Raw genomic sequence first — 56,429 nt, 5'->3', positions numbered from 1 at the left:
GGCGTTTTGGCGAAGTGTTTTTAAATTTTCTAGGCTCACATTTTCATCAAGCGTAATGGCAAATTCTAGTAAATTTAGCATAGCTCTTGCGTCGCCGCCGCTACTTTTAAAAAGATACTCCTTCGCCTCCTCGTCAATGCTAAATGAAATTTGCTCTCTTATCTTGCCAAGAAGCTCCTCAAAGTCGCCACTGCTAAGCGGTCTAAACTCAAAGAGCATCGAGCGGCTTCTGATGCCTGAGCTTAGCGTGAAAAAGGGATTTTCCGTGCTAGCGCCGATGACTAGGGCTTTGTAGTTTTCCATGGGTATGAGCAGTGCTTCTTGCTGGGTTTTGCTAAGCCTGTGGATCTCGTCTATGAAAAAGAGTGGCTTGTTTAGGGCGTTTTCATAGTTTTTTAAAATTTTGCGAAAGTCATCTATCTTTAAATTTCCGCCGTCAAACTCGTAAAAGTCGTAGTTTGCCCCGCTTGCCACAGCCCTTGCAAAGCTCGTCTTGCCACAGCCTGCTGGACCATAAAATATGGAGTGCGGTATCTTGCTTGTGGCTATAAATTTTAAAAAGGCCGCTTTAACCGCCTTTTGACCGCAAATTTCATCCAAATTTTTTGGTCTAAACATCAGTGCAAGTGAGCTCAAATTTACCCCTTTACCGCTTTTGGTAAAATTTTGGCCTTTGCGCTAAGGCTCTCTATCTTTAGCTCGTAAATTTTCATGATCTTTAGCCCATACTCCGCCGCCACGTCAAATGTGCTCATCGCATAGGCTGTATATTTTTGGCTTAGAATTTTTAAAATTTCATACTTTTTGGTCTCGTCTGCTACTTCGTAGGCTCTTGTCTTTGCGATGGCGCTTTTATACTCGGTCGTAAAGACCTTGCCGCCAAGTGCCTTGCCGTCGTCTTTTATCGCTTCTAGCTCGCTATCATTTAGGTGCGGGACCTTGTTGAAGCTTACGCAGACAAATTCCACTTTTCGCCCGTTTTGCAGGAGTTTTGCCTTGCTACCAGCGCTCGCTCCATGCACAAAAATGCTCTCACCAACTCTAACTGGCGAGATAGGCACGCTAAAAATTTCTCCCTCATCATCCACGCATGAGATCACGCTGTATTCGCAGTCATCGATAATCTCAAGCGCCTCGTCAGGGCTTAGTTCTCTATCTTTTCGCCTCATTTTTCATCCTTTTTTTGCAAAATATTTTAAAATTTAAGTGCTTAAAGGCTAGTATAACGCAAAAATTTCAAGGAAAAATATGAAAAAATTTGCCATTTTTGCCCTTTTGTTGGGCGTAAATTTATTTGGTGCAAGCGAGGTTTGCAAGGAGTATGTCAAGCAAAGTAGGCTCTATCTTGATGAGCTTTACGCCAAAGAGAGCAAGAAGCTTGCGAGTGATGAGAAAGCGCTAAGGCTTTTTGAGCTTAAATTTGATGAGTTTAAGCAAAGGCAAAGCGGCCAAGAGGCGATGATAATGCAAAATAACGATGAGAAATTTTGCAAAAGCGAGCTAGAAAAGGTAAATAAACTTCTTTCTGAGCTTAAAAAATAGCTCAAATTTTAGCATTTAAGTCCCACTCTATGGGCGTTTTGCCGTGGTTTGCTAGGTAGATATTTGCCTTTGAAAAGTGCCTGCAACCAAAAAACGCCCCACGAGCTAGCGGACTTGGGTGGGCTGCCTCTAAGATGAGGTGCTTGCTGGCGTCTATAAGCGGTGCTTTTGCCTTGGCTGGGTTGCCCCAGAGCATAAAAACTACGTTTTGTAAATTTTGGCTAATCTTTCTTATGACGGCGTCTGTAAAGCCCTGCCAGCCAAAGCTAGCGTGAGAATTTGCCGCTCCAGCACTAACGCTTAAAGTGGAGTTTAGAAGCAGCACGCCTTGCTTTGCCCACTTTGTAAGATCGCCGCTATTTGGCTCTTTTATGCCAAGATCGGCGTAAATTTCTTTATAGATATTCACAAGGCTTGGCGGCACTCTCACGCCACTAGGCACTGAAAAGCTTAGCCCCATGGCTTGATTTGCGCCGTGATATGGGTCTTGGCCAAGGATGACGACCTTGACATCGTGAAACGGCGTTAGATTAAATGCGTTGAATATAAGCCCGCTTGGTGGATAGACGACGCCAGCACTCTTTGCTTTTAAGAAATTCTCTTTTATGCGAGCGAAATTTTCACTCAAAAACTCATCTTTTAGCACCTCTTTCCAGCTTGGCTCGATCTTTACGTCATCTAAATTTATCTGCATTTTCCTGCCCTTTTTTGTTTTAGCGGTATAATTTTAACTAAATTTATCCAAAGGAAAGAGCTGTGTCAGAGCAAATTTTTAATAAAATCCACGATCTTCTTAGCAAAAATGGGGCTAAATTTAGAGTGATAGAGCATGAGAGTGCTAGGACTTCAGAGGAGGTCGCTAAGATAAGAGGCACTAAAATGAGTCAGGGCGCAAAGGCGCTGGTCTGCTCTATAAAGGGCGTAGATGAGGAGAAATTTAGGCAAATTTTTAAAGATGAAAATGTGCTAGATGGCTACTTGTTAGATGACGAAAAGCCAGTGATGAAGGCTGGTAAAATTTACTTGCTCGCGGTTTTGCCAGCGGACGAGCAGGCTGATCTTGACACGCTTGCGCAAAAATTTGACGGCAAAAAAGCAAGCCTTGCTAGCCCAGATGAGGTCACAGCGCTGGCTGACTGCGTATTTGGCTCGGTTCCGCCATTTAGCTTTCATAAAAATTTGCACCTTGTTGTGGATGAGAGTTTGCTAGAGCGAAACGATGAGATCGCCTTTAATGCTGGGCTTCTTGATAGATCGCTCATCTTAAACGCAAAAGACTACGCTAGGATAGTAAAGCCGGTGTTTGTTAAATTTGCAAAAGAAAAGTGCTAGGCTAACCACTTCCTAGCACTAAATTTGTCGGGAGAAAAATGAATTTAAGTAATGCAAAGACGAGAAATTGCTAAATTCATTTCAATGACAAATATTATCAAGGATAATCTTAAAGTATAATAAATTATATTGATAAAATATGCATATTTTAGGGATTTTTATCTTTATATATAAAAAAATATATTTTAAAAACCAAAAATTTTGGCTCAAATTTCATTAAATTTAAAAAGAATTTATAAAAATTTGCTTAGCAATTATTAAGTTTAGCTTAAAGCCCATTTCGATAAAATCCTTAATCGTTCTTTTATCGTAAAAAAGACAATTTGATATAAGGAAAAACAATGAGCGATATCATCGCATACAAACTAAATGGCGAAATAGTCGATACTCAAAGTATCGCAGGGCGTGAAAGTAGTGCTGAGCCTGTCTATTTCGACAACTCAAAAGAGGCACTACACGTTATCAGACACTCCTGTGCACACCTCATGGCACAAGCTATCAAATCACTCTATCCAAAGGCGAAATTCTTTGTCGGACCAAACGTAGAAGATGGATTTTATTATGATTTTAGAGTTGATGATGAGGGCACGAAGCTAGGCGAGAGCGATCTAGCAGCGATCGAAGATAAGATGAAAGAGCTTGCTGAGAAGAAATTTGACATAGTTAAAACCTGCTCAACTAAAGCTAATATGAGTGAGAAATTTAAAAACGACGACCTAAAACAAGAGGTCTTAAAAAGAATTCCAGATGGCGAAGTGAGCAGCTATGCACAAGGCGATTTTGAAGACCTTTGCCGCGGACCACACCTGCCAAATACTAAATTTTTAAAATTCTTCAAGCTTACACGCGTGGCTGGTGCATATCTTGGCGGTGATGAGAGCCGTGAGATGCTAACTAGAATTTACGGCACAGCTTACGCAGACAAAGAGAGCCTAAAAGAGCACATCCGCATCATCGAAGAGGCTAAAAAGCGCGATCACAGAAAGCTTGGCGTCGAGATGAAGCTATTTACATTTGATGAAGAAGTGGGTGGCGGTTTGCCTATCTGGCTACCAAATGGCGGACGCTTGAGATCAAAACTAGAGCAGCTCTTATACAAAGCTCACAGAGATCGCGGCTACGAGCCAGTGCGAGGTCCTGAGCTTTTAAAGGCTGACGTGTGGAGAAGAAGCGGCCACTACGCAAACTACAAAGAAAATATGTACTTTACAACGATCGATGAGACAGAGTATGGCATCAAGCCGATGAACTGCGTTGGTCACATCAAGGTCTATCAAAGTGACATCCGCTCTTACCGCGACTTGCCGCTTAAATTTTTCGAGTACGGCGTCGTGCACCGCCATGAAAAAAGTGGCGTGCTTCACGGACTTTTCAGAGTTAGAGAATTTGCACAAGATGACTCACATATCTTTTGTATGCCAAGCCAGATCAAAGAAAATATCTTAGAAATTTTAAAATTTGCTGGCACGATAATGGAAAATTTTGGCTTCCACTATGAGATGGAGATATCAACCAAGCCAGCCAAAGCGATCGGTGGCGATGAAATTTGGGATACTGCTACACAAGCGCTAAAAGAAGCCCTTGATGAAAATGGCTTTAAATACGGCATCGACGAGGGCGGCGGCGCATTTTATGGACCAAAGATCGACATTAAGATAACTGACGCGCTTAAGAGAAAGTGGCAGTGTGGCACGATACAAGTCGATTTTAACTTGCCAGAGCGCTTTGATCTAGGCTACATCGACGCAAATAACGAAAGACAGCGCCCTGTAATGCTTCACAGAGCCTTGCTTGGCAGTTTTGAGAGATTTATAGGAATTTTACTTGAGCACACTGCTGGTGAGCTACCATTTTTCATAGCACCAACGCAGGTCGTCATCGTGCCTATTAGCGACGCGCATTTAGACTATGCAAAAGAAATTTCACGCGAGCTAAGAAAGATCAACGTCGATAGCGAGATCGCAAGTAAAAATGAGAGTTTAAATAAGAGAATAAGAACGGCAGAAAAACAAAGGGTGCCTATGATAGTCGTGCTAGGAGACAACGAAGTAGCGAACAAGAGCGTTGCATTGCGTGACAGACAGGCTAGGACGCAGAGCGATATGAGCTTGGCGGAATTTATAAATTTAACGAAGGAGAAACTTAGTGAGGTACATTTTTGAGTAAGGAAAATGAAGTATTGCTCAATGAGGACATAAGGGCGAGAGAGGTAAGATGTGTAGGGGATGATGGCACGGCATACGGTGTCATCTCAAGAGATGAGGCTTTAGAGATCTCAAATAAGCTTGGGCTTGATCTAGTGCTTATAGCGCCAGATGCGAAGCCGCCAGTTTGCAAGATAATGGACTATGGTAAATTCCGCTATCAGCAAGAGAAGAAGCAAAAAGAGGCCAAGAAAAAGCAAAAAACCATCGAGATAAAAGAGATAAAACTCTCTGTCAAGATCGCCCAAAACGATATAAACTACAAGGTTAAACACGCAAGCGAGTTTTTGCAAGATGGCAAACACGTTAAATTTCGTGTCTTTTTAAAGGGTCGCGAGATGAGCACTCCAGAGGCTGGCGTTGCCATGCTTGAGAAGGTCTGGGAGATGATCAAAGATGAAGCTGACCGCGACAAAGAGCCTATAATAGAAGGTCGTTATGTAAATATGCTTGTAACTCCAAAAAAGGGTTAAATTCTCACAAAGAGCAGGCTAGGGCTTGCTCTTTTTCATTAAATTTTTAATACAAAAACTCACAAATAACTATTTTCAAAAATTCTATCATTTTTATATTTTCTAAATTTACGCAAGGGCATTTGCGATTGATGTGGTTTGTGGTTAAATTTTGTAGGATGAATTTAGACGCGGCTTAAATTTAGTAAATTTTGATTTTTGCTTACTGGAATTTAATACTTTGACATCACTTGTATAGACGTTGTGCTGAAAATAATTTAGACAAATTGATTTTCTTGTGAGTTTGTAAATTTAAGTGTTTGTGCGAGTGTTTGAAATCAAAATTTGTCTAATTACAGGCTAAATTTGGTAAGAAACTCGATTACTTGTAGCTTAAATTTAGCAAATTTTAAATTCTCTTGTTCGAATTTGATTATCTTACTGTCACTCGCAAAAGCGCTGTGCCTAAAAACTTCTTGTGGGTTTTTAAATTTCTTTTTTTATATGCTTGCATGAGAGTTTTTAAGCTAAATTTTGCCTATGAACTAGCTAAATTTGGCAAGAGAAATATTGTTTTAATAATACTTTTTATGTGGTGACTAAATTTGATGAGAAATTTGCTTATTTGTGGGTTAAATGCAGTAAATTTTAATTTTCACTTACCAAAATTTATCACACCTTTTTTCTGCCAACCCTTACACGAGTGATTTATTGAAATTTGACCAAGCAAATGCCATCTAATAAAGTAAATTTGAACTTCTTGTGAGTTTGTAAATTTATGGTGCGTGTGCGAGTGCCGTGAGCTAAATTTCATCTAATAGGTTGCTGAACTTGACGAGAGAAATATAGCTTTAATAAGTGCCCTTTGCAAATCTTTTGACTGCTTTTATTTTATTTGGAGCAAAATTTAGCAAGAAATTTCTTTGTTTATAGCTTAAATTTATAAAATTTTAATTTTTGTTTGCTGGAATTTGTTCTATTTTTTATTGCTCGCATGGATGCTGTGCTGAAATTTGACTGTGTAAAGCCACATTGTTGGAGTAAATTTGATAAGAAAATTGCTTGTTATGGCTTAAATTTATAAAATTTAACTATCTCTTGCCAAAAGGCAAATACTTTGTTACTATCTGCTTAAATTTATAAAAGAGAATTTAAGCTGGACGAGCCTAAATTTACTAAATTTCATAAGCCATTTCTTGCCAAAAATGTCTGTTATCTGCTTGTGAAATTTTAGTTTTTTGCTCATTCTCTGGTAGGATTTCACCATTTAGTATTATTATGCCGAAGTTGCAAGCGCTATGAAAATTTCTCACTCACAATGCATTTGCTGCAAATTTCATCATCACCAAGTAGCCACGCATAGACCGCACCACTCGTGCAATCAAGCAAAATATCAACAGGATGCTCCACAGCAAAAACTTTCAATTTTACTGCTCAAACCTCGCCACTCCACCATTTGCCGCCATATCAGCTATTTTGACAAAATTTCTATTAAATGCTCTAAAATAGTGGTCTGCTCGCTACCCTAGTGAAATTTAACCAAACTTCAGATCCATATCCGCCACACCAGCAAAATTTTGTCAAAACGAACACGGCATAAAATGCTTCAAGCTTGCATAAATTTGATAGCTTGCTAGTAAAATTTGCCGTGCAAAAGGCAAATTCTATTTTGCCTAAAAACCATAGCCTGCCTCGTATCGATTTACGTCCAAATTTAGCTTGGACGTAAATTTACAGAGCCAAAATGGCCTACACATATCCTTGATCTATCATCGCATCAGCCACTTTTCTAAAGCCAGCAATATTCGAGCCAAGCACCAAGTTGCCCTCATCGCCAAACTCTTTACTCGTTTCATAGCTTAGCTCAAAGATGTGGTTCATGATGCCATGAAGTTTGCGATCGACCTCCTCGAAGCTCCACGAAGTCATGCCAGCATTTTGCATCATCTCAAGTCCGCTTGTGCCCACGCCACCAGCGTTTGCTGCTTTTGCTGGAGCAAAGTAAAAGTCTTTTTGCGCGAGCATGAAATTTATCGCATCAAGCGTGCTTGGCATGTTCGCGCCCTCAGCCACGAAGCGGCAGCCATTTGCGTAAAGCACTTTTATGTCAGCTAGGTGAAGCTCATTTTGTGTCGCACACGGGAAGGCTCCGTCGCATGGCACGTCCCAGACGCCGTTTCTGCCCTCTTTGTATTCGCTTACGCTTACATATTTTGCATTTGGTCTAAATTTGGTGTATTCGCTAAGGCGAGCGCGTTTTACTTCTTTTAGCTCTTTAAGCACCGCTAGGTCGATGCCCTCAGCGTCATAGACATATCCGTTTGAGTCAGAGACAGTGATAGGCAGTGCGCCTGCTTGATAGAGCTTTTCGACTGTGTAGATGGCGACGTTTCCGCTACCGCTGACGCTACATTTTTTGCCCTCTAGATCAAGTCCAGCTTTTTTTAGCATGTTTTGAGTGAAATATACCAGTCCGTATCCAGTAGCCTCTGTGCGCGCTAGGCTGCCTCCCCAGTTTAGCCCCTTGCCAGTTAGGATGCCATCAAATCTGCCAGTTAGCTTTTTATACTGACCAAACATATAGCCGATCTCTCTAGCGCCCACGCCGATGTCGCCTGCTGGCACATCCACGGTGTTGCCGATGTGGCGATATAGCTCGCTCATAAATGCTTGACAAAAGCGCATTATCTCGCCCTCGCTCTTGCCCTTTGGATCAAAGGTGCTGCCGCCTTTTGCGCCGCCGATATTTACGCCAGTGAGTGAGTTTTTGAAAATTTGCTCAAATCCAAGAAATTTTAGCACGCCAAGATCGACGCTTGGGTGGAGCCTTAGACCGCCTTTATATGGGCCAACAGCTGAGTTAAACTGCACGCGGTAGCCGTTATTTACCTTTGGTCTGCCATCGTCGCCTGTGTATGTCACGCGAAAGATCACCGTGCGCTCTGGGATGACGATGCGCTCTAGGATCGCGTGTTTTTGGTACTTGCTCTCTCTTTTGATAAGCGGCTCTAGGCTGTTTAAAACCTCAGTCGCAGCTTGGACAAAGACGCCTTGACCTGGGTTGGTCTTCTTTATCCACTCCATCGTTTGTTCGATGTACTCGCTCATTTTTGCTCCTTTTTCCTTTTTTTGTAGTTAAATATTAACTCGGCTAGAAAAAATTTTTATTTAAAGATATTTTAATATTTTTATTTTGGGCAATGAGTGTTACATATCGAAACTAAATTTATAAAAAAGTGGTTTTTGCTTTGGTTGCTAGGATAAATTTATAAATTTTACTAAATTTGCGCCATCTCTTGCCAAAAAGGAAGTGCTGTGTCGTCTGCTTGGACAAAATTTAGTATTTGCTGGTTTGATGGCAGGGCTTCATCGTTTAGCCTTGCTATATAGGTGCTGGCAAGCGCTATGAAAAATTTTTCAAAGTCACTCGCAACGCACCTGCTGCAAAGCTCCTCATCTTCAAGTAGCCACGCATATACCGCACCGCTCGTGCAATCAAGCAAAAATATCCACGGATCTCCCACGGCAAAAACTATCAAATTTGCTGGGCGAGCTTCACCCTGCCACCATTTGCCACCAAACTCATCTACGCTGTTTAGCCGCACTAGCTCGCTCGCATAGTCGCCTCTTGAGCCAAAACTGACATTGCAAATTTCAAACTCTCCAAGCTCAAATTTGCTTAAAAGCTTTGTAAATTTGGCTGGGAAATTTACACCAAGGCTCTTTCGTGCTTGCATAAATGCCGAAGCGTCCTTTTGCGGCAAAAGCCTCATGCCAGTCATGCCTTCTTGCTCTAGTGGCAAGAAAATTTGATCTAGTTTTCTAGCGATCTCGTCTAATTTTAAAAACATACCAGTCCTTAAATTTGCTAAATTTGGCAAATTTTATCAAATTTAACCAAGTGCACTTTGAAATTTGGGTTATAATCGCCATAAATTTAAGGAGCTAGCGTGGTTAGATCATATCCTCTTGATATGCCTGGCGTGGAGTTTCGCGGGCACGGCGTAACTGGCATTTATGAGATGAATGGGCGCATTGCATTTGTGCATTTTGCTTTTGGGGTGCCTAGCGAGCTAGAGATAGCTCAAAAACTAATACCAAACTACGTGCTGCTAGATACATTTTCGCGCGACTTTAGCGAGCATAAAAGATCAACGCTTACCTACAAACAAAGCGAAATTTTTATAGCTAGCAATGCGCGTTGCTACCCAGAAAATGGCTACTTCGTGCTAAATACTAGATACTACAAGGGCTACATAAACTTCCCAGCAAAGCTTATAAAGATAAGTGATGGGCTGATGAGCGAGCTTGGCGTTGCTAAAGAGCCTGTAAAAGAGATATATAACGACGCTAAAACTTATGAATTTGATGGCTTTTGCGTGCGCATGAGCTCGCCATTTATGATGGAGTGCAAAGAAATTTTGGACAGTGCAGAGTTCAAAAGCGAAGCAAAAGATGAAAATTTAAATGCTGATTTGCCACCCAAAGAGCAGGGCGCAAGGATAGGCAAGACCATCTGGCGGCTAAAGCTTGGCGCATATCTCTACACGCCAGTCTGCCTGAATGATGGGGTGCTTTACTTTGGCACCGCTGGCAAGGGCGGAGATCTATACGCCGTGGATGCAAAAAGTGGCGAGGTGGTGTTTAAGTTTAAAACCAGCGGCACGGAGCATTTTGTTTTAGTCGAGGGTCAAATTTTGCTCGCAAACCGCAAAAATAAGCCAGTTTTGATAAGCGCCAAAGATGGCTTGCTATTAAAAGAGATAGAGTTTGAGAAATTTAGCCTTAGCGCAGATCAGATCATGCTAGTAAGTGGTGGCAGGCTCTATGCTGTGGCAAATGACGGAGCTAAAATTTATGCAGTTTGCGCAGAAATTTAGCCTTGGCGAAATTTATCGCCAAAGCTGCAATAAGATAAATTTATCTCTTCTTTTTATATCTTTTTATCGCCTCTACGATGACCTCTTCTAGGTCGTCATTTGGCTCTTTGTTCATATCGTCGTAGGTGTTTTCAAGGATAGTTTTTAAGTTTTTCTCAACGTAGCTAGTATCGAAAAATCCCCTTCTAAACTCCTTACTTTTGCTGATCGTTAGCAAAAATGGGATGATCGTTCGCACGCCCTCGATGGTAAATTCTTCAAGTGCTCTTTCAAGCTTATTTACAGCAAGATCGTAGTCAGTCGCCTTGACGATCAGTTTTGCGATAAGTGAGTCGTAAAATGGCGGTATGGTGTAGTCTTTATAGACGTGGCTATCGACGCGCACAGATGGGCCAAGAGCTGGGTAGTAGCCCTCGATCGTGCCTGGTGCTGGGATGAAATTCTCCCAGACATTTTCAGCTGTGATCCTTGCTTCTATCGCGTAGCCGCGCGGCTTGATGTCGCTTTGCTCGATCTCTAAAATTTCACCAGCTGCGATCCTTATCTGCCTAACTACTAGATCATGACCTGTGATCTCTTCAGTGATGCCGTGCTCCACTTGGATACGGGTGTTCATCTCCATGAAGTAAAAGTTGTTGTAGTCATCTAGCAAAAACTCGATAGTTCCTACGTTTGAGTAGCCCACAGCCTTTGCAGCAGCCACCGCAGTCACGCCCATGATCTTTCTTAAATTTTCGCTAATCGATGGGCAAGGTGCGATCTCGATGATCTTTTGGTGGCGCCTTTGGATAGAGCAGTCACGCTCGCAAAGGTGGATGATGTTGCCGTAGTTGTCGCCTAAAATTTGAAACTCTATGTGGCGAGGATTGACGACAAGCTTCTCCATAAAAACTTCGTCGTTGTTAAAGTATGCTTTTGCCTCTCTGGTGCACGACTCAAAGGCATCTTGCATATCTTCTTCTTGCCAGACCTCCCTGATGCCACGGCCACCACCACCACCGCTTGCTTTTAAGATGACAGGGTAGCCGATGCGTCTAGCGTGCTCTTTTATGGCGTCCATGCTCTCATCATTTAGCTTTTCAGTGCCTGGCACTATCGGTATGCCGTTTTTCTTCATTAGATATCTAGCGATGTTTTTATCGCCCATTTTTTTGATGACTTCGGCTTTTGGACCGATGAAAATGAGCCCAGCGTCCTCAACTGCCTTTGCAAATTCGTAGTTTTCGCTTAAAAAGCCGTATCCTGGGTGAATGGCGTCAGCTCCGCACTCTTTTGCAAGCTTTACGATAGCTTTGGCGTCAAGATAGCCCTTGATCGGATCTTCACCCACTTGATAGGCCTCGTCAGCGATCCTGACATGCAAGCACTCGCTGTCTGGTGCTGTGTAAATTCCTACGCTTTGGATGTGTAAATCCCTACAAGCTCTGACTATCCTAACTGCGATCTCACCACGATTTGCGATAAGAATTTTATGTATCATAGGCTATCCTTTTTGAGTTTTTCTTATCATATAACTATTCGTTTTATTTTTAGATAAATTTGTTAAGTCTGGTTTTAAAATTTGAGTGCAAAAGGCTAAATTTACACTCAAATTTCTTTATTTGCTGATGATCTGTGGGAAAGGTGTGGCTAGGGCTTTTTTGCTAAAATCTTGCGACTCGATCGTGAAATTTGTAGCAAATCTTTGAATGCCCTCTTTTTTATAAGCACGCCTTTGGATGGTAAAAAGGACTAAATTTCCGCCTTGTTTGGTGTAGCGATATATCGAGTGCTCGGCTGTTGGCACGCCATTTAGGTTTGAAAATATCGTGATATCAAGATAAATTTCATTTGCGAGCGAGCCCTTTTTATAAGCCACTTTTAGCCCTTTTGCTTTTAGCTCTTTTAGATCATTTATCTTTTGCTCGACCGCTTGCTCTGGTGTAGCGTCAAATTTAAGGGTATTTAGCGAGAGCATGTAGCTAAAACTATCTATCTTCTCGCCAGGGAGCAAGTACTCCTGCGTGAATAAATTTGGCACAGGCTTGGCTGAGCCTGCTAGTGAGTAGAGTCTGTTGTCAAATTTTATCTGCATCGGCTCAAAATACTGAGTAGCTGCGAGCAAGAGCGCTGGCAAAGCGATAAATGCTAAAAATTTCTTCATCAAATTCCTTTAAAATGGATTTACTATCATTACCCAGATGATGATGAGCATCGCGATAGTTGGCACTTCGTTGTAAGCTCTAAAGAAGATGCCACTTTTGTTACAGCGTTTCTCTTTAAGCTGCTTCATGTAGCGTCCAAGGTCTAGGTGATAGATAGCCATTAAGATGACAACTAAAATTTTGACGTGGATGTGACCAGTTTTTATAAGATCAGGCATCGCGATAAGTATTAATATGCCAGTTACAAATGAGCCGATGAGCGCTACCCAGCCGATGTAGTGATACATCTTATACTCCATCACCTCAACCACTTTTACAAAGTCAGGTTTGTCCATATTTTCTACGTGATAAACGTAGAGCCTTGGCTGATAAAACAGCACTGCCATCCACGAGATGAAAAACAAATAGTGGAGGTATTTTAAGTAAAGATAATATTCTGCCATAACGTCTCCTTATCTAAAAAGTATCTCTTTTCTAGCTTCAAATTCAGCCTTGCTGATCGCACCACTCTCAAAAAGCTCGTAAAGCCTTTTTAAGTCATCCTCTTTATCTTTTAGTTTTAGTCTCTCTTTTAGCTCGACTTTTTGTAAATTTTTCTCGACATAAGCACCAACTAAAAATGCATCTATAAGCCACCAAATGCCCCAAATAGCTAAGAATGGTATGCCTATAATGAAAGAAAACGTAGAGTAGCCAACGAAAAATAGTCCCATCATCAAAAAGCCAGTGATAAATTTACCAAGGTAAATTCTATGCGCTCCAAGCCAGCCAGTAAGTAGCCAAAGCGCGTATGCGACGTAGATATTATTTCCCACTCTCTCTCCTTTTTCTAAAACTTTGCCAAAGTATCATCACGACGCAAAGATCGATCATCACATCAGCGAAGTTAAAGACCGCAAAGTTAAACCACTTGTGCCAAAAGACGTAATCCACGACGCCGCCATGGATAAATCTATCTGTGATATTTGAGCTGCCAGCTCCTAGCAAAGCTCCAAGCCAAATGGCATGCGAGCAAAGCAGCTTTTTCTCAACAACCAGATAGATAAAAACGCCTATGATAAGGGCGATCTGGATAAATTTCAGCCACTCATCTAAAAAGGCAAACATCGAAAATGCAACGCCCTTATTATATGTAAGAACTAGCGAGAAAAACTCGCCCTCCCACGAAAAACCATCTATAAATATCATCTTTATCGCTTGATCAACGATAAAAATGAGAAAAAATGCGATGAAAAATTTAACCAAATTTTTACGCATTTAGGGCTTTTACAAAAAATTTCTCAACTTCATCCATGCGTTTTTCAACTAAAGTTTGATTTTTGCCCTCAAGCAAAAGTCTGATCAAATTTTCAGTGCCAGAGTATCTAAATAGCGATCTTATGCCCTCTTTTGCAAGGCTGGCCTCAAGCTCTTTTAGCCCCTCTATCTTATCAAGCGGCTTTTTCTCTGTGATCTTTAAATTTAGTAAAATTTGCGGATACGGCTTTAACTCGCCAAAAATTTCACTAGCTTTTTTACCTTTTTTAAGCATCATTGCTACTACTTGCATCGAAGTAACAAGGCCGTCGCCAGTCTTAGCGTAGTCGTTAAATATCACGTGACCGCTTTGCTCACCGCCAAAATTTATGCCATTTTCTTTCATCATCTCAAGCACGTATTTATCGCCTACATTTGAGCGAAGTAGTTTGATCTTGTGAGCTTTTAGATAGTCATCAAGTGCGGCATTACTCATCACCGTAGCCACGATGGCTCCACCTTTTAGTGCCTTTTGCTCGTGTAAAAATGCTGCAAGTGAGCCAAGTATCGCGTCTCCATGCACAACTTCGCCGTTTTCATCGACAACGACAAGTCTATCAGCATCGCCGTCAAATGCAAAGCCGATGTCAGCACGAAGCCTTTTTACCTCGCTTGCTAGATCTTCTGGGTGAAGTGCGCCGCAGTTTTGGTTGATGTTGCTACCATTTGGCTCGTTGTTTATGACGATGACATCGGCTCCAAGCTCGCTAAATACAGTTGGTGCGACCTTGTAAGCAGCTCCGTTTGCCACATCTAAAACTACTCGTAAATTCTTTAAATTTAACTCTTTTGGGAATGAATTTTTGATCTGAACGATATATCTGCCGATAACATCATCGATCCTCTTGTTTGCGCCGATCTCTGTCATCGTTTTTTGGGCGTTTGCGATGAGCTCGTCGTCGTAGAAAATTTTCTCTATTTCAGCTTCTATTTTTTCATCTAGTTTGTTGCCAAAGCTATCAAAAAATTTGATGCCGTTATCGTAGTATGGGTTGTGTGAGGCGCTTATCATTATGCCAGCGTCACAGCGCATATTTTCTGTTAAAAATGCGATCGCAGGTGTTGGCATAGGGCCTATTTGAAGGACGTTGTAGCCAACTGCAGTTAGCCCTGCAACGATGGCGGTTTCTATCATATAGCCACTTTTTCTAGTATCTTTTCCAACCAAAATCACATTTGTCGCTGAGGTCTTTCTAAAGTAAATTCCAGCAGCCATTGCAAGGCGCATAGATGTTTGAGCTGAAAGCTTTTCGCCAGCCTTACCACGAACTCCGTCTGTTCCAAAAAGTTTCATCAATTTATCCTTTTTATTATAAAATGGTGCTATTTTATCAGAAATTATCAAATTTAAAATCTAAAATTTTATTTGTTTTAAAGCTGACTTAAATTCAGTTACAATTAAATATATTTTTCATATAATCACGGACTAAAATTATCAAAAAAGGTATATTATGGCAAACCATAAATCTGCTGAAAAAAGAGCTAGACAAACTATAAAAAGAACAGAAAGAAACAGATTTTACCGCACTAGACTTAAAAACATCACAAAAGCAGTGCGTGTAGCTGTAGAAGCTAAAGATCTAAATGCTGCAAATGAAGCTTTAAAAGTTGCTAACAAAAGCATCCATAGCTTCGTAAGCAGAGGCTTTTTGAAGAAACAAACTGCTGCTCGCCGCGTTAGTCGCCTTGCTCAATTAGTAAACACTCTAAAAGCTGCTTAATCTATTAAATTTTAATGTTTGCTGATAAACTTCATCCATTTTTGGATCGCTATGATGAAATTTCTACGCTTCTGAGCGATCCAAATATAGCAAACGATATCGAAAAGATGACAAAGCTCTCAAAAGAGCAATCATCTATCGAACCAGTTGCAACTGCTGCAAAAAAATATCTACAAATTCTAAACGACATCGAAGAGAATAAAGCCTTACTTGAGGACTCTGAACTTGGCGAGCTTGCAAAAGATGAGCTTAAAAATTTAGAAATTTTAAGAGAGAAGCTTGAAGAAGAGATCAAAATTTTACTTCTTCCAAAAGACCCAAACGATGATAAAAATATATTTTTAGAAATTCGCGCAGGTACTGGTGGTGACGAGGCTGCACTATTTGTTGGAGATCTTTTCAACGCTTACATCAGATATGCAGAGCTTCGTGGATATAAATTTGAGATCGTTAGCCAAAGCGAGGGCAACACTGGCGGCTTTAAAGAGATCATCGTGCTCATAAAGGGCAAAGGCGCTTACTCTAGGCTAAAATTTGAAGGTGGCACACATAGGGTTCAGCGAGTGCCAGAGACTGAGAGTCAGGGCAGGGTGCACACCTCGGCTGTGACTGTGGCTATCATGCCAGAGGTTGAAGACAGCGAGATCGAGATCAATCCAAATGATATAAGAGTTGATGTTATGAGAAGCTCGGGCCACGGCGGTCAGTCAGTAAATACAACCGATAGTGCCGTTAGGATCACGCACATACCAACGGGTCTTGTTGTCACAAACCAAGATGGCAAGAGCCAGCACAAAAACAAAGAAGCTGCAATGAAGGTACTAAAGGCTAGACTTTACGAGATGCAAGAGCAAGAGAGACTTGCTAAAGAGACTAGCGAGCGCAAGAGTCAAGTCGGCACTGGAGACCGCTCAGGCAGGATAAGAACTTATAACTACCCACAAAACCGCATAAGCGATCACCGTATAAATTTAACACTTTACCGCCTTGATGCGATCATGGCTGCAGGATTATTTGACGAGATCATCGAGCCGCTTATCACTCACTATCAAGCAGAAGCGATGCTTGAAGCTGGCATCTAAGCGCAAAATTTATAAATTCTCACCAAGTCATTAAAAATCAAAAATCTACAAACTAAGATATAAAGTCATCTGATCTTGAAACGATCTTAGTTTGTCTGTTTTATAATAAAAAATAATATTTATTCAATATATTTTTCAAAAATAATTTAAATTAAATTTTTAGATTTTAGTTCATTTAGTACGATATTTTGGGCTTTGGTAAATTATAAATCTTTATTTATGATATTAAAAAATTTTATTAATTGATCATAAGTTCGCATTAATAATAATACTCTATAATACCCAAACATTAAATCAAAATAAGGAGAAAATATGTCACTAAGCGCAAGAAATCAACTAAACGTCGAGATATTAGAAGTAAGAACAGGTGCGGTAAATTCGCTAATAGCTGGCAAACTAGCAGGTGGCGAGGTGCTAAAAGCAACTATTACAGTTGATAGCGAGAAAGCTCTTGATCTTAAAGTTGGCAAAAAAGCTATATTTTTATTCAAAGCTTCAAGCGTTATCGTTTCAAAAGACGACAGCATCAAGCTTAGCGCAACAAACCAAATAAAAGGCGTTGTTAGCGAGATAAAAGACGGCGCTGTAAATGCTGAGGTTATCATCGACGCAAACGGCAGCAAAATTTCAGCTATCATCACAAGAGAGTCAGTTCAAAATTTGGCTTTAAAAGCAGGCGACAAAGTAACTGCTATCATCAAAGCAACTCAAATCATAGTTGGTGTTAAATAATTAAATGACAAAATAGTGGCAGGCATTTGCTTGCCACTATAAATTTTTAAATCTATAAACCCCGTTTTTTACTCGCTCAAAAATTTTCTTCTCTTCAAGTAGCTTAAATGTGCTTATCACGGTTGGTTTGCTCACATTTAGCTTTTCACAAATGTCTGAAATTTTAAGCACGATAAAGCCATTTTCATCGCTTAGCTCGCAAAGTAAATTTATGATCTCTATCTTTTTCCCGCCAAGAAGCGCTTTGTAAATTTCTTTTTCTAGCCGCAAATTTTATATCCTATCGCTACGCACCAAAGCGCGCCACATAAGAAATTTGCGATCATCACAGCCGCACTTCCAGCGTCCTTTGCCGCTTTTGCTAGGGCGTGATAGTCTGGGCTTGCAAGATCAGTCACTCGCTCTAGGCTCGAGTTTAAGCACTCGCAAACTAGCACAAATGCCATGCTAAAGATCAAAAATAGGTTAAAAATAAGGTCAAATTTCCAAAAAAATAGCGAGATCGTAGCTACCAAAAATATGCAAATTTCTATGCGAAAGCTCTTTTCGTTTTTAAAAATTTCAGCCAAACCCTCTCTTGCGTAGCCAAAATTTTTAAAAAATTTATACGTTGGCTGGTTTCTCATAACTTTCCTTTTTGTGATTTTTGGCATAATTATAATTAAAAAAAGGATGAAATTTGAAACTTATTAGCTGGAATGTAAATGGGCTGCGCGCAGTCGTGGCAAAAGATGGCTTTGGCTGGCTTGACGAGGTTAGGCCTGATTTTTTGGGACTTCAAGAGATCAAGGTCAAAGAAGATGACGTGCCAAAAGAAATTTACAACCTTGGCTTTAAAGATATAAGTGTAAATTCAGGCGTAAGAGCTGGCTACTCTGGCGTGATGAGCCTTACTAAATTTGACGTGCAAACGCAAAAAGCAGCCTTTTTTGACGACACGGAGGGGCGAGTTTTGGAGCATAGATTTGATGATATCGTGCTTTTTAACATCTACTTTCCAAATGGCCAAAAGGACGATGAGAGGCTAGCTTACAAAATGGACTTTTACGAGAAATTTCTAGCTTACTGCAAAGAGCTTATAAAAAGCGGCAAAGAGGTGATATTTTGTGGCGACGTAAATACCGCTCACCGCGAGATCGACCTGAAAAATCCAAAGGCAAATGCCAAAACTTCTGGCTTTTTGCCTATCGAGCGCGCGTGGATAGATGAGGTGCTAAAAAGTGGCTTTATAGATACCTTTAGAGCCGTAAATGGCGACGTTACGGACGCTTACTCGTGGTGGAGCTACCGCTTTAACGCAAGGGCAAAAAACGTCGGCTGGAGGATTGATTATTTCTTCATCTCGCAGGGGCTAAAAGATAGGCTAAAAGACGCCTTTATCATGCCAGAGATCGTTGGTAGCGACCACTGCCCAGTTGGCATAGAGATAGAAATTTAGATCACGCCCTCTTCTAGCAGGTGGGTGATCAAAATTTTAAAGCCTAGAAATATAAGTATCGCTCCGCCCAAAAAGAGCGCCTTTTTCTCTAAAATTTCACCCATAAATTTACCGATATAAAAGGCAGCTAGACTTAGCACAAAGCAGACTACGCCAATGATGAGCGCACTCTCAAATATACTAACCGCTTCAAAGCTAAGCGTGACACCAATGGCAAGCGCGTCGATGCTAGTGGCAAATGCGCCCACAAAAATGGTCTTAATATCCATGCTTAATGACTCGCCAGCCTCGCTGCTACAGGCCTCTTTTAACATTTTAAAGCCAAGAAAACAAAGTATAAAAAATGCGATGAAGTGATCGATAGAGCTTATAAATTTAGCAAAGCTAATGCCTAGAAAATAGCCAAGAAGCGGCATGAGAAACTGAAAAAAGCCAAGCATAAAAGCGATAAATAAAATTTTACCAAAGCCAAGGCTTTTATACCTTGCGCCGTTTGCCATATTTAGCGCCGCGCTATCCATGCTAAGAGCGAAGCTAAGAAGTAAAAGCTGCATAAATTCCCCTCAAAAAAGGGTGAATTTTAGTGCAAAAATATTAAATTTATTTTAAGCGTTTAGATATTTTTTGTATGATTTTGCTTTAAATTTAAAAAAGGAGAGAAGATGAAAAGATCTCTTGTTATACTTTGTGGCGCGCTTGCTTTAAATTTACAAGCCGCAAGCATGGATGATATGATAAATAAAGGTGTCAAAATCGCCACTCACGCATCAAGCGGCGACTACAAAAGCTTAGTTAGCGAGGCGCTAAATGCCGCTGTGAGCGAGCTTTCAAAAGAGGGCTTTATAAACAACACCACAGCCAAAATCCCACTCCCAAAAAGCCTTGAGATGGCGTCAAATTTAGCCAAAAAAGTGGGCGGCGAGAAGTGGGCGCAGGACCTTAGCAAGTCGATAAACAACGCTGCGACCACGGCCGTGCCAAAGGCTGCTGAAATTTTTAGCGAGAGCATAAAAAATATGAGCGAGGCTGATGTCAAAAAGCTCTTTAACGGCGGCAGCGACAGCGTTACGAAGTATTTGCAGCAAAGCTCCAGCCAAAAGCTAAAGGCGGCATTTACACCGATAATTGAAAAAATGATGAGCGATAATAGCTTTGCGACTGCCTATAATGGGCTAAATTCTTTCATCGGCGGCTCAGCAAAAAACAACGAAACGATAAAATCAGTCAAAAGCCTAGCTAAAAATTTAGGCGCAAGCGAATATGTGCCAGATGATGGCGAAGACCTAAACGCATATATCACGAGAAAGACGCTAGATGGGCTATTTAACGTGATGAGCGAGAAAGAAAAGGGGCTAAGAAGCGGCTTTAGCCTAGATAGCGGCAAAAAGGTGCTAGACTCGATCTTTAAATGAGAAATTTAAGCGCTCAAAACAAAGCCGACATCGCTCTTATCGTAGTTGCCGTCGTTTGGGGCGCTACGTTTTTACCCATGGCAAACGCGCTAAAGACAAATGGCGTCTTTGTCATGCTCTTTTGCCGGTTTTTTCTCTCGGCCATCTTTATGGGCTTTGTCGCGCTTAAATTTACTAAGAAATTTGACAAAAAAAGCGTCATCTACGGCGTTATCCTTGGTGCGGTGCTCTTTTTGTCATTTGCCACGCAAACTTACGCTCTAAAGCTTACTTTTAGCTCGAGCGTCGCCTTTATCACGGGGCTTGAGTGCGTGATAGTGCCTTTTATGGCGGCTTTTATTTTTAAAAATAAAATAACCATTTTTGCCATTTTAGGCGCTATCATCGCTATTTTTGGGCTTTGGCTCTTAAGTGGCGCCACGCTCGCACTTGGGAGCGGCGAGGCACTAGCGCTTGTCTGCGCGATATTTTATGCGCTTTATACTACGCTAAATGGCCACTTTGTAAGAAAGAGCGAGCTTTATTCGCTTGTATTTGTGGTCTTTCTCACCGTCTCTTTGCTCTCGTTTGTCTTTGTATTTTTTGAAGGTAGCGTTGTGCCAAAATTTGATAGGGAATTTTTCATAGCGATATTTATCACAACTGTGATTGGCACCATATTTTGCTACTTTGTGCAAACGATCGCTCAAAGATACACGACCGCTAGCAAGGCGGCCTTGTTTTTCTGCCTAGAGCCAGTCTCTGCTGGATTTATCGGCTATTTTATTGCTGGCGAGCTACTTAGCATCTGGCAAATTTTTGGAGCCATGCTCATCATCTTTGGCGTCATTTTTAGCGAATTTGGCAAGCAAATTTGCTCTAAATTTAAGCTCTAAAAGACAAAAAGCTTCATTTGTGAGTCTATTTTCTCATCTATAAACTCGCCCTCAAATCTCTCTTTTAGCATCGCTAAAACCGTCTTTTCATCGTAGTTTTTAGCTCCGTTTATCTCAAGGTGCCAGCAGATATTTTCAGCTGCTTCTTGCACGCTTCGTCTAGCGATCCTAGTTTCATTTAAAATTTGACTCTTAAAAGCGATGCCTTGATCATTTAGCCACGCTTCAAGCCTATCTACTACGTTTTTTTGAGAGAGCACTCGGCCAAATTTTTCAAAAAATGGCTCAAGCAGATCAGAGCTTCTAGGTTTATCCCAGCCAAGATAGAGCTTTTGCTTGGCGCAGTTTTGAAATTTAGCAAAATCTTCATCGCTTGCAATGGCTGGGCTCATCGTGCAAATGGCGATATCAAAGTGTCTAGCAGGCTTAAATTCTCTCCACGAGCAAACCTCGCTGGTTAAATTTGTCACGCCAAATCTCTTTGCGTCCTCGTTTAAAATTTCTATCATCTTTTCTGAGCTATCGATGCCAGTTATATGCTTAGCCGTTTTTGATAAAAATATGCTCCAAACGCCCGTACCACAGCCGATATCAAGGATATCTTTGCCGCTAAAATCAACTCCCCAAGCCAAGGCTTTACTAAAAATTTGCTGCTGGATAGCGCTGATCTTGCCGTCAAATCTTTGGTAGTTTGACGCCTTTTTATCCCATAAATTTTGCATTTTAGCTCCTTATTTTTGGCTATAATTTTAGCAAAAAAGGTCAAAAATGAGAGATTTTATATATCACGTCACCATCCCGCCACAAGCCATCGACATGCATGGACACATGAATAATGTATATTATTTCACGCTTATGCAAGAGGCCGCATTTGCCCACTCCGCCGCTGTTGGCGACACGGTTGAGGCGCAGTATAAAAGGGGTGAAATTTGGCTCATTAGAAAAAATGAAGCAAAATATATAAAAAGCGCAAAGCTGATGGATGAGATAGAAATTTACACCTACACGCAGACTGAGGGCAAGGCGACATCTTGCAGATATTTCGAGTTTAAAAAAGATGGCGAGCTAATAGCAACTGGCAAGACGGAATTTGTCTATATCGATCTAAAGACAAACCGCCCAAAAGCTATCCCAGCACAGATCATCGCACTTTACTCGTGACCGCACTCGTCGCAAACGCCCTTTATCACGGCACTTTTTATATTTTTAGCGACGCTTAGGTGTGGCATGTCGATGTTTGTCACCTTGTGACAGACGTCGCAGATGAAGTAGGCTTTGGCCTCATTTGCTAGCTCGTAGTAGCTCTTGTGGTTGTTTTCGGTTTTTATCACGAGATTTTCTTTTTCAAAAATTTCCATACTTCTATAAAAGGTCGTCTTGTTTGCGTCAAGGCTCTCTAAAATTTCATCGTAGCTTAGCGGTGTTTTGGCGTTTTGTAAAATTTCAACAAGCTTTATGCGAAGCGTCGTAGCCTTGATATTGTGCTCTTCTAGGAAATTTCTCGCGTTCATCTTTGCCCTTTTCATTTTTCGTATATTAACGCTAAAAGATTTAAACTATATTTAAAAGAAAAGGCTAAATTTAGGCATTTGCTTTTTAAGTTGCAACCAAGTTGCATTTTGCTAAACTTCGCAATTATTTTTTAAAGGAGAGATAATGAGAAAAATTATCGTTTTTTTAGCTGTTTGTGCTTTGTCTCTTTTTGCAAAGCCGGTTGTGACTACTAGCATACTGCCAACGAAATTTTTTGTCGAGCAGATCGCTGGAGATACGCTAGATGTAAATGCGATGGTTGGCAAAGGCGCTGACCCCCACACTTACGAGCCAAAGCCAAAGCAGATGAAGGAGCTTGAAAAGAGCGAGCTTTACTTTGCTATAGGCATCGAGTTTGAAGACGCGTGGCTTGATCGCTTCTCAAAGACGTTTAAAAATTTACGCATCGTAAAGACGCAAGAAGGCATCGAAAAGATCGCTATGAGCGAGGAGCATGAACATGAAGAGCACCACGAGCATAAGCACGAGGGTGAGCATAAACATGAGCACCATGACCACGAGGGCGAGCACCATCATCACCACCATGACGGCCTTGACCCACATATCTGGCTTGACCCTATCTTAGTAAAAACACAAGCTGATAACATCGCAAAGGCGCTAATAGAGAAATTCCCGCAAAATGCAAAGCTTTATGAAGAGAATTTGGCTAAATTTAAAGCTAGCCTTGACGAGCTTGATAGCTTTATCAAAAACGAGCTAAAAGATGTCAAAACTCGTGAATTTATCGTATATCACCCATCTTGGGGCTACTTTGCAAAGCGCTATGATCTAGAGCAAATCGCCATCGAGATAGAGGGCAAAGAGCCAAAGCCAGCTGAGCTAAAAGAGCTTATAGAAGAAGCCAAAGAGCACGGTGTAAAGGTTATTTTCGTAGCTCCACAGTTTCCAACAAAGGCTGCAAATTTGATCGCAAAAGAGACTGGTTCAAAGGTCGTCATGATAGACCAACTGCCTGAAAACTGGCTAGCCGAGATGAAAAAAACGGCTGAAATTTTCGCTAAAAGTCTATAAAAATGTTAGCACGCCTGATCGTCATTTGCCTACTAACCATAAATGCTTTCGGGTGTGCTCTATGCTCGCTTTATAGCCCAACAGCTCACGTTAGCGCGAAATTTGTCGCACACGAAAATAATATCAGCCAGATCGCCTTTACTTGGACCTTTTCGCAAAATTTCTCAGATATTATGAAGCAAAATTTTGACCTCAATCAAGATGAAAAGATAGACGATAAAGAGCTTAGAAAGATCCGCTTAAATTTACTAGACTACCTCGTGCCAAGGCACTATCTAACGGACATTGAGTACTATTACAAGGATGAAAACGCCACTAAAATAGAGCCAAATTTAAATAATTACAAGCTCTATTTTGATGAGGGCAGGCTTAAATTTGACGTGAGTTTTAAGACAAATTTAGTGGTCGCTGAGGGACTTGTCATATCTGTTGATATGGAGGACAAAGAGGGCTATTTTAACTTCAAATTTACGCAAAATAACGCATTTTTGGTGGGTGAAAGCTTCTGGGCGATACCAAATTCAAACTCAAATTTGATATTTTTTACATTTTCAAGCAAGGCTGCAGCCAAAGCTCACAATGAAAAGCCAGCGCTTAAAGAGCTGCTAAAAGAGCCAGTAGCAGGCTCGAGCGATGAGAATTTAAGCCAGATAGATAAGATCGACGAGGCGAAATTTGACATCGTCTCAAAAACTAGCCTAAGCTTGCTTGATAGGCTAAAGCAAATTTTAAGAAGCGTGGATTACAAAAGTCCGCTTGCGCTGCTATTTTTAGCGTTTATCTCATTTGGCTATGGCTTCTTGCACGCTGCTGGCGCAGGTCATGGCAAGGTGCTAACAAGCTCATATTTTGCCGCAACTGGTGGCAGCTACAAAAGGGCGTTTTTATTTGCGCTAAAGATCGGCTTTTTGCATGTTGTGGGTGCATTTGTCTTTGTCTTTGCTAGCTTTTTGCTGCTGCGAGAGGTGAGTAACGACCTTACAAAGGACACAGCTAGCATAACGACCGCGTTTTCTGGAGTTGTGATCTTTTTTGTGGCGATTTTTATGCTCGTTAAAAAGATCAAATTTTATCTCTCAAACAAAAATGAGACTAAATTTTATATTTTTAGATCAAATCTAAGTCAAAATTTGAGTAAAAATACAAAATTTAAAAGCGAATGCGGTTGTCAAATTTGCTCCACTAAAAAGCCAAAGAGCAAAGAGGAGTGGCTAGTAGCGGCTGCTGCGGCTCTTGTGCCCTGTCCTGGCACGATACTAGTCTTTGTGCTGGCAAATGAGATAGGTAGCTACTTTGCAGGCGTGATAAGTGGCCTGTTTATGGCGCTTGGCATGAGTGTGGTGATATTTGTAGCGGCAGTTTTTGGCTCAAAGATAAGCACGAACATTAAGCTAAAAAAGTTTAAAATCTACGCAGAATTTGCAGCCCTTGGCATCATGCTTTGGCTTGGACTTTTCATTTTTGTCACGACATTTACGCAAAAGAGCCTGTTTTGAAAGATATTATAAAAATTAGAAATTTAAACTTTAGCTACGATAAGCAAGTCGTTTTAGAGGGTATTAACTTAGACTATAGTAGTGACGAGTTTTTAGCGATAATTGGCCCAAATGGTGGGGGCAAAAGCACGCTTTTAAAGCTCATTTTGGGCCTGCTTAAGCCTCAAAGTGGCGAGATCAAGCTCTTTGGTAAAGAGCCAAGCGAGGTTAGTAAATTTATAGGCTACGTGCCGCAAAATTTCCTCTCAAATCAAAGCTTTCCGATGATGGTTTTAGAAGTCGTTTTAATGGGATTAATCGATAAAAAAATCTTTGGTTTTTACTCAAAAGATGAAAAAGCTCTAGCACTAAGTGCCCTTGAAAAGGTCGGCATGAGCGAGTTTGCAAACGCGAGGATCGGCGAGCTAAGTGGCGGTCAAAGGCAGCGCGTCTATATCGCTAGAGCGCTTTGTGCAAATGCAAAAGTGCTCATCCTAGACGAGCCAACAGCCAGCATCGACACAAAAGGGCAGGCTGAAATTTATGAAATTTTAAAGGGCATAAATGCAAATGGCGTTGGCGTGGTTTTAGTTAGTCACGACCTAAATATCGTGCTAAACTACGCTACAAAGATCGCTTACGTGAGTAAAAATTTACACATTCACAAAACGCATGAAAACCTTGCAAAGAGGGAATTTATCGAGCATCTAGCTAGAACGCATAGCCATTTTTGTGATGTCGAGATCGCACTTGGCGAGTGCGGCTGCGAAAAGACAAAGAGCAATGTTTTTAAATTTTAAAGAGAGAAAATGAGTGAAATTTTAGAGTTAAATTTTATGCAAAATGCCTTTATTGCGAGCATTTTAGTAAGCATAATATGTGGCATGATAGGCTCGCTTGTGGTGATAAACAAGATGACTTTCATCGCTGGAGGCATCGCCCACGGCGCGTATGGCGGCATAGGGCTTGCTTTTTTCTTCTCACTCGAGCCACTTTTTGGAGCGAGCATATTTTCGCTATTTCTAGCGCTCATCATCGCCACGATCACGCTAAAAGATAAGACAAACATCGACTCCGTAATAGGCGCTATTTGGGCGATTGGCATGGCGATTGGTATTATTTTCATCGACCTAACGCCTGGCTATAACGCCGATCTTATGAGCTATCTTTTTGGCTCGATCCTTGCAGTTAGCGGCACAGATATTGCGTTTATGAGCGTTTTAGACCTCTTGTTTTTAGCACTCATCGCACTTTTTTACCGCCAGTTTGTGGCGATCAGCTTTGATGCGGAGTTTGCAAAACTTCGCGGGGTAAATACCACTTTTTTTCACTATCTGCTAGTTTGTATGATGGCGCTTTGCGTGGTGGCTACGATCCGTGTGGTGGGGCTAATACTTGTCATCGCACTACTTACCATACCGCCTTATATTGCGCAAATTTTCGCCAAAAGACTTGGGCTCATGATGCTTATCTCAACCATTTTTTCAGTTGTTTTTTGCTTTATCGGCCTTGTGATCAGCTTTTATTTCAACCTAACAGGCGGAGCTAGCATCATCTTAGTCGCCTCGCTTTGCTTTTTTGCATTTAGCTTTAAATTTAAAAGCTTGCGCTCGTAGCTCTTTTTAACCTAAAAAGCGTCCAAGCCAAAAAGCAAATCGCTGTAAAATAGACACTAAAAAAGAGCGCTAGCCACATAAATTTGATCTCAAGTCCTAGCCAAAAGACCGCCGCATAAAAGAGTGAGCATTGAAGTACGAGCTGTCTAAAGCCATTTAGCAAAAAGATCGCTACTGGGCGTTTTATCGCCTGCAAGGTGCTGCCTGAGATGTTTATCGTGCCGTAAGCCATGTAGGCAAGTGAGTTGATGCCAAGGTAGAGTTTGGCTACCTCAAGCACGGCTGGCGTGCTGTCAAAGAGCCTGATCGCGCTCTCGCCAAAAAGCCTTATAAAGATGTAGGCAAAGACGCAGTAGATGAGCAAAAAAAGAAGCGATAGTTTGTAGCACTGCAATACTCTTTGAAAGCTCTTAGCGCCGTAGTTTCTTGAGATGATGCTAAGCACTCCTGCTGCCATGCCGATGGTTGGAAGCACTAAAATTTGCTCGATCCTTAAAGCTATGCCATAACCTGCCACTGCATTTACGCCGTAAAAGCTCACAAATTTTAAAAGCACGAGTGAGCCAAGCGACATTGAGAGGTAGTTTAGGCAAGCTGGCAAGGCTTGCTTTAGTATCTTTGCCCAGACGGCGAAATTTGGTACGAAGTAGCCTAAATTTCTAGGATCTATCATCTTGCTCTTTCTCACTTTAAAAAAGAGGTAGATCATGCCTAAAAACTGCACGCTAGCCGTTGCTAGAGCAAGGCCCTTTACGCCAAGAGCAAAGCTAAAGGCAAAAAGATAGCAAAAAAATGCGTTGATAAAAAGGCCGCAAAATAGCCAGTTGCGGTAGCTTTTAGTATCGCCAAGCGCGACTAAAACGCCATTAAGCGATTTTATAAGTAAGAAAAATGGAGCTGCAAGAAAGATGACGCCAGCGTAGTCAAGAGCCTCTTTGATGTAGTGATGGTCAGCGCCTAAAAGAATTAGTAAATTTGGCGCTAGTAAATAGCCACAAAGTCCAATAAAAATGGCAAAAAGAAGCACGAAGATGATGCCATTTGAGGCGTAAAGTTTAGCCATTTTTGGTTTGTTTGTGCCTAGGCTGTTGCCTATTAGCGCGGTGAGTGCCGAGCCAAAGCCAAGCCCGATGCCAACGACACTTAGATAGAGCAAAAAGCTCATCGCCATGCCAGCAACTGCTATGGTAGAAATTTTAGCTGCGAAAAATGTGCCAGTGACGTTGTAAAGCGTGTTAAACATCATGCCCACGCCAGCTGGCAGCGAGAGTGAGATGATTAGTTTATTTAGCGGGTCTTTTAGTAGGTCCAAGCTGCCTTCTTGTTAAATTTCATATGAGCTAAGTTCTATTAAATTCCCATCAAAGTCGTAAATATATAAACTTTTCATTGCTTCCAGAGCTCCATTTCGCTCAACTACGCCAAGCTCTATCTTTACGCCCTTTTTAAGTAGCTCTGAGCGCACGTCTTCTATCTCATCTTCAACTATCAAGCAAATGTCAGCACTACCCTTTGTTGGATGCTTTGCCGCAGGTAAAAACTCGCCCTCAAACCTATGTAAATTTATCTTTTGCGAGCCAAAATTTAGGCTAATGTGACCGTCTTTCTGAGCTAGTCGCATGCCTAAAATGTCGCAGTAAAATTTAAGCGCCTCTTTAACGTCGCTTACTACGATCACGATGTGATCTAAATTTTTTATCTGCACTTTGGCTCACATCTTTATTTTTGATCTCTTAATGCCCTTTTTCTAGCGTAGATATTTATGCATTCAACTGCTAGTGAGAAGCCCATCGCAAAGTAGATGTAGCCTTTTGGCACATGCACGCCAAAGCCATCAAGCACGAGCGCAAAGCCAACTAGCACCAAAAATGCTAGTGCGAGCATTTTTATCGTTGGGTTGTTATCGACAAATTCTGAGATCGCCTTTGAGGCAAACATCATCACACCAACTGCGATGATGACAGCAAGTATCATGATATCGATGTGCTGAGCCATACCAACTGCGGTGATAACGCTATCAAGCGAAAAGACTATGTCTAAAATGCCTATTTCTAGGATAGTCGCAAAAAATCCTGGATGAGACTTGCTCTCGTGAGCCTCTTCATGCTTGCCAGTGGCGTTTGCGTGGATCTCCATTGATGATTTTACTATCAAAAATAGACCGCCTATTATGAGCACTAGATCGCGCCCAGTGATGCTAAGCTCGCCTATGCTAAAGAGCGGCTTTGTAAGCTTCATGATCCAAAATAACGAAAGTAGCAGGATGATCCTAGTGATCATCGCAAAGCCAAGCCCTAAAATGCGGCCTTTGCCCCTTTGCTCTGGCGGCAATTTGCCTACTAAAATAGCGATAAATATGATGTTATCTATGCCTAAAACTATCTCCAAGCCAGTTAGCGTAAGTAGCGATATCCACGCCTCTGGCGAACTCAACCATTCAAACATTTACTTCCTTTGTTAAAATTTTTATTATGCTCTCAGGCAAAATTTCATGCTCTATGGCGTGAATTTTAGCCTCCCACTCATCTAAACTCATGCCATCCTCGCGCTCAAACGCCCTTTGCGCGATCAGTTTGCCCCCGTCAAGCTCCTCGCTCACGTAGTGCACGCTCACACCGCCTATCATCATGTCGCTCTCAAAGCTCTCCTTTATCGCATGCGCGCCCTTAAAAAGCGGCAAGATAGAGGGGTGAAGGTTTATGGCTTTTATCTGCGCCGTAAAAACTGGCGTTAGTATCCTCATAAAGCCTGCAAGTACCGTAAGATCTGCCCCACTTTTTAAAATTTGCTCCACCAAAACAGCGTCAAATTCCTCACGGTTTTTAAATTTAGCACTCTCTATTATCGTCGTTTCAAGGCCAAATTTCTTAGCTCGCTCGATGCCAAATGCACCAGGCTTGTTGCAGATACAAAGGCAAACTTCGATATTTACGCCATTAAAAATTTGATTATGAACTTTTTTAAGTATCGCTTCTAAATTTGAGCCACTGCCGCTAAAAAGCACGGCTATCTTTTTCGTAAGCATTTTACTCCTTTGATGATGTCTGTTGGCTCCAGCGCGTAGCTGTTTTTGCCAAAATTTCTAAGGCTAAGTGCATGAGCTAAAGTGGCTGAGATGGCAGCATTTAGTGGCTCATAGCCTTGAGCCAAAAGTGCTAGTACAAGACCGCTTAGTACGTCGCCGCTACCGCCTTTTGCAAGCGCGCTTTTACCATAAGGCATGACGTAAATTTGCCCATCTTTGGCGATTATGGTGTTTGCCCCTTTTAGCACAAGCACAGCCTTAAATTTCTCACTCCAAGCCTTAGCGTAAGCGTATCTGTTTTCTTGCAAAGTTTGCACATCTATATCGGCCATTTTGCAAATTTTTAAAAGCGAGCAAAACTCCTTTGGATGAGGCGTCAAGACGCAGTTTTCGCTTAGCAGCTCAAGTACTTTTTGGCTGTAAAAGATATCAGCGTCAAGAACGAGCTTTTTGCCTTTTAAAATTTGCACCTCAAGCTCTTCTACGCCCCTTTTGCCAAGCCCCATGCCAAGGGCTCCAGCGTTCATTTTCTCGCTTATCTTGCTAGCTTGCATGATGTGCGTTGGTAAATTTAAACCCTGCTCGCCTATCACGCTAACTAGTCCAGCCCCAAAGGCAAATGCCGCCTTTGCGCAAAGCTTGCTAGCCCCTATGTGCTCGCCAGATATGATAAATGCGTGGCCAAAGTCGCCCTTATTTACGCACTGATTTTTTCTATTTGGAAGCATGAGGTCGCATTTTTCAAGCAAGTGATAGTCGCTTTCGCACTCGTAGTTTTGCGCGCTTATGCCAAGAGTGGCGAGCTTTATCTTGCCCACGTAGTCCTTTGCCGCGTCACTATAAAGCCCTAGCTTTCTAGCTCCCATCGTGACAGTGGCGTCTGCTTTTACGCAAGCGCCAAGCACCTTGCCATCGCTACTTAGCCCACTTGGTACGTCGCAAGCGATGATGTAAGCGGGGCTAGCGTTTATTTTTGAGATGAGGTTAGTTAAATTTTTATCCAAAGCTCTATTTAGCCCTGAGCCAAAAAGCCCGTCTATGAGGCATTTTGCACTATTTAAGCTATTTTCTGCGTCTTTGCTCTCTCGCACGCCAGCAAATTTAGCACGTTCGAGCTGTTTAATGGCAAGTGGCTTTAAATTTTTACTAGCTAGGATAACTTCACACTCATACTCGCCCTCTAGCATCCTTAAAGCACAAAGCACGTCAGCGCCGTTGTTTCCGCCACCGCAAATGCCAAGCACTCTCACGCCTTTTTTAAATTTCTTGCGTATGAAATTTGCTATGGCTACGGCTGCATTTTCCATTAACAGCTCTTCGCTAAGTCCAAATTTCTCGCCTGCTCTCTCGTCTAAAACTCTCGTGTCTAAATATAAATTTTTCATTTTACGCCCTAAAACTAAGCGCCTCTAGGATGTGGGGCTTTAAAATTTGCTCGCTCTCATCAAGATCGGCGATGCTTCTAGCCACTCTAAGCGTCCTTTTTATGCCCCTTTGAGAGAGGGTGTACTTTGTGGCGGCCTTTTGTAAAATCTCACTTGCCTCGGCGTTTAACGTGCAAAATTTAGCCACCTGCGCGTCATTTAGCTTGCCATTTAGCTCATCTTGACCCCGCCTTTTTTGAAAGATAAAGGCTTTTAAAACCATCTCGCTCATCTGCTGTGAGCTTAAACTAGCCTTATCATCTGGCGAGCTCTCATCCATCGCGACTTTTAGATCGATGCGGTCAAGCACTGGGGCTGAAATTTTGGCTTTGTAGTTTTTTATCTCATTTTCGCTACATTTGCAGTTTAGGTTGCGAGAAAACAAATTCCCACAAGGGCATGGATTTTGAGCGGCTACGAAGATAAATTTTGTTTCGTAAGTCACTTTTGAATTTACCCTTGCGATGTGGATTTGATTGTCTTCAAGTGGCTCTCTGAGGCTTTCTATCACCTGTTTAGCAAAGTGTGGGAACTCATCAAAAAATAGCACTCCGCCATTTGCAAGTGCGATCTCGCCGATCTTTGCGACGTTTGAGCCTCCGCCAAAGATCGAGCTTTTAGTCGAGGTGTGGTGCGGCGAGCGAAAGGCTCTAGTGCTTGTAAATTCGCTATCTTGCAAATTTAGCGAGCGGTAGGCTGCGGACTTTAGCACCTCTTCTAGGCTTTGTGGCGCCATGATATAGACGAGGCGTTTTGCGCACATGCTCTTGCCGCTGCCTGGGCTACCTTCAAATAAGATATTGTGCATGCCAACAGCTGCGATGATGCAGGCTCTTTTGGCTCTTTCTTGACCCAAGACGTCCTTAAAATCAAGCTCGAAATTTAAATTTGGAACATATCTTTTGCCAGAAATTTCTATCACATTTGAAAATAGCTCGTGCGTGGCGCTAAAATGCGTGCTTTTAGCAAATTCTGCGTCGCTAAAAAACTTTATCGCCTCCTCTAGTGTGCTAACGCCATAAACCTCTAAATTTGGTATCATCGAAGCTTTTGTAGCTATCTCTTTTGGCACTAAAATTTTTGCATTTTGAACCTGCGTGCTTAAAAAAAGTAGGATCGAAAATAAATTTGCCGTGCTTTTTACACTGCCGTCAAGCCCAAGCTCGCCAAAAACAAAAATTTTCTCCAAGCTTTTTGCCTTTTGAAGAGCGATTAAAAGTGCGATACTTAGATCAAAATGTGAGCCACTTTTTGGCAGGTCTGATGGGGATAAATTTATGGTTATTTTTTGCGCTGGAAAGGCAAAGTCAAGCGCTAAAAGTGCCGCCTTTACGCGCTCTGTGCTCTCTTTGATGCTGGTGCTTGCAAGACCCACGATGCTAAAGCCAGGAAGCCCACGCGAAAAGATAGACTCAACATCAATGATCTTTAGTCCGTCGCCGTAAGTAGCACATTTTAAGGACTTCATGATGTCTTTTCTTTTTTCTGCTTTTTGTATTCCTTATCGAATTTTTTGCGTTTGTTAAAGCCTATTTTTTCTATAAAAAGATGTCCGTCTAGGTGGTCATTTTCATGCTGGATAGCGATCGCTAGTAGCCCATCAGTTTTTAAGGTCTGCTCCTTGCCAAAGCGATCTTGAAATTTGATAGCAACTACCTCACTTCGCTTAACGTCCTCGTAGTAGCCAGGCACGCTAAGGCAGCCCTCTTGATAGACGCACTCGCCCTCACGTAGCTCAAATTTTGGGTTTATGATCTCGATTAAATTTTCTCTATCTTGCACGCCCTCTTCGTTGGCTAAATTTATGATGAAAATTCTCTTTGCAACGCCTATTTGTATGGCTGCAAGACCAATACCTTCTTTTGCGATCATTGTCTCATACATATCATCAAGAAGTTTGTGAAGCTTCTCATCGAAGACTTCGACCTCTTTTGAAATTTCATAAAGCTTTTTATTTGGATAGGATAAAACTTCTAGGATCAAACTAATTCTCTGCTTTCTCGTCTAAAAATAGCGGCTCATTTAGGTCTTGGTTGGTCTCTAGCTTGTCAAGTGCGTGAGAGAGCAGCTCTTCGGTGCTCTTTGTCTTTGAGATCATGCTTGAGACGATCTGCACGTCTAGTTTGCACTCTTCGTTGTCGATCTTCCAAGGCATAGATGAGAGCATGTTTAAAATTCTCGTGCACGCTTGCTTTGTGCCATTTTCATCGGTGTATTTCATCACCATAGCAAAGCAGCCATCGCCGTAGTGTGCGACTATATCACTTCTACGTGATGTCCTTAAAAGAAGCTGCGACATGCTTTTAAACATATTGTTTCGCTCTTTTAAATTTTTAACACGGTTTGCAAATTTGTCTTTTATCTTGACAAGTAAAAATGAAGCATTGTAGCCATAACGTCTAACAGACTCGATCTCGCTGCTTATGGTCACTACTAGAAATTTCTTGTTATAGACCTCATAAGTCGTATCGTAGATCGACTGCTCTTCAATCGCCTTAAACATCTTGCCAACCTCTTCATAGCTCATCTTGATGACGTCAAGGTGCTTATCCATGAGGTCGTTTAGCTTGATGAGGTCTTGATTAAAGGCGCTTAGGACATTTTGCAGTGCAAGGACGTTTGTGCTGTTTTTAAGCCCATCCATGCGCTTTTGTACTAGGCCTCTCATAACATTTAAATTTTTATAGATTAACACAACCGCTTGAAGCATGCCTTTTATCTGGATAAAACCTTGTTTGATCTCTTTTTCGATAGAGATGTTGCCATTTGTTGGCACTGAACTTTCGGAATTTGCCACGATGATATCGCCGATCTCTTTTCTAAATTCTTCAGGCTGATTATCAAGCATCTTTTCAAAGTAGATAGAGTAGTTTGTCGGCGTAGAAGGGACGTTGTCGCCGCTTAGTTCGTTTAAAACACCCTCTGAAAATTTATAGATATTTGCCTTTTCTTTTTTAATGGAATGTTTTGGTTCAACCGCTTTTCTCTTTGGTTCTGGGGCGTTATCTATCTTTATCACTTTAGGCCTTACTTAAAACTTTTCTCCAAAATTTTATCGACAAGTCCGTACTCTTTAGCTTCAGCTGAGCTCATAAAGAAGTCACGTTCAGTGTCTTTTACGATCTTGCTTAGCTTTTGACCTGTATTTTTTGCCAAAATTCCATTTAAAATTTCTTTCAAACGCAAAATTTCACGAGCTTGTATCTCGATATCAGTCGCTTGTCCTCTAGCACCGCCAAGTGGTTGGTGTATCATGATGCGAGAATTTGGCAGCGCATATCTCTTTCCAGGTGCGCCACAGCTTAGTAAAAACGCGCCCATACTAGCGGCCTGACCGATGCAGATAGTGCAAACATCTGGCTTTATGTAGTTCATCGTGTCATAGATACTAAAGCCACTTGTTATCACGCCGCCTGGTGAGTTTATATAAAGGTAGATATCTTTATCTGGATCCTCAGCCTCTAAAAATAGCAGCTGAGCGACGATAGAAGCAGCCATGCCATCCTCTATCTCGCCACTTAGCATAACGATCCTGTCTTTTAAAAGACGGGAGTATATATCATAGCTTCGCTCACCTCTACTAGTTCTTTCAACTACGACAGGAACGTAATAGCTCATTACTCAGCCTTCTCTTTTTTGCTTGCTTTTTTCTCGTCTTTTTCTTTGTTGAAAAGCTCACTAAATAGCTTCTCTTCGATCATCGACATCTTTATAGCTGGAAGCATGCCTTGGTTGCGGTACATCTCAAGGTGTGCTTTTGGATCTTGACCGCTTCTATATGCCTCAAAATAGATCGCTTGAACGACCTCTTGATCGCTCACTTTCACGCCTCTTACGCGAGCTAGCTCATCTATGATGAAAGTTAGGCGAACGCTATTTTCAGCGTCTTTTCTATACTCGTCACGTTTTTTAGCTAGAGCGTCTTTGCCTTCTCTAAATTTCTTCATATCATCTGGAGTAAATGAGCTCCATGCGTTTCTAAACTGCATATCGATCTCTTGCTCGACGATATTTTTTGGCACGTCAAATTTAAATTTCTCAACCGCAGCTTCAGCAAATTTTGGTTTTAGCTCTTCGTTTATAAGTTTATAAATTTTCTCTTGGCGAATTTGCTCTTTTATGCGCTCTTCAAGTAGCTCTTCAGTTGGTTTTTCTTCGTTTGGAAGGATAGTTTTTAGCATCTCTTCGTCTAGCTTTTCAGGGATCTTTCTCTCTTGAATTTCATGAAGTTTGACTTTAAAAACAGCATCTTTGCCAGCTAAATGTGCAGCGCCGTAGTTCTCTGGAAATTTAACCTCGATATCTTTTTCACCGCCAGCTTTTATGCCTACCATGCCATCTTCAAAGCCCGGGATGAATTGATTTGAGCCGATCTCAAGCACGTAGTTTTCAGCCTTGCCACCTTCAAATGCAACGCCATCAACAAAGCCTTCAAAGTCAAATTTAGCAAAATCGCCAACTTTTAGGCCTCTTTTGCTCTCTACTTTTTCAAGTGGAGCTATCATTTTTAGAAGTTCAGCTTTTTTCTCATCGATATCTTTTTTCAAAACGCGTGGGTTTGAAAACTCAGGTATCAAGCTCTCATAGCCGCTCACATCGACACTTGGCTTAAATGAAACTGTTAGCTCAACGTCGATCTTGTCATCTTTTCTATCAAATTTTGAAACGATAGGCTCACCGATAAGGTCGTCATTTTTCTTGCCTGCTTGTTTGATAGCCTCTTCGACTACATCTCTTAAGACATCTTGCTCAGCGTCGTTTGTCAGCTCTTTCTCGTAGCGTTTTAGCACGACAGCGACTGGCACATGGCCTTGTCTGAAGCCATCTACTTTCATAGTTTTTGCTGCTTTTTTTGCTAGTTTTTCTACGCTAGACTTTATAGCATCTGCACTTACAGTCGTGCTTGCTAGGGTATTTACGCTATCTAGAGCTTTGATTTTGATTTCCATCGAATTCCTTTATGAATACAAATTTTTAGCCCAAAATATAGCAGAATTTTCCTTATTTCATTGTAAATTTGTAAATTTTTATAGATATAAAAGGCGTTTTAACGTAGAATTTCGCGATAAAATTATGGAGAAAATTTATGCAAGAGAGTTTTGAAAATTCAGTTAAAAATATGCTAACTATCATCGGCGAAGATCCAAACAGAGAGGGGCTTATAAAAACCCCAGAGCGCGTTTATAAAGCTTTTAAATTTCTAACTAGCGGATATGAGCAGGATCCAAAAGAGGTACTTGGTGACGCGCTATTTACCAGCTCAAACAACGAGATGGTCTTAATGCGAAACATCGAGTTTTACAGCCTTTGCGAGCACCATTTATTGCCAATAATAGGCCGTGTGCATGTGGCGTACATCCCAAATGGCAAGGTTGTTGGCCTTAGTAAAATTCCACGCATGGTAAATATCTACGCCAGACGCTTGCAAATTCAAGAGCAGATGACCGAGCAGATCGCAAAGGCGCTTGAGGACGTTATCGCTCCAAAAGGCGTTGGAGTAGTCGTCGAGGCAAGGCACATGTGCGTTGAGATGAGGGGTGTGGAGAAGATAAACTCGACTACTACGACCTCGGCACTTAGAGGCTGCTTTATCAAAAATGCGGACACAAGGCGAGAGTTTTTCTCGCTTATAAATTCGCCTAGGGAAACGCATTTTTGAGTTTAGAGCGCATAAATTCAAGGCTTAAAGAGGGTGTGAAGCTCTCAAATACCTTCGGTGTTATCACAAAGATCACGGCTACTACGATAGAGATCACCGGACTTCGCCCAAGTATCGGCGACATCGTGCGCATAGTGGCAAAAGACAAGAGTAAAAACGGCCTTGGCATGGTCACGCAGATAAAGACAGATGGTGCTTATATCAGCCCGTTTGGCTTTGTCGAAGGCTTTAGGATAGGCGACTTTGTCTATGAGAGCGATCAGGGCATGAGCATACCAGTGGGGCCAAATTTACTTGGTCGCGTGGTCGATCCATTTATGAAGCCAATCGACGGCAAAGGGGCGATCGATACGACTGAATATATGCCGATCATGAGAGCGCCGATAGATGCGATGAAAAGAGGGCTTATAAACGAGCCTTTTAGCGTTGGCATAAAGACGATAGATGGGCTGCTTACTTGTGGCAAAGGGCAAAAGTTGGGGATTTTCGCAGGTTCAGGCGTGGGCAAATCAACCCTCATGGGTATGATCGTAAAAAATACGCTAGCCCCCATAAAAGTAGTCGCGCTAATAGGCGAGCGTGGCCGTGAGGTGCCTGAATTTATCGAAAAAAACTTAGGCGGAGACCTGGAGGGCACGGTCATCATTGTAGCGACCAGTGACGATAGCTCACTCATGCGAAAATACGGCGCATTTTGTGCGATGAGCGTGGCTGAATACTTCAAACAGCAGGGCAACGACGTACTTTTCATCATGGATAGCGTGACGCGTTTTGCGATGGCGCAGCGTGAGATCGGCCTTGCGCTTGGCGAGCCACCGACCTCAAAGGGCTATCCGCCAAGCTCGCTCACACTCTTGCCACAGCTAATGGAGCGCGCGGGCAAAGAGGAGGGCAAGGGCAGTATCACGGCGTTTTTCACCGTGCTAGTTGAGGGCGATGATATGAGCGACCCGATAGCTGACCAAAGCCGCTCTATCCTAGACGGCCACATCGTGCTAAGCCGCGAGCTAACGGACTTTGGCATCTACCCACCTATCAATATCCAAAACTCGGCCTCGCGTGTCATGGGCGACGTGATCGGCAAAGAACACAAGCTAAATGCGATGAAATTTAAGCGCCTCTACTCGCTTTTAAAAGAAAATGAGGTCCTACTTCGCATCGGTGCATATCAAAAGGGCAGCGACAAAGAGCTTGACCTTGCGATCTCGAAGAAAGAATTTATGGAGAGCTTTTTAAAACAAAGCTCAGAAGAGGCCTTTGCGCTTGAAGAGGTCGAAGAGCTGCTTGATAAGATCAATCAGTAAAATTCTATATAAATTTGACTACTAAAATTTAAATTTTTTATTATTAAAAAGATCGATAAATTTTGCATTTTTTGGTGCGAAAAAGTGTTGTTGTAAAAGTCGCGGAAGTGTGTTTGAAATTTACTGGGTTTTTTTGGGGTTAAATTTTTGTGTTAGGCAAAATGATAAAGCGTTATAAAAAGCAGTCACGCCCACGCTTCAAACGGCGGATAAAATTTAAAATTTTGGCTTTTTGATAAAAAATGTTTGTTTGCAAAGGTTGCAGTAGTAAATTTATGGCAAGCGAGCGAGTTAAATTTGTAACTGCATTTGTCTTGCTTGTCGCTTTTGCAAATTTGCATAGATAAAAAATTTAATGCAAAAGCATACGCAACTAGAGTTATGCACTTTGTGCTCTTTATGTTTAAGGCATAGTGGATAAATTAAAATTTTGCGTTTTTTGGATAAAAAATACCATTTTGCAAAGGCTAAGGGAGTAAATTTATGCTAGTGCCTATAAGTTGGTATCTGCCAAGCTGTAGTTTTTCGCTCAAATTTAATAAAAAAGCAAAATTTCACACTTTGACCTGCAGCCATCTACTTTAATGAAAAAGCCCGCAATAGATGAAAAAGTAGGGCAGTTATAGAACGGATAAAATTTTAAAATTTGAGATAAGTGAGCGAGTTAAATTTATGCAAAAAGCCTATAGATGGGTATCTATCTATCGTAGCTTTTGACAAAATTTAATTGTAAAAAATTCCACGTTTAGTTTGGCAAGTACTGATATTTTAGACTTTGTCTTGTGATGCAAAGCGTATATTTAAAAAAGCGTAAGAGAATTACGCCAAAGATCAAATTTGTTTCGCGTTTTCTATAAATTTTTAGTGGTAGGCTTTGTGTAAATTTGACTATAAAAGCAAATTTGATATCCGCGCTTTTGTCTTTATGATAGTGTAAAGCCTGCAACATACTTTAAAAATCTAAGAGCAAAATTTATCTTTTCATTCTCATCAAAGCTCAAATTTAGCCCACTTTCCCTATTACTTTTAGGGGCATGCTCCGTATAAAAATAAAATTTAACACTCTCGGCAATTATCTGCATTTTTCATCGCCAAAGCTTAAATTTAACTCGCGCTTTTAATGTTTTTAGTGGCGAAACTCCTCTAAATTTTTATTGAGTAAAGCAAATTTCTTATCAAACCAGCGGTTTTGTGTAGCGTAAAATAAAATTTATAAAATAAGATAAGGCCTAAGAGCCAAATCCCATCTTTTTATCCTCGCCAAAGCTTGAGTTTAGCTCGCGCTCTATCGTGGTTTTGAAGTCCTCAAAGGTAAAAATCCCATCATCTTTTATCGCCACTTTTAAAGCGGTGTTTTTTAGTGCAAGGACGATCTGCGCGCCACTTAGGTTAAACTCAGCCAGCCTTTCTACGCTAAAACCATCTTCAAAGCTCGCATTTTCAGGCAAAATTTTACGCCAAATGGCGAGCCTGCCGTTAAAATCGGGCTTTTTAAACTCGATCTTATAGTCAAACCTTCTGGAAAACGCCACGTCAAGGCTCTGCAAGAAATTTGTCGTAGCGATCAGCACGCCCTCAAAGCGCTCGATCTGCTCTAAAAAGATATTTTGCATTTGATTGTGCATCTTTTCAGCCCCGCTTGAGCTCTCCACTCTCGTGCTTAAAAACTGATCGGCCTCGTTTAGCAAGAGCACTGGCTCGCTACCACTTTTTTTGCAAATTTCTTTGTAAGTGTCAAAAATTTTTCTTACATTTTGCTCGCTCTCGCCGACATATTTGCTTAAAATTTTTGAGCAGTCAAAGCTTAGAATTTGCTTCTTTAGGCTCTTTGCAAGCCCAACGGCGCTCATCGTCTTACCAGTGCCAGGCTCGCCGTAAAAGATGATCTTAGCGTCTATATTTTTCCTAGTTTTTATACCCCAGCTGCTAAGTCTAGCGAGCACTTTTTTATCGACTTGCTTTAGTATCGTGCTTAAAAGCTGCTTTGTCTTTTCGTTTAGCACGACGTCTTCTAGGCTAGTTACTGGCTCAATGAGCTCAAAAATTTCTTGCTCTTTTACTAGGCTTTCGATCTTGATTTTCTTGCTGTTTTTGTCATTTTTTGGGTGCATTATGCTTTGCAAAATTTCTTCGTTTATAAAAAAGCTTTTGCTAACGTTGCCATAAGCGTTTAAAACCTCGTCGTAGTCGATTAGAGCGCCCTCGATAAGCCTTGAGCCATCCTCTAAAAGTGTGCAATTTTTGATGCGTTCAAGCTCGTCCTTGCTTATTAGCCCAACTAGCGTGTTTAGGTCGCGGCCGTTTTCAAAGTCGCCCGCGTACTCCTCTTTTAAAAGGGCTAAAAATATGATCTGCTCTTTTTCATCAAGCGAGTTTTCTTTAAAAATTTGCTCTATTTTTAGGCTGATCTTGCTTAGTTTTACACGCTCGTTTATGCGTTTTGTTAGCTCAGAAATTTGCTCGTTTATGCGCTTTTTAGCGTCATTTGAGCCACCTTCAAATATCGCAGCCTTTGAGTAAAGCTCTATCTTTAAAAACTGATCTTTTAAATACTCCAAATGATCTTCATAAGGCGCAAGCTCTGGTAAATTTATATCAGCGTTGCCATCTTCAAGGATCTTTAAAAATGTGCTTGAGAGTGAAATTTCAGAGTGAAGTAGCGAGAGTAGCCCTTGGTTTGAGCTTTTTTGCGAGTTCTCTGGCATTTTAAAGAGGCTGTAGTTTTGCACTATCCAGCCACTATCTAGCAAATTTTTTATAAATTTAAGGTATAAAAGCTGCTTGTCGTTTTGCGTGCCAAAAACAGCTCCAAGTAGCTCAAAAACGCTCATGCTAGCTGTGCCTTGCACGTAGGCTTTGCTTAGGTATTTTAAAATTTCTCCCTCTTCATCGCCACACTTTATAAGCTCGTAAATTTTACTTTTTTTGAGGTCTTGGTTTAGAAAATCAAGCAAATACTTCACTAAATTTTATCCTTTATCTGCTCTTTTAGCACACGTTTTAGCACCTTGCCAGTGGCATTTCTAGGCAGCTCCTCGGCAAAATAAATGCTTTTTGGAATTTTGAAATTTGCTAAATTTTTCTTTAGATGCTCTCTAACCGTCTTTTCATCAAGATCCATGCCATCTTTTACCTGTATGAAAGCTACGACCTCTTCGTCTGCATGCACATCTTTTACGCCGATGACTGCTGCAGCTTCGACGGCTTCTAGCTTATAGATAACCTCTTCGATCTCGCGTGGATAGATGTTTATGCCCTTTGATATGATGAGGTCCTTTTTGCGATCAACGATGTAGATAAAGCCCTCTTCATCGATCTTGCCAAGGTCCCCAGTTTTTAGCCAGCCATTTATGATGGTCTCATCTGTCACGCCTGGCATGCCGTAGTAGCCTTGCATGACGCAGTCACCTTTTACGATGATCTCGCCGATCTGCCCGACTGGTAGCTCCATCATCTCATCATCTACGATCTTGACCTCATAGCCATTTAGCGCAGGGCCAACGCTTAGAAGCTTTTGCTTGTCAAATAAATTTGCCGCTACGACTGGCGAGCATTCGCTAAGGCCATATCCTTCAACTAGCGTTGCACGCGGGAATTTCACTCTAAAATCATCAATCGTTTGCTTAGCAAGCGGAGCAGCGCCACTTACAAATAGCCTTATGCGGTTAAACCATCTAAAATACCAAGGAATTTTTGCCTTGCCAATGGCTGTATATATGGCTGGGATACCCAAAAATACAGTAACTCTTTTAAGCAGTGTCTGCTTTAACACATTTGAAAATGGAAAGACCGATCTTACGAGCACCATCGAAGCGGCTGCATATATCGGTAAAAGCACCATAGCTGTGAGCGTAAAGCTATGAAACATCGGCAAAAATACGATAAATCTATCGCTTTTTTTAACTTTAAAACGCTCATGAGCGCCGATGACGTTTGAGAAGATATTTTTATAGCTTATCATAGCACCTTTTGGCTTGCCTGTAGTGCCTGAGGTGTAGATGATGTGCATGAGATCGTCTATTTTAGGGTATTTCGTGATGCTTAGGGTGTATTTGTGATTTAGTGCTTCGCTGAAATTTACATTTTTTACAACGCCGTTATTTTCATAACCATTGCTCATATCCTCTTTTGAAATTTGTGGCGTTGAAGATAGATAAGCACTCTCGCCATACTCCTCATCAACGCTTACATAGTCGTCTTTTGAGGCGCTTTGAAGTTTTTTAGGCGTTTGACCGATCCAGATGATCTTTCTTAAAATCTCAAGCTCGCTAAGTGCGATTAGCTCCTTTGCCAGAGAGCTAGAGGCAAAGAGCACCCTTGCGCCGCAGTCATTTAAGATATACTCAAACTCATTTGTTTTTAAAAAGGTATTCATCGGCACCGCAACCGCACCGATAGCCGTGATAGCAAGGTATGAGATGATAAATTCTTTCGAATTTGCCACAGCCATAGCCACTTTGTCGCCAAAATTTACTCCGCAAAGCTGCAAGTAAGCTGCCACTTTATCGACGTTTTGCTTTATTTCGTGGTATTTTAGCTTCTCTTTTTCATCAAAGATCGCTATCTGGTTTGGACTCTGCTTTGCTACTTTGGTCAAAATTTCATAAAAATTATTATAAGAGTATTGCATTTTTAGCCCTAGAAAGAGTATTTAAATGTCATTGCAGCTATCTGAACGCTACTTGCGTCAAATTCGCCAGACATTGAGCCAGTGCCGTTGCGAGTACCATTTTTTATATCTGTTGCACGCTTTTTGTCTCGGTGCTGATAGAGATAGCCTAGTCCTAGCTCTAAATTTGGCGTAAATTTATAGTTTGCTCCAAACGAATACGCCTGAGAGGTGGTGTTTGGAAGCTCTAAGCCAGTATGCTCGCTGCTAGTGATATCCTCATCGTATGAAAAGCCAGCCATTAGCCTAAGTTTTTCATTTACGTCGTAAGCAAGGCCTATCCTATATGTGTTTGTATCTTTTGCATTTTTAACGACTGGATCGTCCATAAATGCCTTAAAGGATCTACCTAGAATAGGGTGTGAATGAGCTGCTGTCTTATCATCATATTCAAAGTCATAATCTTTAAATTTAGACCAGTATGTCCTCTCGAAAGCTAGCAAAAGGGTAAAATCACTAAATTTATATCCAGTAGCAAGCACTAGCTGAGCTGGCAGTGGGATCTCAACTCTTGTTTTGCCATGATAGCTTATAGGTGCTAGAGCCCCATTAAAATCAGCATCAGTGTTACCTTTAAGCTCTAAATTTACCTTCGAGCGGTAAGTCACCGCAAAGCTTAGCTCCTCGATAGGTCTATATGTAAGAGCGACGTTGTAGCCGTAGTTTATGCCATCACCTTGTATCTCTCTGTAACCAAAACGTCCAAAGTCGCTTGCTATCTTACCCTTGCTATAAACGCCTCTAGCGCCAAGAGCAATGGCAAGTTTGTCATTTATGCGGTAAGCCACGGTTGGATTTAGCTCGACAACTTGTAGTTTAAATCTCTTTCCAGTAAATGCCGTCTCTGGATCCTCCCACGAGATGCCAACAGCAGCGGGCACAGCAAGGGCTAGTCCAAATCTCCAGTTTTCATAAATTTCTGGCGTTACAAAGCTAAATGTGCCAGCTAGTGAGTCAAATTTCTCTGAGCTGTAGCTCTTGCCACCATCGCTTTTAAAATCGATGGAATTTATATGAAACCAACCAAGCGTGCTTTCAAAATGGTGAAGCCCGTCTAAAAACATCATATTTGCAGGGTTAAAATAAGCCGCATCAGCCCCAAAACTAAAGGCTACGTTACTAGCAGCAAGCCCCAAAGAGTCAGCACTTTGCTCAGGGACCTTGTAACCCCCAGCATTTAATAAAGAACATGTCGCAACAATGCTTAAAAGCACTCTTTTCATAGCTTTTCCTTTTCTAGGTTTCTTAAAATTTTGATCTCATCTTCCCAAATACTCTCGTCAATCGTCTCTAAAATCAAGGGAATTTCGCCTATTTTATCATCATTTATTATATTTTCAAAAGCGCCAAGGCCAAGCTCGCCCTTGCCAAGGCTCTCATGCCTATCTTTTTTTGAGCCAAGCCCAAATTTAGCGTCATTTAGGTGCATGCCAGATAGAAATTTATAGCCTATCGTCGCATCAAATTCGCCCATCGTCTTAGCGTAAGCCTCTTTGCTTCTTAGATCGTATCCAGCGGCAAATGCGTGGCAAGTATCGATGCAAACGCCAACTCTGCTCTCATCATCCACACGCTCGATCAGATACGCCAGCTGCGCAAAATCAAAGCCTAAATTTGAGCCTTGTGCGGCCGTGTTTTCGATGACTAGTTTTACGCCGCTTGTTCGTTTTAGCGCTTCGTTTATGCATCTTGCGATGTTATCTAGGCACTCATTTTGGCTTATTTGCTTTAGGTGTGAGCCAGGGTGGAAATTTAAAAGTTTTAATCCAAGCTGGCTAGCTCGCTCTATCTCATCGATAAAGGCTTCAAGGGACTTAGCTCTTGCCTCTTTTTCTGGATGGCCTAAATTTATGAGGTAGCTTGCATGTGGCAAGACGTGATCGGCGCTTATGCCAGAGGCTTTTAAATTTGCTTTAAACTGCGCTATCTCGCCCTCGCTCAGCTCCTTTGCGCTCCACTGGCGCTGATTTTTTGTAAAAAGTGCAAAGGCATTTGCTCCTATTTTTGCAGCGTTTATCGGTGCGTTAGATACGCCTCCAGCCGCACTTACGTGAGCTCCTATGTATCTCATTTTAACTCTTTTATTATCACTTTTATTTTATTTTTGCTATCGATAAATTTGACGTAGTTATCGCAAACTTCGTATTTTATAAAATAAGAACTTAGATCTTGTCTAAAGCCGCACTCTGTGGTGCTTAGATCTTTGCCGTCATAAATTTTTTGCCTTTGCAAAATCTCTTCAAAAAGGCTCTCATAATGCGGCGCTAGAAAAAATTTCTCGTTAAATTCAGTCTTTTTAAAACAAGCGCTATTTACGCAAATTTTGTCCTTTATATTTATATTTGCGGTATTTACGCCAGAGCTATAAATTTGCAAATTTAGTTCATTTTTGTATGTGTGAAAAAATCCAACATCATTTATCTTTATCATCGGAGAAAATAAAGTGACCTGAAAAGCTTGTGAGCTTTGTGGCGTTTTAGTCGCAACACAGCCTGAAAAAATGAGAGCAAATAATAAAACAAGTGAAAATTTCTTCAACGATTTGTCCTTTTATGTAAATTTAAGTTAAAAAGTAATATAATCCCAACTTCATAACCGACCGTGGCCCATTCGTCTAGCGGTTAGGACATCGCCCTTTCACGGCGGTAACACGAGTTCGAGTCTCGTATGGGTCACCACTTCTAAAAGACAAAATCTTATCCACATAAGCTTTAAAATCTAGTTAATCCAAATTTTCAGCTTTTTTAAAGACAAATTCTTAAATTTAATTGTTGTAAAAGAGATCAAATTTCACGTCTAGCAAAATTTAAAAAGTAGATTTCACGCAAGTATAAAAGTAAAAAGCAGTTAAATTTAGCCTTTTAATAGGCTTTAAAGTAACTGCAAAATTTACATCTGATGTGGCTTGCCTAGTAAAAATCCCTGTGCGTATGAAATTCCAAATTTCTTTATATACTCTAAAATTTCTTCGTTGCTCACAAACTCAGCCACTATCTTATAGCCTTGTCTTCTAGCAAAGCTCACGATAGTCTCAACCAAAACCCTTGCGTTTTCATCGGTTGGTAGCTTTTTGATGATCGAGCCATCTATCTTGATGTTATCTATATCAAGCTCTAAAATTCGGTAGTAGTTAGAGTAGCCAGAGCCAAAGTCGTCGATCGAGATTTTACATCCATATTTCTTAGCTCTTTTTATAAATTCATTTGCCATGCCGTAGTCGCTAAGCTCTTCGCTCTCTAGCATCTCAAAGCAAACTCTACTAGGATCTGGGCAGCTCTCTAGCTTTTCATCTAAAATTTCTCTCACACCAGGATCAGTTAGATCTGAGCTTGAGAGGTTGATAGAAAATGTATAGTCTGGATATTTTTTCACTAGATCAAAGGCTAGAGCGATCACTTTTTTTGTTATCTGAAGATAAAGTTGCGTTTTCATCGCGATCTCTAAAAACTCGCCTGGGTAGCGGATCTTGCCGTTTTGATCGACTATGCGCACCAAAACTTCATAGTATTTTGCCTCTGTCTCATTTTCATGCACGTTAAAAATTCCCTGACACTCGACTATCACCTTGTCGTTTTCTAGGGCGTACTCGATGAGTTCGGTTATGAGTTGGTTTTTATAGTATCTCATCTCGATCGCATCGTTTTCTAGGTAGTAGTAGATCTCGTTGCCGCTATCGCTTGCTTGTTGATTAGCTAGGATTGACTGCATTAGGCGGTTTGTTTGCGGTGTGTCATTTGACAAAGAGACGCCAAGAGTTATCTTGATACCAGGTAGGTTTTCAAATTTACCGTCTATCTCGATATTCATCCTGCTAAAGTTAAAATACTCTTTTATAAAGCCGATATCTCTAACGATGTCATCGCCTTGATACCAGATGTAAAACGCATCATCTTGAAACCTAAATAGCTCAGCATTTATAGAGTATGTATCAACGCAGAGTTTTAGCGTATTTGCCACCGCTTTTAGCATGGCTTCGATGACCTTGTTTTGGTAGAAAAATCTTAGCATCTTATAGTTTTTGATGCTTATGCTGATCAAAATTCCATCTTTTTTCGCCTCTATCATCTCAGTTAGGGCAAAGTAGTTGCCAAAGCCAGTTAGCTTGTCGATTGAGGATTGAATTTTTATCTGCTCATTTTTTTGAGTTAGCTCTTTAAGCATGCTAAGCTCTTTTGTCCTATCAAGCTTTATAGCCATGTAGCCCTCTAGCTTACCCTCAAAGAAAAATGGCGCAAAACGCACCTTCTCATAGAGCAGCTTGCCGTTTTTTGTCCTGCTTATGAGCTCTTCGCTCTCCCATGAGATGTGCTTATTTATAGCATTTCTTATCTCAGCGTAAAAGCTCTCTGGGTGCATATTTGATTTTAAAATTTTAGGACTTTTGCCGACAACATCTTTTAGTTTATATCCACTTTTTGCCTCAAAGGTTTTATTTACATATAAAATTTTATTGTTATTGTCGCAAAAGACTATCGAGCTGTGTCCTGCATCCACTGTCGTTTTTAGTAGTTTTATCTGCTTTAGCTGTTTAGTTAGCACTCTTGCTTGGTAAAAGGCCAGTGCGCAAAATAGCACAAAGCTGATAAAACAAAGCACTTGCATTATCACTATATTTCGTATCATTATGCTGTAAGAGGCTAGGGTGTCATCTCTAAATTTTCTTAGTGTTTCTCCAAGTTTTAGATCAACAGAGTCTTGAGCTACGGCACTTAGGTTTTTTGCAAATTCAAGCGCGTAAGTTGCCTTATTTAGCACCAAGATCGCTTTTGTGTCGTTTTTGTAAGTATCTTTATACTTTTCTATCTGCTCTTTTGTTTGATTTAGCGTTTCGGGGCTGATTAGGGCTGAGCTTTTTATCGCGTGAAATATCACATTAAGTGCATCTAGCTTCTTCTCTGATGCTATTTCAAACTCACCTGATAAGATGTAAGCAGCCATTGACGAGCTAGCGTAGTTTGACCTATCTACAAGCCTTTGTTTTTTTAAAAAGTCGTCGTTTATGACCTTTAAAGTTTTGGCATTTTTCTCTTGGTAAAAGACATGTATGATCTCGTTTAGCTCATCAAGTCTGGTTAAATTTTGATCAAAACTTTTTAAATTTTTATTTACATCGTCGTAGTTTAGACGAAGTACGTTATTTTCTAAGCTAAAGCTTAGCTCGTTATCTAGCAAGATAAGGCTTAAGATCGTATCGTTAAATTTACTAACAGCAGTAACTGCTCTATTTGCCATATAGATGTAAGCTGAGCTAAAGAAAAAGACGATCGCTAGGACGATTAAGATGATATTTGCTTGTCTTTTATTCATTTAGTATCCTAGGTCTGCGTCCATTTAGTGTTAGCAAAAATTTATAAATTTGCTCCAGCTCTTCGCTACTTAGTGTGTGGATCAGCTGATGATAGCTCACAAAGCCTATGACCTCTTTTAGATCGCTCATTTCGCCACTACTTAGATATGGAGCCGTTCTTGCTACATTTCTAAGTGAAGGCACACGCATAAGGCGTCTGCTCTCACCTGCATCTTTTAAGCCCACGTTTTGCATCAAATTTCCACCTAAATTTCTACCATTGTGGCATGCCACACAGCCTATTTTATTAAAGAGCTCAAAGCCCTTTTTTGCCTCAGCATTTATGGAGTCATCATTGCCAGCTAGATACTCATCAAATGGCGAATCAATGCTCAAAACCGCCTTTTCAAATTCCACCAAAGCATCTACTATATTCTCGTAGTTTATGCCATCACCATATGCGTCATTAAACAAAATCCCATACTCGCCTATGCTTTTTACCTTTTTTACTATCTCATCTTTGTTTGAATTTAGCTCATTTCTAGAATTTATCGACTCTTTTACTTGATCTTTTAAGCTTCTTACTCTGCCATCAGTAAAAAATAGAAAATTTAAAGCCGAATTTAGCACGCTAGGCGGGTTTATGACGCCCTTTTGGCTGGTGTAAGATGAGTTTGTGCCACTTAAATTCCAGTATAAGTTGTGGCAAGTTTCGCATGAGTAGTTTTCAGTGGTGCTTAGTCTTTTGTCAAAAAAGAGCTTTTTACCGATGTAGGCTTGTTTTTCGTCATATTTTGATGAAAGCACTGGCTCAAATGATGAATTTGCGCTCAAAATACAAAAAGATACTACCATCCAAAATAAAACTTTTTTCATAAAATCTCCATATTCTTGAGCGTCATTATAGCGGAATTCTTTTTCATAACTACCAAATCGGCTAAATTGTAAAAAATTTAGTTTTTATTTGCCTTTTGAAAAAAATGTTGTATAATCCGCGAAAAATTACACAAATTTCAAGGAGGAACCATGAAAAAAGGTTTTACAATGATCGAGTTGATCTTCGTGATCGTTATTTTAGGCATATTAGCCGCAGTCGCTATACCAAGACTAGCTGCAACAAGGGACGATGCAGAAGTTGCTAAAGCTGCTACAAACTTATCTACTTTATTGAGTGATGTTGGTGCATATTATACTTCTCAAGGCAAATTTGCTACCTTATCAGAAATGACAAATGTGCCTTTAACTAGTGCCAATGAGTTGTTAGCTGCTGGCAAAAAATGCTTGAAAGTTACTTTAACGAACTACAATGCAACGACAAATAAACCTGCAAACGTAAAAGTAGAACAAGGTGACGATAAGACAGAAAGTATTTGCACTGCGATTTATAAAAATAGCGGTGTAGATAAACTGCTTACAAATAAATTTAAATGGAGTGGTTTAGCTGCTAATGCACAAGCTGGCACAGCTCCTTCAGAACAAACTAGTGATGCTGGTGAATACCCAGTTAGTGGTCTTAGCGTAGCGTTCTAATACTTCTAAACTCAAATTTTGGCAAGGAGAAATTCCTTGCCGCTCTTCTTTAACTTAATTTCAAAATTTATTTTTCATTTATAAAAATTCTAGTTATAATCTCGCAACTTCAAATTCAAGGATGAAGTAATGAAAAAAGCTTTTACTATGATCGAACTAATTCTCATTATAGTTGTCATCGGTGTTTTAGCCGCGATCGCTACCCCAAGGATCAGCGCTACAAGAGATGATGCGGTCTTAGTAAAGACTATGGCGGAGATTAGAACCGCTATAGAAGAGATAAATGCCTACTATATATCACAAGGCAAACTAGCTCTTGATACTGCGAATAATAAAGTGAAATTTAAAGAGATGACAAATGCTGGGGTCGTGGGTAGCTCTGGCGATCTTGGCTTTTTTGCTAAAAATGAAAAGTGCATTTCATTAAAATTTTTTGCTGCAGATCAAAGCTGCTTGGGAGTAGATATCAGCGAGCAAGGCTTATGCAAAAAACTTTGGGAAGCTCCAGAATTTAAGCGTTTTAGCCAGACTATGATAAAGCCAGCACAAGGAGCATTGCCAGCTCATATCAGCTTTAGCGCTACTCGCATCGTTTTTTAGCTAGATATTTTTTCAAAAAGATTAAAGTCTGAAATTTACACTTAATTCTTGAAATTTTATAAAAATAAAGTCCAAAACTAATTTTTTCTTGACAACAATAACATTTTTAGATACAATGCGACTTTTTAATGAGGTAGTGGCATAAACTTACAAACACGACTCAGGCGGGGTGTAGCGCAGTCTGGTTAGCGCATCTGGTTTGGGACCAGAGGGCCGAAGGTTCGAATCCTTTCACCCCGACCATGTTAAATGGTGAGTGTAGCTCAGTCGGTTAGAGCATCAGATTGTGGTCCTGAGGGTCGTGGGTTCGATTCCCATCACTCACCCCATTTTGGGCGCTCGTAGCTCAATTGGATAGAGCGACAGACTTCGGATCTGTAGGTTATGGGTTCGACTCCTATCGGGCGCGCCACTTAAAAGACTTTATGCGCTCATAGCTCAGCTGGATAGAGCAACGGCCTTCTAAGCCGTAGGCCTCAGGTTCGAATCCTGATGGGCGTACCACTTATTATTGTTGTGCGGATGTGGTGAAATTGGCAGACACGCCAGACTTAGGATCTGGTGCCCCACGGCGTGGAGGTTCAAGTCCTCTCATCCGCACCATCCAAAACTCCATAAATACTATATTTCAAGATTTAAGGTTTTAAAAGGTAGCCCAAGTTTCTTATTTTTTAATTTATTTAATATTCTAGAACATTCTATGTTAGTCTGTTTTATCATTGGATATTTTGCTTTGACAGGTTATACCTAGATACTATTTTATCATTGTGGCTATGGTACTTAGGCATTGCAAAGTATAATGCTTAATTCCAGCAATATTTAAGAGCGCCAAAAACAAACTATAGTTTAATCAAGGCAAACAAAAATACATCGAGGGGCCAGAATTGTAAAAGTGGGGTGTGGTAATAACTTTAAGGCATTTGGAGAAAAGTTGTAGAAATTTTTGTATAAGCCGATAGTTTTAGTATTTGGCTTCAATAGATCAGGAAAATCAAACTTTTTGTATCATGGGCGTTACGCCTAAGTCATATGTGTTTATCAGCTCAAGAGTTTTTCTTGTATAATTTAGCTTTAACCTTTCATGGATATATGGATTAGTTATGTAAACTAAGTCAATTATGCATTTTTTTGCTTTTGTAAAATGCGCCTTACTATCCTATTTCTGCTATTTTGACTTGCAATTTTTTGATGAACCTTAAGCTTTTTATCGTCCAGTTATAATGGCTCGGAGCGGCACTTACGAAGCATGATCCAAGAGTTTTGCCCCTGACTCATCTATATACGTTTTTTTAAAACAGCTCTTTGTTTGTAAATTTTTAAGCTAACCCCAAAATACCTTTATGCTATTTATGAAGCATCTTAGTTGCTTTTGCAAGGGAGGTTTTTGATGCTCCTTCCAAAATTTCACATTCACATCTTTATAAGTTTTCCAGTTATATGATTTGGGTAAAAATGGTTTTTATTTCCACATCATTACCGAATTTATTTTCTAATGCGGACTGAACTATATCTTTAAAAGTCTTGCTTTTTAAATAAAACCTTTAGAAACATCAACTCTATATTTTGGTCTAAATTGATCTATTTGAACAGCAACAATATTTACATTGCCATGCTTTCTAACATTAGTATTGTTTGCATAAGATCCTTGTAAAAATATTTTAACCTCATAATCATAATCACTCTTCATCATCACTCCAAATGAAGGTGTCTCACTATACTTTTTTTGAATAGAAGTACTTTCATTAAATCCGGTAGTTTTTAATGCATTAACCACCATTCTTACAGCATTTTTGCATTGATTTTCCTCTGTTTCACTCAAAGGTTTTTTGCATATTTTCTTAATTGTTCTTCTGTGAATATCATTTACTACTAACCCTCCTTTGATACTGTCATTTAGTATCTATTCAAACTCAATCTCTTCATTAACTTTTTGGTGAACATCTACTCTATTAACAATATCAATTACATTCACTAGCCAACCATTTAATATACAACTTCTGATAAATTCATCAATTCTATTAACCCCATTCATTTCTTTAAGTGTTACAACAACACCAAACCTAACCCCTACGCCATCTTGGGGAGATAATCTATTATTTGTCTTTACTTCCATACCCCAGTTTTTATTTTTATAAGAGTCTTTTGGTATCATTCTTTTTGTAGCACTCTCTGCGATATACTTTACATTATCCCATTTTCTAAACTGCTTTCTAGCTTCACCTTCCAAAAGATAATTTCTTTCTCCATCTAATGTGTCTTCTGTATTCTGTTTATCGCCCTTAATATCCTTGATTTTTTTATCATCTCCTATTCGACCAAAATGCAAATTCAATTCTGTATTTGTATAGTCAACACCTTGCAATCTATCACACAATGGAAAATAACACATCGTAGCTTTCGCAATATATGGATACTTATTATCCTTTAGAGGAACTGGAAAATCGTAGTTATAAGTATTCCATTTTTCGCTAATGTCTGATACCACAAATTTTATTTCATCATCTTTTGTTTGAATGATGTCATTTATATGAATTGGTACAACTCCATGCCCATATAAGGCAACTTCTTCAGGAGTTGGTTTTTCATCCCAACCTCTTGCAGCATCAATAATCATGGCTTTTGCAACTTCCCTATTAAGTCCTAATACATCAATTAAATAAGATAATTTCCTCGCAATCCAAGGTGCAGCATAAGAAGTACCAGCAGCACTCGCGGCCCCTAAAGGTTCACAAACCCTAATGTACTCTTCCTCGCTGCCACCATAATAACTTACATCAGGCTTTGCAAAAAAAGATAATACTAATCCTTTACGAGCATATTTAGTAAACCGCCCATCCTTAGTAACTGAATTTACAACTATGCTATTAATAGAATCTGCCGGAGAGCCTATTTTTACTATATCTGCACTTGGTTTATTTGTTCCCGCCACAACAAATATTACATTGTTTTCAAACTGAATTTTATCTAATGTTGCAGCTTCAGCAGAAATAAAGTTGTCATTAATTTCCTGATTACTACCAAGTGAAATGTTCCATACTTTTATATCTGTATTATTTGCTACAATGCTCTTTATTTTTTTTATTATAGAGAAAGAAGAAAATTCAGCACCAACAGCTACTCCAAAATGTCTAACTTTGAACCTTCCACAACCATCATCTAACCAGGGATTTAATCTTGCTCCATCAACAATAATGGAAGATACTGCCGTCCCATGATTATAATCTTTTGGATTTTTTGGTATATCTTCTGAGACCATATCATGATACTCAACCCAGTCGCTAAAATAAACTCTTTGATCAAACAAAGTATCTATTACTCCAATTGTCGGTTCAATAGTTGGAGATGGTATGGTTGCTATTTTTGTTTGATATTCATTTATAAAATTACCTGGTGATAAACTTGATAAATCAACGGTTGCCATTGAAACAAGATATGGTGCTTTTTCAAAAAGTACTTCCACTTGCTTTTCATCTAAGTAAACCGTTTGATTATCTAAAATTCTGCTACTTAAAATATCTATCCCTAATATTTCAAATAATGACTTTGCGTCCTTTTTTACATCGTAAAGAGTTATAATGCTTTGTTTGATTTCAATTGTTGGTGTTTCTACTCGAAATGAATCTATATAAGAAACATCTGCAATCACCTGTTTGAATATGGACATACTTACAGAAAAATCTTTAAAAACTGTTGGATTAACAATATTTTTATCTTCAAATATATTCTTACTGATCTTACCTGCAAATTTTTGAGACAATATATTTGAAGAATCTGTAATCAACTCTATGCTTTTAGTTAAATCATGCTCATCAAGAAAATATGTGATGATGTGTTTATTCTTATCTCTATTAAATTTTGCTCCAACAATTGCTTCATTAGAATCCGTTCCTTTAAAAATTCCAGCAATTCTATTACTTTTAGCAACAATCTTGTTGTAGTAAACACTAACCAAGATACCTTCAAACGGCTTTGTTTCTTTATCCCAGAATTCTTTAATCTGGATTAGCTGAGATATCAATCTTAATAAATGATCTGTACTGACTTCCACTTGTCCATTCATGGCTATACCACCACCATTACCATTTCTACGTGCTTGTACAAAGCGTTTCCCTTTTAATTCCAAGACATTATTCACTATCTATTTCCTCCTTCTTTAACTTTCTTGATACAGCACTTTTAGACTCCCCTTTTAATTTTTCTATTTCTCTTACCGTAAATCCTTCTTCATGAAGTTGGTTTATATCCTTTTGTTCCAAGTTTCCTATCAGGCTATTGTATAATCTTTTTAAATAATCATGCTCAGAACCAACATCACTAAACGCAAGTGATGTTTTTATAATATTTTTTAACTCTCCTGGATAAGGTATTTTCTTTGCCGTCTTCAATATTTTTTTAAACAATCTTGTATCCTTGGATATCCCTTTAAAATTCTTAATAAATGAAGAAAAATAATATTCAGCAACTTCTATTAAATCCTCATCACTATACCTATTGAAATTAATAACAGCATCAAATCTTCTAATTAATGCTTTATCAAAATTTGAATATAGATTAGTTGTTGCAATAAGTACAATCTCTTTATTAAGGTCTGTCAATCTGTCTAATTCTCTTAAAATTGTAGATGTTACTCTACCCATCTCCCTAATATCATTAGAATTAATTCTATCCAACGCAATAACATCAATTTCATCAAATAAAACTACAACCTTATTCGCATTTGGAAGAATATTTATTTCTCTAAATACTTCTATTATATTTTTATTAGTCTGTCCCAACTTGCTATCTATCAAGTTTTCAAAATCTACCCTAAAAAGAGAGCGATTCAATAATCTTGCAACATTTTTGGCTGCTTCTGTTTTTCCACTTCCGGGTAATCCTTCAAATAAAAATTTATTAATACCCACATTATGGTTTACAGCGTTAATAATGCCTTTTATATCTTCTGTTATTTCAAGTGGTAAATTTAAAGCCTCTAAATTTCTTATTTCTACTTGTTTTAAAAATTCACTTTCAAAATCACTACTTTGTGGTGAATATAAATTTGATTCAGATATTAACCCCATAATATATTCGGATAACTGATAATCTCCTATACTATCAAAATATCTTGCTATTGCTATTGCCTCATTTCTAAATGAATTTTCATTCCTTTCCGCATGGTATTTTATTAAATTCAAAACATTTTGTTTTTTCATATTGCCATACCTCCTATTTTCTTTATTATTATATCACAAACCGGGACAAATTTCTATATTTATGGGACAAATATTTAAATTTTTAATTTCTGCATCAAAGGCTATATTGGCGATCCTTCATGAATTAAAAAGAGCCGGTGCAGTCCTAAGACCATACCGACCATCATCTTACCTTTTTGTTTTTTGGCTTTTTATTCTCTTTAGGCTTTTACCTATCTTCCGCCTGATATTTCTTAATAGCTCCAAGAACGGATTCTTTTTCTTTTTCCTGTCCTTTCATCTATTCCTTTACTTTTAACAGCTTTGAAGAAAGTATTCCGATATTGCTATGTTCCTTGCTGTTATCATCAATGGAAGTTCTGATTTTTAACAAAACTCCCTTGCTTAAAATCCTTTTGAAGATCACCCTTTTTCTCGTATGCAGAATAATTATGGTATACCTTATACCTTATCGTCTTTAGATGCCACAGAGAAATTTACTACCTTAAAGGCTTCTTCGTTCTTGTTTTCTCTCTCAACGACATCAGCCTTTCTTGCCAATATTTCCAATGATATTGACAAGATATCTTTCTCCTCTTGAACATAAGGCAGGTCTTTTATCTATCCCTGTTCCCTTAATTCCTCAATCATATAGTCAAATTTCTCATGCAACAAATTAACTGTATCATTGTCTATATAAGCCTAATAGAGCTTATATAGAGCACTTTCGTCGTTGATACCTTTTTCAATGCTGATAACCGCCTTAACAAAGCCTTCTGGTTATTACTTACCATATCTTCAATTTTTATCTCTCATTGTTTTGTAATCCATGTTTTTATCTCCTTTTTAGACGAGCACCTTTATAAAAAGCAGCTCTGGACACATCAACCGCTAAGTGACTTTTGGCGTATCGGTAAGCAAACTAGGCTAAAGCTCGAAAAATGCGGCATCTTTTGCATGAAAGATATCGCAAATGCGCCAAAAAGCCTGC

The 56,429-nt window shown here is 40.2% G+C and carries 57 protein-coding genes, 6 tRNA genes and 1 pseudogene (1 of these 64 running past the window's edge); 26 read left to right on the top strand and 38 right to left on the bottom strand.

The genetic code is table 11. The annotated features are described in order from the left end of the window. Together G6W41_RS06710 and G6W41_RS06705 are read right to left on the bottom strand one after the other, a co-directional pair. A protein-coding gene (locus G6W41_RS06710; protein ID WP_242039923.1) for a replication-associated recombination protein A crosses the window boundary here: on the bottom strand, nucleotides 1–618 show its 5' portion. Its footprint begins 549 nt before the window's first position; the window shows 618 of its 1,167 coding nt (coding positions 1–618); its start codon is at nucleotides 616–618; its stop codon lies beyond the left edge, outside the window. Between the two features lie 20 nt (nucleotides 619–638). Beyond that, complete coding sequence (locus G6W41_RS06705; protein ID WP_194170995.1) at nucleotides 639–1,169, bottom strand: pyridoxamine 5'-phosphate oxidase family protein; 531 nt, start codon at nucleotides 1,167–1,169, stop codon at nucleotides 639–641. Nucleotides 1,170–1,248: 79 nt separating this feature from the next. Between G6W41_RS06705 and G6W41_RS06700 the strand changes: the two genes are divergently transcribed. Then, entirely contained in the window at nucleotides 1,249–1,542 is a 294-nt protein-coding gene (locus G6W41_RS06700) for a hypothetical protein (RefSeq protein ID WP_103597825.1), read from the top strand. A 1-nt stretch (nucleotide 1,543) separates the two neighbouring features. Here G6W41_RS06700 and ung read toward each other — a convergent pair whose 3' ends face one another. Then, the gene (gene ung / locus G6W41_RS06695; RefSeq protein WP_149720403.1) at nucleotides 1,544–2,236 is read right to left on the bottom strand and encodes a uracil-DNA glycosylase; all 693 of its coding nucleotides are present in this window, start codon (nucleotides 2,234–2,236) and stop codon (nucleotides 1,544–1,546) included. Nucleotides 2,237–2,298: 62 nt separating this feature from the next. On the opposite strand from ung, the gene G6W41_RS06690 reads away from it, so the two are divergent. The 3 genes from G6W41_RS06690 to infC all read left to right on the top strand — a co-directional run bounded on the left by G6W41_RS06690 (nucleotide 2,299) and on the right by infC (nucleotide 5,551). Then, nucleotides 2,299–2,874, top strand: coding sequence for a YbaK/EbsC family protein (locus G6W41_RS06690; protein WP_194170994.1), 576 nt, complete (start codon nucleotides 2,299–2,301; stop codon nucleotides 2,872–2,874). Between the two features lie 341 nt (nucleotides 2,875–3,215). Beyond that, on the top strand, nucleotides 3,216–5,036 hold the full coding sequence (thrS, locus tag G6W41_RS06685; RefSeq protein ID WP_194170993.1) for a threonine--tRNA ligase: 1,821 nt from the start codon (nucleotides 3,216–3,218) through the stop codon (nucleotides 5,034–5,036). Continuing rightward, on the top strand, nucleotides 5,033–5,551 hold the full coding sequence (infC, locus tag G6W41_RS06680) for a translation initiation factor IF-3 (RefSeq protein WP_009295104.1): 519 nt from the start codon (nucleotides 5,033–5,035) through the stop codon (nucleotides 5,549–5,551). The genes thrS and infC overlap by 4 nt, the downstream gene beginning before the upstream one ends. A gap of 1,275 nt (nucleotides 5,552–6,826) precedes the next feature. Here the strand turns inward: infC and G6W41_RS10315 are convergent. The 3 genes from G6W41_RS10315 to G6W41_RS06670 all read right to left on the bottom strand — a co-directional run bounded on the left by G6W41_RS10315 (nucleotide 6,827) and on the right by G6W41_RS06670 (nucleotide 9,381). Next, nucleotides 6,827–6,955, bottom strand: a complete 129-nt coding sequence (locus G6W41_RS10315; RefSeq protein ID WP_275944621.1) for a hypothetical protein — start codon at nucleotides 6,953–6,955, stop codon at nucleotides 6,827–6,829. Nucleotides 6,956–7,279: 324 nt separating this feature from the next. Beyond that, nucleotides 7,280–8,638: an NADP-specific glutamate dehydrogenase gene (gdhA, locus tag G6W41_RS06675; protein ID WP_194170992.1), complete on the bottom strand. Its 1,359-nt coding sequence runs from the start codon at nucleotides 8,636–8,638 to the stop codon at nucleotides 7,280–7,282. 170 nt (nucleotides 8,639–8,808) lie between these two features. Further along, nucleotides 8,809–9,381, bottom strand: a complete 573-nt coding sequence (locus G6W41_RS06670) for an SMI1/KNR4 family protein (protein WP_194170991.1) — start codon at nucleotides 9,379–9,381, stop codon at nucleotides 8,809–8,811. Nucleotides 9,382–9,480: 99 nt separating this feature from the next. On the opposite strand from G6W41_RS06670, the gene G6W41_RS06665 reads away from it, so the two are divergent. Then, nucleotides 9,481–10,410, top strand: coding sequence for a PQQ-binding-like beta-propeller repeat protein (locus G6W41_RS06665; RefSeq protein WP_194170990.1), 930 nt, complete (start codon nucleotides 9,481–9,483; stop codon nucleotides 10,408–10,410). Between the two features lie 40 nt (nucleotides 10,411–10,450). Here G6W41_RS06665 and G6W41_RS06660 read toward each other — a convergent pair whose 3' ends face one another. From G6W41_RS06660 to glmM, 6 genes are all read right to left on the bottom strand, one after another. Next, nucleotides 10,451–11,890, bottom strand: coding sequence for an acetyl-CoA carboxylase subunit A (locus G6W41_RS06660; RefSeq protein WP_004317286.1), 1,440 nt, complete (start codon nucleotides 11,888–11,890; stop codon nucleotides 10,451–10,453). A gap of 117 nt (nucleotides 11,891–12,007) precedes the next feature. Next, nucleotides 12,008–12,553, bottom strand: a complete 546-nt coding sequence (locus tag G6W41_RS06655) for a hypothetical protein (protein ID WP_021086664.1) — start codon at nucleotides 12,551–12,553, stop codon at nucleotides 12,008–12,010. A 9-nt stretch (nucleotides 12,554–12,562) separates the two neighbouring features. Continuing rightward, on the bottom strand, nucleotides 12,563–12,997 hold the full coding sequence (locus G6W41_RS06650) for a CopD family protein (protein ID WP_004317437.1): 435 nt from the start codon (nucleotides 12,995–12,997) through the stop codon (nucleotides 12,563–12,565). Nucleotides 12,998–13,006: 9 nt separating this feature from the next. After that, nucleotides 13,007–13,369: an NINE protein gene (locus G6W41_RS06645; RefSeq protein WP_194170989.1), complete on the bottom strand. Its 363-nt coding sequence runs from the start codon at nucleotides 13,367–13,369 to the stop codon at nucleotides 13,007–13,009. Further along, nucleotides 13,359–13,811, bottom strand: coding sequence for a signal peptidase II (lspA, locus tag G6W41_RS06640; RefSeq protein ID WP_194170988.1), 453 nt, complete (start codon nucleotides 13,809–13,811; stop codon nucleotides 13,359–13,361). Before lspA ends, G6W41_RS06645 begins: the two co-directional genes overlap by 11 nt. Next, on the bottom strand, nucleotides 13,804–15,144 hold the full coding sequence (gene glmM / locus G6W41_RS06635) for a phosphoglucosamine mutase (protein ID WP_009295095.1): 1,341 nt from the start codon (nucleotides 15,142–15,144) through the stop codon (nucleotides 13,804–13,806). Before glmM ends, lspA begins: the two co-directional genes overlap by 8 nt. A 157-nt stretch (nucleotides 15,145–15,301) precedes the next feature. Here glmM and rpsT point away from each other — a divergent pair, with 157 nt between their 5' ends. The 3 genes from rpsT to G6W41_RS06620 all read left to right on the top strand — a co-directional run bounded on the left by rpsT (nucleotide 15,302) and on the right by G6W41_RS06620 (nucleotide 17,385). Beyond that, complete coding sequence (rpsT, locus tag G6W41_RS06630; RefSeq protein WP_004317319.1) at nucleotides 15,302–15,571, top strand: 30S ribosomal protein S20; 270 nt, start codon at nucleotides 15,302–15,304, stop codon at nucleotides 15,569–15,571. Between the two features lie 14 nt (nucleotides 15,572–15,585). Continuing rightward, nucleotides 15,586–16,653, top strand: a complete 1,068-nt coding sequence (gene prfA / locus G6W41_RS06625) for a peptide chain release factor 1 (protein WP_194170987.1) — start codon at nucleotides 15,586–15,588, stop codon at nucleotides 16,651–16,653. 312 nt (nucleotides 16,654–16,965) lie between these two features. Next, complete coding sequence (locus tag G6W41_RS06620) at nucleotides 16,966–17,385, top strand: TOBE domain-containing protein (RefSeq protein ID WP_194170986.1); 420 nt, start codon at nucleotides 16,966–16,968, stop codon at nucleotides 17,383–17,385. Nucleotides 17,386–17,421: 36 nt separating this feature from the next. Here the strand turns inward: G6W41_RS06620 and G6W41_RS06615 are convergent, their stop codons facing one another. Further along, nucleotides 17,422–17,655: a replication/maintenance protein RepL gene (locus G6W41_RS06615; RefSeq protein ID WP_103650004.1), complete on the bottom strand. Its 234-nt coding sequence runs from the start codon at nucleotides 17,653–17,655 to the stop codon at nucleotides 17,422–17,424. Further along, the gene (locus G6W41_RS06610) at nucleotides 17,646–18,011 is read right to left on the bottom strand and encodes a diacylglycerol kinase (RefSeq protein WP_103650005.1); all 366 of its coding nucleotides are present in this window, start codon (nucleotides 18,009–18,011) and stop codon (nucleotides 17,646–17,648) included. Before G6W41_RS06610 ends, G6W41_RS06615 begins: the two co-directional genes overlap by 10 nt. A 53-nt stretch (nucleotides 18,012–18,064) precedes the next feature. On the opposite strand from G6W41_RS06610, the gene G6W41_RS06605 reads away from it, so the two are divergent. Next, entirely contained in the window at nucleotides 18,065–18,823 is a 759-nt protein-coding gene (locus tag G6W41_RS06605; RefSeq protein WP_103650006.1) for an exodeoxyribonuclease III, read from the top strand. On the opposite strand, the gene G6W41_RS06600 is transcribed toward G6W41_RS06605, so the two are convergent. Beyond that, the gene (locus G6W41_RS06600; protein ID WP_103650007.1) at nucleotides 18,820–19,377 is read right to left on the bottom strand and encodes a manganese efflux pump MntP; all 558 of its coding nucleotides are present in this window, start codon (nucleotides 19,375–19,377) and stop codon (nucleotides 18,820–18,822) included. The genes G6W41_RS06605 and G6W41_RS06600 overlap by 4 nt on opposite strands. Nucleotides 19,378–19,485: 108 nt before the next feature. On the opposite strand from G6W41_RS06600, the gene G6W41_RS06595 reads away from it, so the two are divergent. Further along, a complete protein-coding gene (locus G6W41_RS06595; RefSeq protein WP_103606284.1) occupies nucleotides 19,486–20,235 on the top strand; it encodes a DUF4197 domain-containing protein in 750 nt (249 codons plus the stop codon). Next, complete coding sequence (locus G6W41_RS06590; protein ID WP_103650008.1) at nucleotides 20,232–21,110, top strand: DMT family transporter; 879 nt, start codon at nucleotides 20,232–20,234, stop codon at nucleotides 21,108–21,110. Before G6W41_RS06595 ends, G6W41_RS06590 begins: the two co-directional genes overlap by 4 nt. On the opposite strand, the gene G6W41_RS06585 is transcribed toward G6W41_RS06590, so the two are convergent. Further along, on the bottom strand, nucleotides 21,107–21,832 hold the full coding sequence (locus tag G6W41_RS06585) for a class I SAM-dependent methyltransferase (RefSeq protein WP_194170985.1): 726 nt from the start codon (nucleotides 21,830–21,832) through the stop codon (nucleotides 21,107–21,109). The genes G6W41_RS06590 and G6W41_RS06585 overlap by 4 nt on opposite strands. 46 nt (nucleotides 21,833–21,878) lie before the next feature. Here G6W41_RS06585 and G6W41_RS06580 point away from each other — a divergent pair, with 46 nt between their 5' ends. After that, nucleotides 21,879–22,271 carry an acyl-CoA thioesterase gene (locus G6W41_RS06580; protein ID WP_194170984.1) on the top strand — a complete coding sequence of 131 codons (393 nt, stop codon included), beginning with the start codon at nucleotides 21,879–21,881 and terminating at the stop codon, nucleotides 22,269–22,271. On the opposite strand, the gene G6W41_RS06575 is transcribed toward G6W41_RS06580, so the two are convergent. Then, the gene (locus G6W41_RS06575) at nucleotides 22,262–22,621 is read right to left on the bottom strand and encodes a Fur family transcriptional regulator (RefSeq protein ID WP_004317429.1); all 360 of its coding nucleotides are present in this window, start codon (nucleotides 22,619–22,621) and stop codon (nucleotides 22,262–22,264) included. The two genes, G6W41_RS06580 and G6W41_RS06575, sit on opposite strands and share 10 nt — an antisense overlap. A gap of 145 nt (nucleotides 22,622–22,766) precedes the next feature. On the opposite strand from G6W41_RS06575, the gene G6W41_RS06570 reads away from it, so the two are divergent. The 4 genes from G6W41_RS06570 to G6W41_RS06555 are packed head-to-tail and all read left to right on the top strand — an operon-like array spanning nucleotide 22,767 to nucleotide 26,766. After that, nucleotides 22,767–23,675 carry a metal ABC transporter solute-binding protein, Zn/Mn family gene (locus G6W41_RS06570; protein ID WP_087581935.1) on the top strand — a complete coding sequence of 303 codons (909 nt, stop codon included), beginning with the start codon at nucleotides 22,767–22,769 and terminating at the stop codon, nucleotides 23,673–23,675. A gap of 2 nt (nucleotides 23,676–23,677) precedes the next feature. Further along, nucleotides 23,678–25,171: a nickel/cobalt transporter gene (locus G6W41_RS06565; RefSeq protein WP_194170983.1), complete on the top strand. Its 1,494-nt coding sequence runs from the start codon at nucleotides 23,678–23,680 to the stop codon at nucleotides 25,169–25,171. Further along, nucleotides 25,168–25,950, top strand: a complete 783-nt coding sequence (locus G6W41_RS06560) for a metal ABC transporter ATP-binding protein (RefSeq protein ID WP_021092586.1) — start codon at nucleotides 25,168–25,170, stop codon at nucleotides 25,948–25,950. The genes G6W41_RS06565 and G6W41_RS06560 overlap by 4 nt, the downstream gene beginning before the upstream one ends. Before the next feature lie 9 nt (nucleotides 25,951–25,959). After that, on the top strand, nucleotides 25,960–26,766 hold the full coding sequence (locus G6W41_RS06555; protein ID WP_194170982.1) for a metal ABC transporter permease: 807 nt from the start codon (nucleotides 25,960–25,962) through the stop codon (nucleotides 26,764–26,766). On the opposite strand, the gene G6W41_RS06550 is transcribed toward G6W41_RS06555, so the two are convergent. From G6W41_RS06550 to tig, 10 genes are read right to left on the bottom strand one after another with little or no spacing between them, the layout of a single operon-like run. Beyond that, nucleotides 26,747–28,078 carry an MATE family efflux transporter gene (locus tag G6W41_RS06550; RefSeq protein WP_194170981.1) on the bottom strand — a complete coding sequence of 444 codons (1,332 nt, stop codon included), beginning with the start codon at nucleotides 28,076–28,078 and terminating at the stop codon, nucleotides 26,747–26,749. The two genes, G6W41_RS06555 and G6W41_RS06550, sit on opposite strands and share 20 nt — an antisense overlap. Nucleotides 28,079–28,090: 12 nt before the next feature. Then, complete coding sequence (locus G6W41_RS06545) at nucleotides 28,091–28,471, bottom strand: VOC family protein (protein WP_194170980.1); 381 nt, start codon at nucleotides 28,469–28,471, stop codon at nucleotides 28,091–28,093. Between the two features lie 14 nt (nucleotides 28,472–28,485). Beyond that, nucleotides 28,486–29,211, bottom strand: coding sequence for a TerC family protein (locus G6W41_RS06540; RefSeq protein WP_021087117.1), 726 nt, complete (start codon nucleotides 29,209–29,211; stop codon nucleotides 28,486–28,488). Next, nucleotides 29,204–29,791, bottom strand: coding sequence for a phosphoribosylglycinamide formyltransferase (purN, locus tag G6W41_RS06535; protein WP_194170979.1), 588 nt, complete (start codon nucleotides 29,789–29,791; stop codon nucleotides 29,204–29,206). The genes G6W41_RS06540 and purN overlap by 8 nt, the downstream gene beginning before the upstream one ends. Then, nucleotides 29,773–31,176, bottom strand: a complete 1,404-nt coding sequence (locus G6W41_RS06530) for an NAD(P)H-hydrate dehydratase (protein ID WP_194170978.1) — start codon at nucleotides 31,174–31,176, stop codon at nucleotides 29,773–29,775. Before G6W41_RS06530 ends, purN begins: the two co-directional genes overlap by 19 nt. Nucleotide 31,177: 1 nt before the next feature. Next, the gene (locus G6W41_RS06525) at nucleotides 31,178–32,683 is read right to left on the bottom strand and encodes a YifB family Mg chelatase-like AAA ATPase (RefSeq protein ID WP_194170977.1); all 1,506 of its coding nucleotides are present in this window, start codon (nucleotides 32,681–32,683) and stop codon (nucleotides 31,178–31,180) included. Next, entirely contained in the window at nucleotides 32,680–33,198 is a 519-nt protein-coding gene (gene def / locus G6W41_RS06520) for a peptide deformylase (RefSeq protein WP_009295072.1), read from the bottom strand. Before def ends, G6W41_RS06525 begins: the two co-directional genes overlap by 4 nt. 1 nt (nucleotide 33,199) lies before the next feature. Continuing rightward, on the bottom strand, nucleotides 33,200–34,234 hold the full coding sequence (locus tag G6W41_RS10360; RefSeq protein ID WP_194170976.1) for a diguanylate cyclase: 1,035 nt from the start codon (nucleotides 34,232–34,234) through the stop codon (nucleotides 33,200–33,202). An 8-nt stretch (nucleotides 34,235–34,242) separates the two neighbouring features. Beyond that, nucleotides 34,243–34,833 carry an ATP-dependent Clp endopeptidase proteolytic subunit ClpP gene (clpP, locus tag G6W41_RS06510; RefSeq protein ID WP_004317374.1) on the bottom strand — a complete coding sequence of 197 codons (591 nt, stop codon included), beginning with the start codon at nucleotides 34,831–34,833 and terminating at the stop codon, nucleotides 34,243–34,245. Next, nucleotides 34,833–36,164, bottom strand: coding sequence for a trigger factor (tig, locus tag G6W41_RS06505; RefSeq protein ID WP_194170975.1), 1,332 nt, complete (start codon nucleotides 36,162–36,164; stop codon nucleotides 34,833–34,835). Before tig ends, clpP begins: the two co-directional genes overlap by 1 nt. Nucleotides 36,165–36,301: 137 nt before the next feature. Between tig and folE the strand changes: the two genes are divergently transcribed. Further along, complete coding sequence (gene folE, locus G6W41_RS06500; protein ID WP_012001018.1) at nucleotides 36,302–36,874, top strand: GTP cyclohydrolase I FolE; 573 nt, start codon at nucleotides 36,302–36,304, stop codon at nucleotides 36,872–36,874. Then, on the top strand, nucleotides 36,871–38,178 hold the full coding sequence (fliI, locus tag G6W41_RS06495; protein WP_004317323.1) for a flagellar protein export ATPase FliI: 1,308 nt from the start codon (nucleotides 36,871–36,873) through the stop codon (nucleotides 38,176–38,178). The genes folE and fliI overlap by 4 nt, the downstream gene beginning before the upstream one ends. Nucleotides 38,179–39,407: 1,229 nt before the next feature. On the opposite strand, the gene G6W41_RS06490 is transcribed toward fliI, so the two are convergent. The 5 genes from G6W41_RS06490 to G6W41_RS06470 are packed head-to-tail and all read right to left on the bottom strand — an operon-like array spanning nucleotide 39,408 to nucleotide 45,385. Next, nucleotides 39,408–41,141, bottom strand: coding sequence for an AAA family ATPase (locus G6W41_RS06490; protein ID WP_194170974.1), 1,734 nt, complete (start codon nucleotides 41,139–41,141; stop codon nucleotides 39,408–39,410). Next, a complete protein-coding gene (locus G6W41_RS06485) occupies nucleotides 41,141–42,808 on the bottom strand; it encodes a fatty acid--CoA ligase (RefSeq protein ID WP_194170973.1) in 1,668 nt (555 codons plus the stop codon). Before G6W41_RS06485 ends, G6W41_RS06490 begins: the two co-directional genes overlap by 1 nt. A gap of 8 nt (nucleotides 42,809–42,816) precedes the next feature. Further along, entirely contained in the window at nucleotides 42,817–44,070 is a 1,254-nt protein-coding gene (locus G6W41_RS06480; RefSeq protein ID WP_103568725.1) for an OmpP1/FadL family transporter, read from the bottom strand. Continuing rightward, a complete protein-coding gene (gene nfo / locus G6W41_RS06475) occupies nucleotides 44,067–44,918 on the bottom strand; it encodes a deoxyribonuclease IV (protein WP_194170972.1) in 852 nt (283 codons plus the stop codon). The genes G6W41_RS06480 and nfo overlap by 4 nt, the downstream gene beginning before the upstream one ends. Next, complete coding sequence (locus G6W41_RS06470) at nucleotides 44,915–45,385, bottom strand: hypothetical protein (protein WP_107829891.1); 471 nt, start codon at nucleotides 45,383–45,385, stop codon at nucleotides 44,915–44,917. The genes nfo and G6W41_RS06470 overlap by 4 nt, the downstream gene beginning before the upstream one ends. Before the next feature lie 65 nt (nucleotides 45,386–45,450). On the opposite strand from G6W41_RS06470, the gene G6W41_RS06465 reads away from it, so the two are divergent. Continuing rightward, nucleotides 45,451–45,525: transfer RNA gene (locus tag G6W41_RS06465), tRNA-Glu, on the top strand. Between the two features lie 211 nt (nucleotides 45,526–45,736). Here G6W41_RS06465 and G6W41_RS06460 read toward each other — a convergent pair. Continuing rightward, on the bottom strand, nucleotides 45,737–48,154 hold the full coding sequence (locus G6W41_RS06460; RefSeq protein ID WP_107829889.1) for a bifunctional diguanylate cyclase/phosphodiesterase: 2,418 nt from the start codon (nucleotides 48,152–48,154) through the stop codon (nucleotides 45,737–45,739). After that, nucleotides 48,147–49,010, bottom strand: coding sequence for a cytochrome-c peroxidase (locus G6W41_RS06455; RefSeq protein ID WP_103568729.1), 864 nt, complete (start codon nucleotides 49,008–49,010; stop codon nucleotides 48,147–48,149). Before G6W41_RS06455 ends, G6W41_RS06460 begins: the two co-directional genes overlap by 8 nt. Nucleotides 49,011–49,160: 150 nt before the next feature. Here G6W41_RS06455 and G6W41_RS06450 point away from each other — a divergent pair, with 150 nt between their 5' ends. From G6W41_RS06450 to G6W41_RS06420, 7 genes are all read left to right on the top strand, one after another. Then, complete coding sequence (locus tag G6W41_RS06450; protein ID WP_103568730.1) at nucleotides 49,161–49,664, top strand: type II secretion system protein; 504 nt, start codon at nucleotides 49,161–49,163, stop codon at nucleotides 49,662–49,664. 129 nt (nucleotides 49,665–49,793) lie between these two features. Next, the gene (locus G6W41_RS06445) at nucleotides 49,794–50,264 is read left to right on the top strand and encodes a type II secretion system protein (RefSeq protein WP_103568731.1); all 471 of its coding nucleotides are present in this window, start codon (nucleotides 49,794–49,796) and stop codon (nucleotides 50,262–50,264) included. 165 nt (nucleotides 50,265–50,429) lie between these two features. Next, nucleotides 50,430–50,507 (top strand) — tRNA-Pro (locus G6W41_RS06440). Nucleotides 50,508–50,516: 9 nt separating this feature from the next. After that, a tRNA-His gene (locus tag G6W41_RS06435) sits at nucleotides 50,517–50,593 on the top strand. A 6-nt stretch (nucleotides 50,594–50,599) separates the two neighbouring features. Further along, a tRNA-Arg gene (locus tag G6W41_RS06430) sits at nucleotides 50,600–50,676 on the top strand. 15 nt (nucleotides 50,677–50,691) lie between these two features. Then, nucleotides 50,692–50,768, top strand: a tRNA-Arg gene (locus G6W41_RS06425). Between the two features lie 14 nt (nucleotides 50,769–50,782). Then, nucleotides 50,783–50,867, top strand: a tRNA-Leu gene (locus tag G6W41_RS06420). Between the two features lie 718 nt (nucleotides 50,868–51,585). On the opposite strand, the pseudogene G6W41_RS10355 reads toward G6W41_RS06420, so the two are convergent. From G6W41_RS10355 to G6W41_RS06400, 4 genes and pseudogenes are all read right to left on the bottom strand, one after another. Beyond that, nucleotides 51,586–51,708: pseudogene (locus G6W41_RS10355) on the bottom strand (hypothetical protein); the annotation flags it as partial. 84 nt (nucleotides 51,709–51,792) lie between these two features. Next, nucleotides 51,793–52,083 (bottom strand): hypothetical protein, encoded by a 291-nt coding sequence (locus G6W41_RS06410; RefSeq protein WP_194170971.1) that lies wholly within the window; start codon nucleotides 52,081–52,083, stop codon nucleotides 51,793–51,795. A gap of 81 nt (nucleotides 52,084–52,164) precedes the next feature. Continuing rightward, entirely contained in the window at nucleotides 52,165–54,399 is a 2,235-nt protein-coding gene (locus G6W41_RS06405; protein WP_194170970.1) for a S8 family serine peptidase, read from the bottom strand. Then, complete coding sequence (locus tag G6W41_RS06400; RefSeq protein ID WP_103579154.1) at nucleotides 54,392–55,459, bottom strand: ATP-binding protein; 1,068 nt, start codon at nucleotides 55,457–55,459, stop codon at nucleotides 54,392–54,394. The genes G6W41_RS06405 and G6W41_RS06400 overlap by 8 nt, the downstream gene beginning before the upstream one ends. Nucleotides 55,460–56,429 lie beyond the last annotated feature (970 nt).

This window comes from Campylobacter concisus (genome assembly GCF_015230035.1).
Taxonomy (GTDB): Bacteria; Campylobacterota; Campylobacteria; order Campylobacterales; family Campylobacteraceae; genus Campylobacter_A; species Campylobacter_A concisus_BK.
The sequence above is the reverse complement of the archived record's forward strand: the minus strand, read 5'-3'. Positions and strand labels throughout refer to the sequence as shown.

Bases quoted from the DNA above. Each gene is read 5' to 3' on its own strand.
- G6W41_RS06705 (WP_194170995.1), bottom strand. From the start codon at position 1,169: ATGAGGCGAAAAGATAGAGAACTAAGCCCTGACGAGGCGCTTGAGATT.
- G6W41_RS06700 (WP_103597825.1), top strand. From the start codon at position 1,249: ATGAAAAAATTTGCCATTTTTGCCCTTTTGTTGGGCGTAAATTTATTT.
- ung (WP_149720403.1), bottom strand. From the start codon at position 2,236: ATGCAGATAAATTTAGATGACGTAAAGATCGAGCCAAGCTGGAAAGAG.
- thrS (WP_194170993.1), top strand. From the start codon at position 3,216: ATGAGCGATATCATCGCATACAAACTAAATGGCGAAATAGTCGATACT.
- gdhA (WP_194170992.1), bottom strand. From the start codon at position 8,638: ATGAGCGAGTACATCGAACAAACGATGGAGTGGATAAAGAAGACCAAC.
- G6W41_RS06670 (WP_194170991.1), bottom strand. From the start codon at position 9,381: ATGTTTTTAAAATTAGACGAGATCGCTAGAAAACTAGATCAAATTTTC.
- G6W41_RS06660 (WP_004317286.1), bottom strand. From the start codon at position 11,890: ATGATACATAAAATTCTTATCGCAAATCGTGGTGAGATCGCAGTTAGG.
- G6W41_RS06655 (WP_021086664.1), bottom strand. From the start codon at position 12,553: ATGAAGAAATTTTTAGCATTTATCGCTTTGCCAGCGCTCTTGCTCGCA.
- G6W41_RS06650 (WP_004317437.1), bottom strand. From the start codon at position 12,997: ATGGCAGAATATTATCTTTACTTAAAATACCTCCACTATTTGTTTTTC.
- lspA (WP_194170988.1), bottom strand. From the start codon at position 13,811: ATGCGTAAAAATTTGGTTAAATTTTTCATCGCATTTTTTCTCATTTTT.
- glmM (WP_009295095.1), bottom strand. From the start codon at position 15,144: ATGAAACTTTTTGGAACAGACGGAGTTCGTGGTAAGGCTGGCGAAAAG.
- rpsT (WP_004317319.1), top strand. From the start codon at position 15,302: ATGGCAAACCATAAATCTGCTGAAAAAAGAGCTAGACAAACTATAAAA.
- prfA (WP_194170987.1), top strand. From the start codon at position 15,586: ATGTTTGCTGATAAACTTCATCCATTTTTGGATCGCTATGATGAAATT.
- G6W41_RS06620 (WP_194170986.1), top strand. From the start codon at position 16,966: ATGTCACTAAGCGCAAGAAATCAACTAAACGTCGAGATATTAGAAGTA.
- G6W41_RS06610 (WP_103650005.1), bottom strand. From the start codon at position 18,011: ATGAGAAACCAGCCAACGTATAAATTTTTTAAAAATTTTGGCTACGCA.
- G6W41_RS06600 (WP_103650007.1), bottom strand. From the start codon at position 19,377: ATGCAGCTTTTACTTCTTAGCTTCGCTCTTAGCATGGATAGCGCGGCG.
- G6W41_RS06595 (WP_103606284.1), top strand. From the start codon at position 19,486: ATGAAAAGATCTCTTGTTATACTTTGTGGCGCGCTTGCTTTAAATTTA.
- G6W41_RS06590 (WP_103650008.1), top strand. From the start codon at position 20,232: ATGAGAAATTTAAGCGCTCAAAACAAAGCCGACATCGCTCTTATCGTA.
- G6W41_RS06585 (WP_194170985.1), bottom strand. From the start codon at position 21,832: ATGCAAAATTTATGGGATAAAAAGGCGTCAAACTACCAAAGATTTGAC.
- G6W41_RS06580 (WP_194170984.1), top strand. From the start codon at position 21,879: ATGAGAGATTTTATATATCACGTCACCATCCCGCCACAAGCCATCGAC.
- G6W41_RS06575 (WP_004317429.1), bottom strand. From the start codon at position 22,621: ATGAACGCGAGAAATTTCCTAGAAGAGCACAATATCAAGGCTACGACG.
- G6W41_RS06570 (WP_087581935.1), top strand. From the start codon at position 22,767: ATGAGAAAAATTATCGTTTTTTTAGCTGTTTGTGCTTTGTCTCTTTTT.
- G6W41_RS06565 (WP_194170983.1), top strand. From the start codon at position 23,678: ATGTTAGCACGCCTGATCGTCATTTGCCTACTAACCATAAATGCTTTC.
- G6W41_RS06555 (WP_194170982.1), top strand. From the start codon at position 25,960: ATGAGTGAAATTTTAGAGTTAAATTTTATGCAAAATGCCTTTATTGCG.
- G6W41_RS06540 (WP_021087117.1), bottom strand. From the start codon at position 29,211: ATGTTTGAATGGTTGAGTTCGCCAGAGGCGTGGATATCGCTACTTACG.
- purN (WP_194170979.1), bottom strand. From the start codon at position 29,791: ATGCTTACGAAAAAGATAGCCGTGCTTTTTAGCGGCAGTGGCTCAAAT.
- G6W41_RS06530 (WP_194170978.1), bottom strand. From the start codon at position 31,176: ATGAAAAATTTATATTTAGACACGAGAGTTTTAGACGAGAGAGCAGGC.
- G6W41_RS06525 (WP_194170977.1), bottom strand. From the start codon at position 32,683: ATGAAGTCCTTAAAATGTGCTACTTACGGCGACGGACTAAAGATCATT.
- clpP (WP_004317374.1), bottom strand. From the start codon at position 34,833: ATGAGCTATTACGTTCCTGTCGTAGTTGAAAGAACTAGTAGAGGTGAG.
- tig (WP_194170975.1), bottom strand. From the start codon at position 36,164: ATGGAAATCAAAATCAAAGCTCTAGATAGCGTAAATACCCTAGCAAGC.
- folE (WP_012001018.1), top strand. From the start codon at position 36,302: ATGCAAGAGAGTTTTGAAAATTCAGTTAAAAATATGCTAACTATCATC.
- G6W41_RS06485 (WP_194170973.1), bottom strand. From the start codon at position 42,808: ATGCAATACTCTTATAATAATTTTTATGAAATTTTGACCAAAGTAGCA.
- G6W41_RS06480 (WP_103568725.1), bottom strand. From the start codon at position 44,070: ATGAAAAGAGTGCTTTTAAGCATTGTTGCGACATGTTCTTTATTAAAT.
- nfo (WP_194170972.1), bottom strand. From the start codon at position 44,918: ATGAGATACATAGGAGCTCACGTAAGTGCGGCTGGAGGCGTATCTAAC.
- G6W41_RS06460 (WP_107829889.1), bottom strand. From the start codon at position 48,154: ATGAATAAAAGACAAGCAAATATCATCTTAATCGTCCTAGCGATCGTC.
- G6W41_RS06455 (WP_103568729.1), bottom strand. From the start codon at position 49,010: ATGAAAAAAGTTTTATTTTGGATGGTAGTATCTTTTTGTATTTTGAGC.
- G6W41_RS06450 (WP_103568730.1), top strand. From the start codon at position 49,161: ATGAAAAAAGGTTTTACAATGATCGAGTTGATCTTCGTGATCGTTATT.
- G6W41_RS06445 (WP_103568731.1), top strand. From the start codon at position 49,794: ATGAAAAAAGCTTTTACTATGATCGAACTAATTCTCATTATAGTTGTC.
- G6W41_RS06400 (WP_103579154.1), bottom strand. From the start codon at position 55,459: ATGAAAAAACAAAATGTTTTGAATTTAATAAAATACCATGCGGAAAGG.